Origin of the sequence: Pseudonocardia sp. ICBG162 (assembly GCF_020496225.1) — a bacterium.
In the GTDB taxonomy this organism is placed as follows: Bacteria; Actinomycetota; Actinomycetes; order Mycobacteriales; family Pseudonocardiaceae; genus Pseudonocardia; species Pseudonocardia alni.
Window position 1 is genome coordinate 57,672 of sequence record NZ_JAHLJD010000019.1, and the last position, 57,039, is coordinate 114,710.

The following is a 57,039-nucleotide window of genomic DNA, read 5'->3' on the forward strand; positions in this document are numbered from 1 at the left end:
GCGGCGATCCGGCTGCTGTCGGCCGGTGTGGGCGCGGGGCCACCGGCGTACGGCTGTGACATCGGGTTCCTCTCCTCTGGTCCGCGGGCCCGGGCGGCCGCGTTCCGGTTCCGCCGGACGAACGTCCACGGTCTCCCGGCCACCCTGCCAGCCACCGGTCCGGAACCGGGAACCGGACAACACGGGCCGATCCGCGGTCACCCGGATGTGTGCAGGCGACGTGCGCGGGCGTCACGACGACCGTCGCCGACGACCAGCTCCTGCAGCCGCGTGAGCATCCGCCACGTCATGACCGCGCTCGCCACCCCGACCAGCTCCGTCATCACCCGGGCCGTCCCGCCACCGGTCGCGTAGCGCTCCCGCAGGTGCAGCCGCGTTCCCGTCGCGCCGCCGGGCAGCACGACCGGGGCGAGGTGGAACAGCCAGGTCATCGCGAGGTCCGCCCCGCCGGGGGCGTCGCCGCCCTGCGAGGTCACCAGCAGGTGGCTCCCGGGCTCCACCTGCGCCACCCGCAGCGCGACGTCGGGGTGCAGCCGGAACCGGTCCCCCGGCCCGATGTGCTGCCACTCCGGGTGCACCCGCGTCGCCCCGGTGATCCGGCACCCGACGAGGTTCTCCAGCGCCTCGAACGAGTAGAAGCCGGCCCGGTCCTGCCCGAGCTGCGCGATCCACGGCCACACCGCGGCGCGCGGCGCGCCGATCGTGCAGGCCCGGTCGTTCTGCAGGTCGGCGGCGGGCAGCAGCTCGTCGCCGGGCAGCGTCCGGCCGGCCTCGGCCTCGGTCGCCCCGGACCGGCGGGACAACCGCCGGACCAGCAGGGCCACCAGCGGTACGGCCGACAGCGCCGCGACCGCCCATCGGATCGTCATCGGGCCACCTCCTCGTCCTCGATCATCGGGGACGGGTGACCGGCCCGGCCAGGGCCGAAGGTCCGGGGAAGGACTGTGACGGCGGGAACACCCCGCGCCGCGCCGGCGTTCCGGTCGTCGAAGCGTCCGTGGGGGTGCGTCCGATGCCGTCGACTGCGAGACCGTCGTTCACCGTCGGCCTCGTCGTGCCCTCGGCCGGCTCCGAGGGGATCTACGGCCCGTCGTGCATCCTCTGCGCCCGGCTGGCCGTGGAGGAGCTGAACGCGGTGGGCGGGATCCTCGACCGGCCCGTCCACCTGCGGATCCTCGACGGGTCCGGCGCGCCGGAGCAGGTCGCGACGGCGGTCGCGCAGGCGGCGCGTACCGGGGCGATCGACGCCGTCGTCGGCTGGCACATCTCTCCCGTGCGGGTGCGGCTCGCGTCGGCGCTGCGCGGGCTGGTGCCGTACGTGTTCACCGCGCTCTACGAGGGCGGCGAGACCACGCCGGGCGTCGTCCCGATCGGTGAGACACCGGACATCCAGCTCACCCCGGCGCTGCGGTGGATGTCCGAGGAGATCGGCGTCCGGCGCTGGGCCGTGATCGGCAACGACTACCGCTGGCCGCACCGGTCGATCGCGCGGACCCGGGCCGCGCTCGACGGGTCCGGCGGGCCGACGCTGGACCACACCCGGTTCGTGCCGCTCGGCACCTCGGACCACCGGGCGGTGCTCGACGACCTGGCCGACCTCGACGTCGACGGGGTCCTGACGCTGCTCGTCGGCTCCGACGCCGTCGCGTTCCACCGCGAGTTCGCCCGGCGTGGGCTGGAGAGCCGGTACGCCCGGTTCTCCCCGCTGATGGACGAGAGCATGCTCGCCTCCGCCGGGGCCGGGTCGTCGCAGGACGTGTTCACCGCCGCCGGCTACTTCGAGGCCCTCCCGACCGCGGAGAGCCTGGCCTTCGGCGCCCGCTACGCGCGCCGGTTCGGCCCCGGCGCGCCGCTGCCGTGCGCGCCCGGCGAATCCTGCTACGAGGGCGTCGGGTTCCTCGCCGCCCTGGTGAACCGGGTCGGCACCACCGACGCGATCCGGCTGTCCGAGGCCGCCGGACGGTGCCGCTACGTCGGCCCGCGCGGACCGGTGACGGTGCGCGACGGCCGGGCCGAGCAGCGGATCTACATGGCCGTCGCCGACGGGTCGGGTTTCGACATCCTCGCGTCCCTCTGAGCCCTCCGGGCGATCACGAGCGCGGTCACGACCGCGACGAGGATCAGGATCCCGGCCAGCGGCAGCCCGACCAGCATCATCAGGCCCCCGCCGATGTTGGCGCCGATCACCGCCGCGGTCATGACGCGCCCGGCCCACCCGACCAGCAGGCCCGCCACCACGCACAGCACCACCGGCGACGCCGCGGCCCACCGCTTGACGACGGCGAGGACGCAGCAGACCAGGCCCGCACCCGCGACGACGCCGGTGAGCCACGGCAGGACCTCGAGCGCGAGCGGCGGGTCGAGGACCCGGATGCCGTCCGCCGGGGCGGTACCGACGTCGCCGATCAGATACCAGGCGACGACGGCCGCGCAGAGCCCGGCGACCGGTCCCAGCACGAGCGCACGCAGTCCACGGTGCACGGCTTGCTCCTCCGAACGGCACCGCCGGCGTGGCGGGTGCCGGCGTCCGGACATCGAAGCACACGACAAGAACAGTCACGCTTGACTGTTATTCTGCGGCGGTCGACCGAGGAGGAGTTTGTCGTGACGATCGTCGAGCAGGGTCGGGGCACCGTGACGCAGGTGCCGCGCACGCAGGACCACATGACCCACGACGTCTGGCTGCCCGACGAGATCGTCGAGGTCCGCACGACGGCGCGCGCCGCGGTCGAGAAGCGTCTCGCCCCGCACGCCCGTGACATCGGCACCCGCGAGGAATCCGCCGACAGCTTCCCGTGGGAGGCGTTCCGCGGGCTCGCCGAGGAGGGCCTGTTCGAGATCCCGTTCGGCGCCGACCTCGGCGCGGGTCTGACGCACCCGATGCTGGCCACCTGCACCGTCACCGAGGAGATCGCCTACCACTCCAGCTCGATGGCCGGCGTCTACGACGGCCAGTGCATCCTCGTCCCGCAGACGCTGACCTACGCCTCCGACGAGCTGCGTGCCCGCCTCATCCCCGAGCTGACCAGCGGCCGCACCGCGTTCTCCTTCGCCACGACCGAGCCCGAGACCAGCTCGGACCTGACCGCGGAGCGCATGCAGACCGTCGCCGAGCCCGCCGCGGACGGCGACGGCTACGTGCTCAACGGACGCAAGCGCTGGATCACCAACAGCGTCGTCGCCGGCTGGGTGTCGGTGCTGGTGCGCGCCGGGGCGGACAGCGGTCGGGCCGCGATGTTCCTGGTCGACCTGTCCTCCCCCGGGGTCCGGATCGGTGCGCCCGACCTGAAGATGGGTCACCGGGGCCAGATCACCGCCGACATCGTGTTCGACGACGTCCGGGTGCCCGCCGGGAACCTCCTCGGCCAGTGGGGGGCGGGGCTGGGCGTCGCCCTGTCGGCCCTGGTCCGGGGCCGGATCGGGATCGGCGCCGCCGGTGTCGGCGTCGCACAGGCCGCACTCGATCTGGCCGTGCAGCGGCTGCGCACCCGCCAGGTCTTCGGCGGCCCCCTCGGCGCGATGCAGCACTGGCAGTTCACCATGGCCCAGCGCGCCACCGAGATCGAGTGCGCCCGCACGCTCTACCAGAAGGCCGCGACCCTGCTCGACCGCGGCGACCGCTCGGCCGAGCCGGAGGCCGCCATGGCCAAGGCCTACGGCACCCGTCTGGCCAACGACCTCGTCCGCGAGGCCATCCAGATCCACGGCGCACTCGGCTTCGCCCGGCAGGTCTCGGAGTCCGGGGAGTCGGTGCGTCTGGAGGAGATGTACCGGGACGCGAAGATCCTGGAGATCTTCGAGGGCGCGAACGAGCTGCAGCAGTGGATCGTGGCCCGACAGCTGATCGGGCGCGACGTCACCGGCTGAGCCGCCGTCGCACGCCGGCCGTGGCGGCCGACCGGCTCAGTCCGCCGGCCGCCACGGCCGCGGCGGCAGCGTCGGCAGGCCGCTCGGCGCGCACTGCCCGCCCCGCTCCCCCGCCAGGCGGAACACCAGCCAGCCCGACAGCGCGGCCAGCACCGACCCCGTCAGGATCCCGATCTTCGCCTCGGCGACGAGCAGCTCGTCGGTGAGCGCGAGCTCGGTGACGAACAGGGCGACGGTGAACCCGATGCCCGACAGCGCGGCACCGCCCATGAGCTGACCCCAGCGCAGCGTGTCGGGCACCCGGCCCAGCCCGGTGCGCAGCGCGATCCAGGTCGCGGCGGCGACGCCGATCGGCTTGCCGACGACCAGGCCGAGCACGATGCCCCAGGTGAGCATCGACGTCGCCGCGGCCGACAGGGTCTCCGACGACAGCACCACCCCGGCGTTGGCGAGCACGAACAGCGGCACGATGACGTAGCTGCTCCACGGCTGGATGGCCTGCTGGAGCCGCTCGTTCGGGGAGACGGCGGCGACCGCGACCGCGCGGGCGGTGCGGGCCCGCTCCGGCGTGGGGTCGAGCAGGAAGTTCTTCCCGATCCGGACGGCCTCGACCATCTCGGTGCGGCGCGGGGCGTAGGCGTTGACCAGCAGCCCGAGCGCGACGCCGACGACGCTCGGGTGCACCCCCGACCGCAGCACCGCGACCCAGCACAGGATCCCGACGACGGCGTAGAACGGCGTCCGCCAGAACCGCACCCAGCGCAGCGCCAGCAGTACGGCGAGCAGCACCACGGCGACGAGCAGCGCGAGCAGGTCGACCTCGTCGGTGTAGAACAGCGCGATCGCCAGCACCGCGCCGATGTCGTCGACGATGGCCAGTGCCAGCAGGAACACCCGCAGCTGGTCGGGGCAGCGCGGCCCGAGCAGAGCGAGCACACCCAGCATCACCGCGGTGTCGGTGGAGATCGCGATGCCCCAGGCGCCCGCCGCCTCGCCGCCGGCGTTGAGCGCGAGGAAGAACAGGGCGGGCACGACGAGCCCGCCGAGCGCGGCCGCGGCCGGTGCGGCCAGGGCGCGGAACCCGCGCAGCTCGCCCAGCGTCGTCTCGCGGGCGATCTCGAGCCCGACGGAGAGGAAGAACAGCACCATCAGGCCGTCGTTGACCCAGTGCCGCAGGTCCAGGTCGAGCGCGGACCCGCCGAACGACACGGCCAGCGGGGTGTGCCAGAACGTCTCGTAGCCGGCGCCGAGGTTGGCCCACAGCAGGGCGACGACGGCCGCCCCGACCAGCAGGACCGCCGATCCGGACTCGGTCCCGAGGAACCGCCGCGCGGCATCGGAGAGGTCGCCGCGCTCGGCTAGGGTCACCACCGCCATGTGCTGATCCTGCCCCGCCCGTCGCGGGACGCAACGAGGAGGCCGTCATCAGCCTGGATCCGCCCGTCGGACCGTACGACCACGTCCTGGGCCCGCCCGAGGCCGAGCTGACGCTGGTGGAGTACGGCGACTTCGAGTGCCCCTACTGCCGCGACGCCGCACCGGTGCTGGAGGCGGTCCGCGACCGCTTCGAGGGGCGGCTGCGGTTCGCGTTCCGGCACTTCCCGCTGCACGAGGTGCACCCGCACGCCATCGCGGCCGCCCTCGCCGCGGAGATGGCCGGGTTCGACGGTCGGTTCTGGGAGATGCACGACACGCTGTTCGCCCCCGGTCCGCCGCGGCTGCGGCAGGACGACCTGCGGGAGCACGCCGTCGCCGCGGGGGTGCGGCCGGACCGGGTCGTCTGGCCGGCGACGCGGCTGGCGGAGGACCGCGTCGAGGCCGGGTTCAACGCGGCGGTGCGCTCGGGCGTGCGCGGCACGCCGACCCTGTTCGTCAACGGCGAGCAGTACCGCGGCGACGTCACCGTCGCCGCGCTCACCGCCGCGCTGGACCCCGCGCTCCGGTCGTAGCCCTCAGGCCGTCGCGGCGGGCCCGACCAGCATCACCGGGCAGTCCGCGCGCTGGACCAGCGCGAGCCCGGTCGAGCCGAGCAGCAGCCCGGTGAACCCGCCCCGCCCGCGGGTGGCGACGACGACCAGCCGCGCCGCCCCGCTGCGCTGGGCCAGCACGCGTCCCGGCTCGGCGCGCTCGATCACCCGCTCGACGGCGACGTCGGGGTAGCGCTCCGACCAGCCGGCGAGCCGCTCGGCCAGCGCCCGCTCCTCGGCCTCGCGCAGCCGGTCGAACGCACCGGTCGCGCGCAGGGCCGGGGACCGGCCGTCGTGCCAGGCGTGCAGGACGACCAGCCCGGTGCCGTGCTCGGCGGCCGCGGCGAAGGCGTGCTCCAGCGCGACGTCGGACAGCGGGCCGCCGTCGATCCCGACCAGGACCGGCCCGTCGGACGACGTGCCGCGGACGACGACGACCGGGCAGCCCGCGTGCGAGGCCACGGCGAGGGTCACCGATCCCAGCGCGGTGCCCATCGCCCCGCGTCCGGCGGACCCGAGTACCAGCAGCTCCGCCGTGGCGGACCGCTCGACCAGTGCCGTCGACGGCGCCCGCCTGTCCTCGGCGACGTCGACCGCGACCTCGGGTGCGGCCTGCGCGGCGGCGTGCCGGGCCGCGTCGAGGGTCGCTCGGGACTCCTCGCGGATCGACTCCTCGACGTCGTCGAGCAGGGGTGCGACGGCGGCGTCCGCGTACAGCCCGGCCACGTCGAAGGCCTGCACGAGCAGCAGGTCGGCGTGCCGGGCGGCGGCCTCGCGGGCCGCCCACGCGACGGCGTCCAGGGCCGCGTCCGATCCGTCCACGCCGACGACGACGGTGCTCATCACTGTGCTCCGTTCCCGGCCGGCCCGGTGTCGGCCGTTCATCCTCCACTGTGCTCCGTCGCGGGCCGGGTCGCACGGCCCCGTCGTGTGAGGTCGGAGACGGCCCGCACGGGCCGGGACGGGCACCCGGGGCCCCGGGCCGCATCGCTACGGTGATCGCTGCTGCATTCCGGAGACAGGGAGGTCCCGTGCACGCACCGAGCGTTCTCGTGGTCGGCGCCGGGTTCGGCGGCATCGCCGCCGCGATCGAGCTGCGGGCCCACGGCATCCGCGACGTCACGATCGTCGACGCCGCCGACGGCATCGGCGGTACGTGGCTGCACAACATCTACCCGGGCGCCGCCTGCGACGTGCCGAGCCATCTGTACTCGTACTCGTTCGCCCAGCGCACCGACTGGTCGCGGCTCTGCTCACCGCAGCCCGAGATCCTCGCCTACCTGCGCGGGGTCGCCGCCGAGTTCGGGGTCGACGAGCTGGTGCAGACCGGTGTGCGGATCGTCGACGCCCGGCGCGACGAGGCCGACGGACCGTGGACGGTCACCGCCGACGACGGGCGCACCTGGACCCCCGACGTACTGATCGTCGCGACCGGGCAGCTGAACCGGCCGGTGTCCCCCGACCTGCCCGGCGTCGACTCGTTCACCGGGACGATGTTCCACTCCGCGCGCTGGGACCACGACCACGACCTGCGCGGGCGTCGCGTCGCCGTGATCGGGACCGGGGCCAGCGCCGTGCAGTTCGTGCCGGCGATCGCCCCCGAGGTGGGGCACATGACGGTGTTCCAGCGGTCCGGGAACTGGTTCCTGCCGCGGCGGAACCGCAGGTTCCCGGCGTGGTGGCGGGCCGCGATCGCCCGGGTGCCCGGCCTGCAGGCCGCGCGGCGCCGGTTCATCACCGAGTACTGCGAGTCGCTGACGCTGATGATCCGCCACCCCGCCACCTGGGGCCGGCTGGGGCGGCTCTACGCGACGCTGTTCATGCGGGCCCAGCTGCGCGACCCCGAGGTCCGCCGCAAGGTCTGGCCGGACTACACCTTCGGCTGCAAGCGCATCCTGTTCAGCTCGCACTGGCTGCCCGCGCTGCAGCGGCCCAACGTCGAGGTCGAGACGTCGCGCATCGCCGCCGTCGAGCCGACCGGGGTGCGCACCGAGGACGGCACGCTGCACGAGGTCGACACGATCATCTGGGGCACCGGGTTCGCCGCGACCGACTTCATGTTCCCGATGGAGATCAGCGGCCCGGGTGGACGGTCGCTGCGCACCGAGTGGTCCGACGGCGCGCACGCCTACCTCGGCATGACCGTCCCCGGGTTCCCGTCGCTGTTCGTGCTCTACGGTCCGAACACCAACACCTCCGGCGGCTCGATCATCCGGTACCTGGAGCACCAGGTCCGCTACGTCCGCGAGGCCCTGCAGGAGGCGGCCCGCCGCGGCGCGTCCGGCGTGGAGGTCCGCCCCGAGGTCGAGCAGGCCTACGACGAGGAGGTCCAGGCCCGCTTCCCCGGCACCGCGTGGACCCGCTGCGACTCCTGGTACCGCGACGACACCGGGCGCATCGTCACCAACTGGCCCGGCTACATGCGCGAGTACGACGAGCGCACCCGCCGCGTCGAGCCGTCGGACTACGTCTTCCACTGAGTCCCGGCGGGGCCGGCGTCGGACGAGACGGAACCGCCCCCTGCGTCCCGTGGCGGCGGGAGGCAAGGGGCGGAGGTCGTCGTCGGGCGTCAGTCGCAGGACGTCGGGTTGTCGCGGTTCTGCGCCGCCCCGCCGCCGAGGATTCCGAGGACGTTGCCGAGGGCCGCGTTGACGCCCGGGCAGATGTTGGCGTTGTTGAGGACGTTGACGTCGTCGAGGTTCACCAGGCCAAACTGGTCGCCCCGGGTGTTGCCGACGTCCTGGACGAAGGAGTCACCGTCGTCGTCCTTCGGCGCGGGCGCAGCCGACGCCAGCGGGCTGAAGGCGACCATGGTGGCGATGACGGCGACGCCGGTGACCGCAAGCTTCCTGCGCATGTCTTTCTCCCCGATCGTGTCCGGTGGGACGGACGTGTCTCACGATTCCCGTGAGCACCACCGGGACGCCTGTGCGTCGCGGCAAGCGGACAGTAGGCAGCCGCTCACCGGCGGGGATACGGCAGCGACACCAACGGGTGACCCGGTCACCACGGGTACCAAAAGTGTGGTGTGAAACGGACGGAACCGGTTCTCCCAGGACGCCGGACACCCTCCGTCCCCACGTCCGGGGCGGCCGATGCGAAGGGTGATCGACCGACCGGACCGTGGGCGGGGGCCGACCACTCGCGGGGGTGAATCCGTGACCGGCGTGTCGCAGGCCCCGGCGTGTCGCGGCGGGACCGTCGCTTCCGGGGCTTGCACCTGACGCGGCGTGAGGCGGCACCGTCCATCATGCCGCCACGACGTGGCGGCCCGACAGGAGGGGATTCCGGTGAAGGTGGGCGAGCTGGCCCGGGTGACCGGGCTGACCGTGCGGACACTGCACCACTGGGAGGAGCGGGGGCTGGTCGTGCCGTCGGCGCGGACGGCCTCCGGCCACCGCGTCTACGACGACGGCGACGTCCGCAGCGTCTACCAGGTGGTCGCCCTGCGGGAGCTGGGCCTGCCGCTGGAGGCGATCGGCGGGCTGCTCTCGTCCGGGTCGTTCGCCGACGTCCTCACCGCGCACCTGGACCAGGTCGACGCCCGGCTGGCCGCGCTGCACGCCCTGCGGGGCACGCTCGCGGCGGTCGTCGACCGGCTCCGGGACGCGCCGGACCCCGACCCGTCGGACGTGTTGATGATGATCGACGAGGTGAGCAGGGTGAACGACACCTTCGCGCAGTACTTCACTCCCGAGCAGGTCGCCGCGCTCCGTGCGCGGCGCGCCGAGGGCGAGGCGGCAGCGGCCGCGTGGCCCGGACTGATCGCCGACGTGCAGGCCGAGATGGACGCGGGCACCGACCCGGCGGAGCCGCGCGTGCAGGCGCTCGCCGCGCGGTGGTCGGAGCTGCTGGCGACCTTCCACCGTGGCGACGAGTCGTTGCAGCGGCAGCTGTACCGGCTGCGGGACGAGAACCCCGACGAGGTGACCGCGGCGGGTGGCCCGGACCAGGCGATGATCGACTACATCGCCCGGGCCGGGGTCACCGGCTGAGCAGGTGGGGCGGGCGGGCGGGGGTCAGACCGACCCGACACCCCGCACGACCGCCCCACCCACACCGGCCGCCTCCAGCAGCCCCGCCAGCACCGGGTTCACCGCGCCGGCCTTCCACGCCAGCGCCAGCGGCACCTCCGGCGGGTCGGTCAGCGGCACCAGCACCACCCCGGGCGTGCGCAGCTCCGCCGTCGCCTCCAGCGCCAGCCCCACCCCGACACCGGCCCCGACCAGGGACAGCAGGGTGTGCGTCTCGGGAGCCTCCTGCTCGATGCGCGGCAGGAACCCGGCGTGCAGGCATGCCGCGTCGACCGAGGTGCGCATGACGGCCATCCGCCGGGCCGGGTAGGTGACGAACGGGTCGTGGGCCAGCTCCGCCAGGTCGATCGCGTCCCGCCCGGCGAGCGGGTGCTCCTCGGGCAGCGCGGCGACGAGCCGGTGCCGGTCGATCTCGTGGACGACGAGGCCGTCGTCGTCGACCGGGGTGCGGATCAGCGCGGCGTCGACCCGGTCGGCGCGCAGGTCCTCGGCCAGCTCGCCGGAGAACCGGCCGGTGACCAGCACCAGCCGGGCCTGCGGCCGGTGCGCGCGGAAGCGGCGGGCGGTCCGGTACAGCCAGGCGTTGGAGCTGGGCCCGGCGAACCCGAGGCGGACCGAGCCGGTGCCGCCCGCGGCGGCCTCGCGCGCCGCCTCCGCGGCCTCGTCCGCGGCGGCGAGGGCACGGCGGGCCCGGGGCAGGAACGCCGCGCCCGCCGGGGTGAGGGCGACGGCGCGGGTGTGCCGGTCGAACAGCGTGGCGCCGACCTCGCGTTCGAGCCTGCGGATCTGCTGGGACAGCGGCGGCCCCGAGACCTGCAGGCGGGCCGCGGCCCGGCCGAAGTGCAGCTCCTCGGCGACGACGACGAACGACTCCAGCTGCCGTAGCTCCACCCCTCCGATCATGTCGATCGAACGACAGGAACGGAAGCAAGAGCGTCCCGATGACGTCCCAATGCTGTTCTACCGTTGCGTGGCGGTGGTCACGACGGCGTGGTCGCGACCGTCGCTCCACGACGAGTGCAAGGGGCACCGGGTTGAGCACGAGCACACCGTCGATGCGCCGCAAGGCGGGGATCGCCTCGTTCGTCGGCACCACCATCGAGTGGTACGACTTCTACATCTACGGCACCGCCGCCGCGCTGGTGCTGGGGCCGCTGTTCTTCCCGAACGCCTCCCCCGCCGCGGGTGTGCTGGCCTCGTTCGCCACGTTCTGGGTCGGGTTCCTCGCCCGGCCGATCGGCGGGATCGTCTTCGGCCACCTCGGTGACCGGCTCGGCCGCAAGACCGCGCTGGTCGCGACGCTGCTGCTGATGGGCGTCTCGACGCTCGCGATCGGGCTGCTGCCCGTCTACGACGACATCGGCGTCCTCGCCCCGGTGCTGCTGGTCGTGGCCCGGCTCGTGCAGGGGCTCGCCGTCGGCGGCGAGTGGGGCGGCGCGGTGCTGATCGCGTCGGAGCACGCGTCGAAGAACCGCCGGATCCTCTACGGCGCCTTCGCCCAGCAGGGCAGCCCGGCCGGGCAGATGCTCGCCACCGGCTCGTTCGCGCTCGTCGCGATGCTGCCGGAGGACGCCTTCCTGTCCTGGGGCTGGCGCGTGCCGTTCCTCGTGTCGGCGGCGCTGGTCGTCGTCGGGCTGGTGATCCGGCTGCGGATCGAGGAGAGCCCGGCGCTGGTCGCGATGCGCTCCCGCGGCACGACGGCGCGGTTCCCGCTCGCGGAGCTGCTGCGGGAGCGGACGATGCTGGTGGTCGTCTCGGTGGGCGCGTGCGCGCTGGTGGCCGCGGCCGCGTACTTCAAGAACACGTTCGCGCTGTCCTGGGCGGTCAACGACCTCGGCTTCGACCGCCAGGTGTTCCTCAACGTCGTGCTGATCAGCTCGACCGTGCAGTTCTTCACCCAGCCGCTCGGGGCGTTCATGGCGACCTGGTGGAACCCGCGGAAGGTCGTCACGGCGCTGCTGCTGATCGAGCTGCCGCTGTTCCCGGTGATGTTCTGGCTGATCTCCACCGGCAGCTTCGGGCTGGCCGCGCTCGGCATGGCGCTCGCGACGCTGCCGCACACGATGTACTACGCGATCCTCGCCGGGATGCTGGCCGAGGCGTTCCCCGCGCGGATGCGCTACACCGCGATCTCGCTGTCCTACGCGCTGGCGGGCACGCTGTTCGGCGGCACCGCCCCGCTCGTCGGGCAGTCGCTGCTGGCCGCGACCGGGTCGATCGTGCCCGTCGTGGGGTACTCGCTGGTGATCGTGCTCGTCTCGCTCGCGGCGGCCCGGTACGTGCTGGCCCGCGGACCGGTCCCCGACGACGAGCGGCTCGACCCCGCCGTCGCCGGCACCACCGGGAGGACCGCATGACCGCACGACTCCGCGAACCCCGCTTCCCCGAGCCCGAGGTGCCCGCCGGCGCGACCGCGCTCGCCGCCCGGCTGCGCGCGCTCGTCGCCGCCGACCCGGACCGCCCGCTGGTCACCGAGGACACCGCGGACGGCCCCGGTGTGGTGCGCACCCGCGCGGAGTTCGACGCCCGCACCAACCGCCTGGCCAGGGCGTTCGCCGACCGCGGGGTGCGGCGCGGGGACCTGGTGTCGATCGCGCTGCCGAACACCGCCGCGCACCTCGAGTGCTCGGTCGCGGCGTGGAAGATCGGCGCGGTGCCCCAGCCGCTGTCGGCCCGGCTGCCCGCCGCCGAGCGCGACGCGGTGCTCGCCGTCGCCGCGCCGGCGCTCGTCGTCGACACCCCGCTCGACGCCGGCTCCTACGACGACGGCGCGCTCCCCGACGTCGTCGGGCCCAGCTGGAAGGCACCCACCTCGGGCGGGTCGACCGGCACCCCGAAGGTGATCGTCGCCGGTCAGGCCGCCTGCGTCGAACAGGTCCTGGCCCGCGCCGACGGGCTGCGCATCGACCGCGACGGCGTCTTCGGCTGCACCGCGCCGCTGCACCACAACGCGCCCTTCATGTTCACGCTGATGGCGTTGCTCCAGGGCCACCACGTCGTGCTCATGGGCCGGTTCGACGCCGCCCGCGCGCTGGCGATGGTCCCCGCGTACGGGGTGACCTGGCTCTACGCGGTGCCGACCATGATGAGCCGGATGCTGCGCCTGCCCGACGCCGACTGGGCCGCCTGCGACACCGGGACCCTGCGGACCGTGCTGCACGTCGGCGCGCCCTGCCCGCCGGAGGTCAAGCGCGGCTGGATCGACCGGGTCGGCGCGGAGACGGTGTTCGAGATCTACTCCGGCACCGAGTCGCAGGCCGGCACCGCCATCGACGGCCGCGACTGGCTGGCCCACCCGGGGTCGGTCGGGCGGGTCACCCGCGGCGAGATCACCGTCCGCGACGACGACGGCCGCGAGCTCGGCCCCGGTGTCACCGGTGAGATCTGGATGCGGTCGGGCGGGGCGCCGACGTACCACTACCTGGGCGCCTCCGCCCGCGAGCGCGACGGCTGGGAGTCGCTCGGTGACATGGGCTCGCTGGACGCCGACGGCTACCTGTACCTGGCCGACCGGCGCTCGGACATGATCCTCGTCGGCGGCGCGAACGTGTACCCGGCGGAGGTCGAGGCGGCGCTGACCGCGCACCCCGGGGTGCGGGACGCCGTCGTCGTCGGGCTGCCGGACGCCGACTACGGGCACGTCGTGCACGCCGTCGTGCAGGCCGAACCGGGCATCGAGAACGATCTTCGCGAGTTCCTCGACGGGCGTCTGAGCAGGGCGAAACAGCCACGGAGCATCGAGGTCGTCGACCACCCGCTGCGCGACGACGCCGGGAAGGTGCGCCGCTCGGAGATCGCCGCGCGCGCCGCGGACGCTCGACGGCGCGCAACGGCGGACGGTGCGACAGGATGACGTCCATGACCGACCTCCTGGACCGTCTGCGCGAGCTGCAGGTGTCCTCCATCTGCGACGCCGACAAGTCGCTTCCCGTGGTGGACCCCGCGATCCGGGCCCTGGTGCCGGACGTGTCGATGGCCGGGCCCGCGGTGACGGTGTCCTGTGTGGACGACCACCTGCCGATGTTCGCCGCACTGTCCGCGGCCCGCCCCGGCTCGGTGCTCGTGGTCGCCGGGGCGGGTGGTCACCGCGCCGTGTCCGGTGAGCTGTTCGCGACCGAGGCGAAGCGGCGCGGGCTGGCCGGGATCGTCGTCGACGGGCTGGTCCGTGACGTCCGCGGGCTGCGCGGGATCGGGCTACCGGTGTTCGCCCGCGGGACCTGCCCGGCCTCGGGCAGCACGAGCGACCCGGGCACCGTCGACGAGATGGTGTCGTTCGGCGGGCTCGTCGTGAGCCCGGGCGACCTGGTGTGCGGCGACGACGACGGCCTGCTGATCGCCGCGCCGGACCGGCTCGCCGAGGTCGTCGACACCGCCGAGGGCATCGAGGCCGCCGAGCGCGCGCTGGTCTCGGCCATGCGCAACGGCCACGACCTGCACTCGCTGACCACGGTCGTCGAGCACGTCGCGGCGCTGCGCCGGGGCGAGCCCAGCGCGCTGGGGTTCAAGGTCTGAGCGGGCCGCTCAGGCGGCGACCGCGTCCCAGCTGAACTCCTCGGTCATCGAGCCGGGGCAGTCCGGGCACGGGACGGCGACGCCCGCCGTCTCGTCACCGGGGAGCTCGGCCTCCGCGCCGCAGCCGGCGCACCGCTGCCAGGACACCAGTTCTCCGTACATGTGTTCGAGGGTGAACCACATCGGTGTAGTTCGCAACCCCGCAGGTCCGGGGCGGGGTCAGACGTCGTCGATCAGGTCCGCGACCGAGGAGACGACCCGCGTCGGGCGGAACGGGAACCGGTCGATCTCGTGCTCCTTGGTGATGCCGGAGAGCACCAGCACCGTGCGCATCCCGGCCTCCAGCCCGGCGAGGATGTCGGTGTCCATCCGGTCGCCGATCATGACCGTGGACTCCGAGTGCGCGCCGAGCCGGTTGAGCGCGGCCCGCATCATCAGCGGGTTCGGCTTGCCGACGAAGTACGGGTCGACCCCGGTCGCCTTGGAGATCATCGCGGCGACCGAGCCGGTCGCGGGCAGGATGCCCTCCGGGGACGGGCCGGTCGCGTCGGGGTTGGTGGCGACGAAGCGGGAGCCCTGCTCGACCAGGCGCATCGCGGTCGCGATCGAGGAGAAGCTGTAGGTGCGGGTCTCGCCGAGCACGACGTAGTCGGGGTTGCGGTCGGTGATGACGTAGCCGATGTCGTGCAGCGCGGTGGTCAGCCCGGCCTCGCCGATCACGTAGGCGCTGCCCTGCGGGCGCTGCTCGCCGAGGAACGCGGCGGTGGCGAGCGCGGAGGTCCAGATCGACTCCTCCGGCACGTCGAGGCCGGTGGCCTGCAACCGGTAGCGCAGGTCGCGGGGGGTGTGGATGCTGTTGTTGGTCAGGACCAGGAACGGGACGCTCTTGTCCCGCAGCCGCGACAGCAGTGTGTCCGCGCCCGGGACGATGCTGCCCTCGCGGACGAGGACGCCGTCCATGTCGGTCATCCAGCACTCGATCGGCTTCTGCTCCACCACGGCCGCCACCCTAGGCCGCCTCCCTAGGTGGCTGCCGGTTGGCAGCGCGGGCACCAGAACAGGTTGCGGTTCTGGTGCTCGGCGTGCCGTACGGGCGTCCCGCAGACGAGGCAGTCCATCCCGGTGCGGCGGTAGACGTAGACCTCGCCGCCGTGCCGGTCCTTCCGTCCGGCCTGCCCGCGCCGGCGCGGGTCGTGCTCGGGACGCACGGTGTCGATGCGGCCGGTCCGCACGCCGTCGCGCATGAGCACGACGAGGTCGGCCCACATCGCGTCCCACGTCTCCCGGTCCAGCGACCGGCCCGGGAGCTGCGGGTCCAGGCCGTGCCGGAACAGCACCTCGGCGCGGTAGACGTTCCCGACGCCGGCGAGCACCTTCTGGTCCATCAGCAGCGTCGCGAGCGGGCTGCGCGAGGCCGAGATGCGGGCCCAGACCGTGTCCGGGTCGGCGTCGGGACGCAGCGGGTCCGCACCCAGCCGGGCCCGCAGGGCGCGGGCCTCGGCCGAGGTGAGGAGCTCACAGGCGGTCGGGCCGCGCAGGTCGGCGTAGTGGGTCTGCCCGACCAGGCGCATCCGCAGCTGCCCGACCGGTTCCGGAGCGGGCAGCGGCTGTTCGACGAACGTGCCGTACAGCCCGAGGTGGACGTGCACGACGCGGTCGCGGCCGTAGCGGTGGAACAGGTGCTTGCCGTGGGCCTCGGCCCCGGTCATCACCTCGCCGTCGAGCAGCGCCGCGGAGGCGGCGAAACGACCCTGCGGGCTGGACACGCCGACCGGCCGGCGCACGAACAGCTTCCGGTGCAGCCGCGCCAGCCGGTGCAGCGTGTGTCCCTCGGGCATCTCGGCTCCGGGTCAGGACGCGGGGAGCTCGATCTCGCCGGTCCGCTCGTAGTCGAGGACCTGGTCGATGCGGCGCTGGTGGCGCGCGTCGCCGGAGAACGGGGTGGCCAGGAAGGCGTCGACGATCGCGACGACCTCCTCGAAGCTGTGCTGCCGCGCGCCGACGCCGATGACCTGGGCGTCGTTGTGCTCGCGGGCGAGCTTCGCGGTGGCCTCGTTCCACGCCAGCGCGGCGCGGATGCCCTGCACCTTGTTGGCGGCGATCTGCTCGCCGTTGCCGGATCCGCCCAGCACGATGCCGAGGGACTCCGGGTCCTCGACCACGCGCCGCGCGGTCTCGATGCACCAGGCGGGGTAGTCGTCGAGGGCGTCGTAGGTCGGGGCCCCGACGTCGATCGCCTCGATCCCCTGCTCGGTCAGGTACTCGACGAGCTTGCCCTTGACCTCGAAACCGGCGTGGTCACTGCCCAGGTAGACGCGCACGGGGCACGATCCTCCCCCATGCGGATCGGCGGCGTGGACGGGGTCCCGGGTGGCTGGGTGGTGTGCGTGCTCTCCGGCAGCGGACGGACACGCGAGGTGACGTGGACGGTGGTCCCCGACGCCGCGTCGGTGCTCGCCGCGACGGCCGGGTGCGACGCCGTCGGGGTCGACATCCCGCTGTCGGTCCCGGCCGGTGCGCAGCGGCGTGAGGCCGAGATCCTCGCGTCGGCGCGGCTGGGCCGGGCCCGGTCCTCGCTGTTCCCGACCCCGCCCGCCCCGGTGCTCGACGCGGGTTCCTACGACGAGGCCTGCGCCGCCGCCCAGGCCGTCACGGGGAAGAAGATCAGCCTGCAGACCTGGCACATCGTCGGAAAGATCCGCGAGTTCCAGCAGGTGCGGCTGCCGTCGTCGGTGGTCGAGGCGCACCCGGAGCTGACGTTCCGCACGATGGCACCGTCGTGCGCGTTCGCGTCGAAGAAGACCGCGCGCGGGGCGGGCCAGCGGGTCGCTGCGCTGTCGGAGTGGATCCCCTCCGCCGCGTCGCTCGGTGACCTGCCCACCGCCGCCCGGCTCGACGACGTCCTCGACGCACTGGCCTGCGCCTGGACCGCGGAGCGCGTGGCCCGCGGGACCGCGGAGCTGCTCGGCCCCGGCACCGACGCCCTGGGCCGGTCCACCGCGATCGCGGTCTGAGCGCGAGGATCACCGGATGGACGGGCAGCGGTCGGACGAGCAGCGAGCGGCCGGGCAGCGCTCGGACGGGCGCTGGCTCGAGCTCGCCGACGGGGTGCTCGCCCGCCGCCACGACGAGCTCGACCTGACCACCGGCCTCGTGCTCGGCACGTCCGCGGCCCTGGTGATCGACACCCGCGGCGACACCTCCCAGGGCGCCGAGCTCGCCGCAGCGGTGCGCGCGGTGACCGCCCTGCCGGTCGTCGTGGCCCTCACCCACGCCCACTTCGACCACTGCTTCGGCACCGCCGCGTTCCCCGGCGCCCCGGTGTACGCCCAGGCCGGCTGCGCGGGCGCCCTCCTGGCGACGGCCGCCGCCCAGCGCGCCCACTGGACCCGGCACTACCGCGACGCCGGGGACACCAGTAGCTCCGGGGACACCGGCGGCTCCGGGGACACCGGCAGCTCCGCCGCCGCGACGGCCGATGCGCTCGGCGCCACCGTCCCGGTCCTGCCCGACCGCCCGGTCTGCCCCCGCCCGGGCTCCGTGCACCTGCTCGACCTGGGTGGACGCGTCGTGCAGCTCGTGCACCCCGGCCCCGGGCACACCGGACACGACCTGGCGGTGCACGTCCCGGACGCGGGCGTGCTCTTCGCCGGGGACCTGCTGGAGAACGGGGCACCGCCGTCGTTCGGGCCGGACTCCTACCGCCGGGACTGGGCGGCCGCCGTGGGGCTGCTGCTCGACGTCGGCGCAGCACCCTCCTCCACCGGGACACGGGTGTTCGTCCCGGGGCATGGCGATCCCCTGTCGCACGACGAGGCGGTGGCACAGCACGCGGACCTGCTGCGGATCGCCCGGACCTCCGACGCCGTGGTTCCGGGGGCTCCCTCTGCGAATTCGCTTACCCGGTAAGCGAATCCACGCACCAAGGGTCTGTCGACCCCCGTGTGTCGACCGCGCAAGCCACGAGCGATGGCGCGGATCGTCCTGCGTCGGTGTCGCAGAGGCCAAGCGGCGCGTGCTCCCTCTGCGAATTCGCTTACCGGGTAAGCGATTCCGCACACAGAGGGTCTGTCGACCACCCCGCATCGACCGCGCGAGCCGCGAGCCGCGAGCCGCGAGCCGCGAGCGATGGTGCGCATCGTCCTGCGTCGGTGTCCCCTCGCTGCCGCGGGAAGACGGTTCCTTCCGAGAATTCGCTTACCCGGTAAGCGAATTCACGGATCCCCCACCGGCGGCCGCGGTGGTCCGTCGGCGGTGGTCACCTACACCGGACGGCCGCACGGCTCCGTCGATGGTGGTCGGCCGCGAAGATCGTCCACGCGACGCAGCGACGTCATCCGCCCGGTCGAGCCCGCCGCCGCGGAGCCGGGGCAGTGCCGGAGCTCCGTGGGGCGGCTGTCGGCGTGGCGGCGTTCGACAGGGCTGCGGTCGGTGGGGCCGCGGGCGGCGGGGCGGCAGCCCGGGACCGGTCGGACAGCACCCGCGCGAGGCGGTCGGCGAAGCCGGAGGGGCCCGGTCCCGCCACCCGGCGGAGGCGGTACAGCTCCACGGTCGGCGGCCCGTCCACGGCGCGGAACAGCGGCGCCGTCGGTCGGTCGTCCATCGCGATCCGTGGGAGCTCGACGGTCGGCTCGTCCGCCGGGGCTGCCGCGGGGGCGGCCGGGAGGAACGGGGCCGAGGGGGACGGGGTCGGGAGCGCGGTGGGCAGGTACCGGCGCAGTGCGAGCACCGCGGGCAGGCCCAGCGCCGGTCCGACGGCGAGCACGACGAGCGCCGTCTGCCATCCGACCGCCGCCGCGACCACCGGGACCGTCGCGATCCCGGCGACGGTGAGCAGGAAACCCAGTGCGGTCTGCACGGTCAGGGCGGTGCCGGTGTAGCGGGGGTCGGCGACCTCGATCGTCGCGGTCGTCAGGACCGCGGAGTCGGCGACGGCGGCCGCGCCCCACAGCACGCAGAACGCGCTCACCAGCAGCGGCGCGGCGCCGAGCACGACCGGGGATACCGCACAGCAGACCCCGCTGACCAGCAACGACGTCGCGATCACCGGGACGCGGCCGTAGCGGTCCGCGGCGCGGCCGCCCAGCACGCAGCCGGCGGCGCCGCCCAGCCCGGCCGCCACGAACACCAGCAGGTGCTCCGCCGGGCCGGGGTCCCCGCCGGCGAGTGCGGCGCCCAGCCAGGTCCACAGCGCGTACAGCTCCCACATGTGCCCGAGATAGCCGAGCACGACGAGCCGCGGTCCGGGCTCGCGGAGGAGCCGGAGCGCGTAGCCGGTGTCCGGGGGCGGGGCCGGGGCGAGCGCCGGGCCGGGGCGCAGGCACCAGCGGGCCAGCGCGGCGGCCACGAAGCCGCACAGCGCGGCGCCGGCGAGCACCCCGCGCCACGGCAGCCCGGGCAGCCCGCCGATCAGGTGCGGCAGCGCCGACCCGACGGTCAGCGCCCCGACCAGCACCCCGAGGTCGCGGGCCCGGCGCGACCGGTCCGACCAGGAGGTCATGATCTTCATGCCGACCGGGTAGACGAGCGCGAGGCACACCCCGGTCAGCGTCCGCAGCACCAGCGCGGCCACCGGACCGTCGACGACGGCGGCGAGCAGCAGCGTGCAGGACGCCGCCGCGGCCGCACCGCCCGCGAGCAGCCGCTGCGGCGGGACCCGGTCGGCGAGGGTCAGGACCGCCGAGACGACCGCGCCGGCGGCGAAGCCGAGCTGCACCGACGTCGTCAGCCACACCCCGGCCGTCGCGGACAGGTCCCACTCGGCGCGCAGCTCGGGCAGCACCGCGGACGCGGAGAACCACACGGCGAGCCCGAGCACCTGGACGAGCGCGACCAGGGCCCGCGCGCGGCGGCCGGCGGTCATGAGCGGCTCCGTTGGGGTCGGCGGATCCGGACACGCTAGCGAGAACAGCAGATGGGAACTGGTCCGGACAGACGTCCGAGTACCGCCGTACGGACCAGCGGACGGGGTGGCGTCGGGCGCGATCGCCGCGGGACACACGGACGTAACAGCGGACACCTAGCGTCACCGGCCGTGGGGAACGTGCCGCTGGTGGGGGTCGAGGAGGAGTTCCACGTGGTCGGCCTGGCCGACCGCCGGGCCGCGCCCGACGCGGAACGGTTGCTGGAGCACCTGGACGGGGCGGAGTTCTTCCCCGAGCTGCAACGGTCGCTGGTCGAGACCAACTCGCCCGCGACGCCGTCGCTGGACGAGCTGCGCACCCACGTGCGACGCCTGCGTACCCGGCTGCGCGAGGCGGCCGAACCGCTGGGGCTGGGTGTCGTCGCGGCCGGGACGGTGCCGCTGGTCGACCTGTCCGGCGACGACATCTCCGCCGGCGCCCGGTACGAGCGGATGCAGCACGAGTACCAGATGCTGGTGCGCGAGCAGCACATCTGCGGGGTGCAGGTGCACGTCGACGTCCCCGACCGCGACACCGCCGTGCAGGTCTCGCGCCGGGTCTCCCCCGCCCTGCCGACCCTGCTCGCGATCACCGCCAGCTCGCCGTACTGGCGCGGCCACGACACCGGCTACGCCAGCTACCGCAGCATGATCTGGCAGCGCTGGCCCACCGCCGGGCCGCCCGGCGACGTCACCACCGCCGCCGAGTACGACACGATGATCGACGAGCTCATCGCGTCCGGGACGATCAGCGACGCCGGGATGCTCTACTTCGACGTCCGGCCCAGCGCGCACCTGCCGACCGTCGAGCTGCGGCTGTGCGACGCCTGCCCCGACGTCGACGACGTCGTGCTGGTGGCAGGGCTGTTCCGCGCCCTGGTCGCCCGTGCCCGCGCCGACACCGAGGCGGGCAGACCGCTGCCCCGCGCCCGGCACGAGCTGCTGCGCGCGGCCGGGTGGCGGGCCGCGCGGTCCGGGCTGGAGGGCGACCTCGTCGAGATCGGCCGGGCCCCCGGCGGTCCCCCGACGCTGAGCTCCCCGTCGGTGCAGCTGCGCGCGCTGGTCGAGGAGCTGCGGCCGTGGCTGGAGGAGGTCGGCGACCACGAGCAGGTCGCCGAGCTGGCCGAGGGCGTCCTGGCCCGCGGGTCGGGCGCGGCGGCGCAGCGGCGCGCGTTCGGGCGTCGCGGGTCGCTGACCGACGTCGTCGACGACCTGCTGGCCCGCACCTACGGCGAGCGGCCGCCGTCGGCGCCCGCGGAGACCGTGCCGTCCGCGCCGGAGCTGCTGGACGGCTACGTCCCGCCCCGCTACGACGAGGCCGTCGACGCGACCGGCGCCGTCCGGCCCGGCTACGGCTGGCTGTTCCGGTCGCTGGAGCGGCTCGGCCCGCGCGGGCTGGCCGCGGCGGAGAACGCCCTGCGCACCGAGCAGCGCGCCCGCGGGGTCACCTTCCCGGTGCCCGGCGTCGAGCCCGGCGACGACGGTGAGCGGCTGTTCCCGCTGGACCTGGTGCCGCGGATCATCGAGGCGCAGGACTGGGCGCACCTGGCCTCCGGGCTGGAGCAGCGGATGCGGGCCCTGGAGTGCTTCGTCCGCGACGTCTACGGCCGCCGCGAGATCGTGCGCGACCGGGTCGTCCCGGCGTCGGTGGTCGAGCAGGCGCCCGGCCGCACCCGCGCCGGCGCGCTGGTGCCGCCGGACGCGGTGCGGATCGCCGTCGGCGGCATCGACCTGGTCCGCGACGACGCCGACGGCTGGGTCGTGCTGGAGGACAACCTCCGGGTCCCGTCGGGCATCGGGTTCTCGATGATGAGCCGACGGCTGATCCGCAGCGTGCTGCCCGACCTGGAGTCGCCGTCGGAGGTGCGCCACCTCGACGACGTGCCGGACCGGCTGCGGGCGGCGCTCGCGGCCGGCGACCCCGACGGGCCCGACGGGGAGGCCGCACTGCTGACCGCGGGCGAGGTGGACCCGGCGTTCTTCGAGCACCGGCTGCTCGCCGAGGCGATGGACGTCCCGCTGGTGACCCCGGCCCGGCTGCAGGTCACCGACGGCGCGCTGTTCCTCGTCGGCGGCGGGCGGCGGCGCCGGATCACCACCCTCTACCGTCGGATGGACGAGAACGAGCTCGCGACCGCCCGCGGCGCCGACCACCGGCCGCTCGGCCGCGCGCTGTGGGCCGCGATGGCCCGCGGGCGGGTCGCGCTGCGCAACGCGCCCGGCAACGGCGTCGCCGACGACAAGCTCGTCTACGCCTACGTGCCGGAGATGATCCGCTACTACCTCGGCGAGAAGCCGGTGCTGGCCTCGGTGCCGACGCTGCCCTGCGTCGACCCGGCCGCCCGTGAGCAGGTCCTGGACCGGCTCGACCGGCTGGTGCTCAAGCCCGTCGACGGCTACGGCGGCGCCGGGATCGTGATCGGCCCGCACGCCGGTCGCGCCGAGCTGGACCGGGTGGCCGCGGCGATCCGGGACACCCCGGCCGGCTGGGTCGCCCAGGACCTCGTCGGGATCTCCACCCATCCCACCTTCACCGACGGCGCCCTGCGGCCCCAGGCCGTCGACCTGCGGGTCTTCGCGGTGCAGTCCCCCGGCGTCGGCGGGGTGCCCGAGGTCGACGTGCTGCCCGCGGCGCTGTCGCGGGTCGCCCCGCCCGGCGGGATGATCGTGAACTCCTCGCGCGGCGGCGGGGCGAAGGACACCTGGGTGCTGGCCTGAGGCGGGCTCAGCCGGCGAGCAGCAGGTCCGGCTCGCCCAGCACCCGGTCGGCGACGGCGCGGGCGGTCCCGGTGACGGTGGCCGCCCGGCCGTGCGGGGACACGAGCACGGCGACGTCCGGCCCGGTCGCGACCCCGCGGCGCACCAGCTCCGCGTGCACCGCGGGGACCAGCCAGGTGCCCAGCTCGGCGTAGCTGCCACCGAGGACGACGGTGCCGACGTCGACGACGTGGAGCACCGACGTCAGCGCCGTCCCGAGCGCGGCGCCGGCCCGGGCCAGCGCCCCCGTCGCAGCCGGGACCCCCGCGCGGGCGGCGGTCCGCAGCGCCGCGACGTCGGCGGCGCCCGCGTCGCCGAGCAGGGCGGGCAGGCCCGCGTAGACCTCGACGCAGCCGGTGCCGCCGCAGCCGCAGCGCCGCCCGTCGCGCTCGATCACGACGTGCCCGATCTCCCCGGCGACGCCGCGGGCACCGGGCAGCACCCGCCCGTCGACGACGATCCCGCCGCCGATCCCGACGTCGGCGGAGACGTAGAGGAAGTCGTCGGCCTGCCCCAGGTGCGCGAGCGCCCCGAGCGAGGCCTCGTTGCCGACGAGCAGCGGCACCTCACCGAGCGCCCCGGCGTGCTCGGCGGGGCGGCAGCCGTCGAGCCGGGGCAGGTTCGGGGCCCGCAGCAGCACCGCCGCGCCGTCCGAGCCGTGCACCGGTCCGGGGACGGCGATCCCGGCCCCGGCGACCGGTCGGCCGGTGCGCGCGGCCAGGTTCGCCGCGGTCCGCGCGGCCCGCCCGAACACCGCGTCCGGGTCGAGACCGCGGTGGTCGCGGCGCCGGCGCGTCCGGTGCACCACCTGCCCGTCCAGGCCGGTGACCAGCGCGTCGACGCCGTCGACCTCGACCGACACGGCCAGCACGACGGGCCCGGTGCCGGCGAACGCCAGCGGCGTCCCGGGCCGCCCGACCCCGCTGCGGTCCGGCTCCCCCTCCGCGAGCACACCCGCGGCGACCAGCGGGTCCAGGAGCCCCGCGACGGTGCCGCGGGTCAGCCCGGTCGCCGCGGCGAGCGACGCCCGCGACGACGGCGCCGCCCGCAGCGCCCCCAGCAGCAGGCCGAGGTTGTGCCGGCGCACCGCCGGTGGACGCGCGGGCGGGGCCTGCGGGCGGGGAGATCGGTCGTGCACGGGGTCAGCGTGCCCCGGCGAGGTGCTCACACGCGAGCTGGTGCAGCCGGACGAAGCCGTACCCGCGACGCCCGAGCGCGTCCGGGTCGACGGCGTCCAACGCCGGGTCCGCGAGCAGGTCCGCCACGGTCTCCCCGTCGTTCAGGGTCGGCTCGGACAGCGCGGGCACGCCGGCCTCCTCCAGCGCGGCGACGACCTCGGGGTCGGCCCGGAACGCGGCCGCCCGCTCGCGCAGCAGCAGGTAGGTCCGCATGTTCGCCTCGGCGGAGTCCCACACGCCGCGGACGTCCTCGGTGCGCGAGGGCTTGTAGTCGAAGTGGCGGGGGCCGTCGTAGCCCGCGGTCTCGAGCAGGTCGACCAGGGCGAAGGCGTTGAGCAGGTCGCCGTGGCCGAACACGAGGTCCTGGTCGTACTTGATGCCGCGCTGGCCGTTCAGGTCGATGTGGAACAGCTTGCCCGCCCACAGCGCCTGGGCGACGCCGTGCGCCATGTTGAGCCCGGCCATCTGCTCGTGCCCGACCTCGGGGTTGACGCCCACGAGCTCGGGGTGGGCGAGCCGCTCGACGAAGGCCAGCGCGTGCCCGACGGTGGGCAGCAGGATGTCGCCGCGGGGCTCGTTGGGCTTGGGCTCGATCGCGAACCGGATGTCGTGGCCCTGCTCCAGGACGTGCCCGCAGAGCAGGTCCATCGCCTCGCGGTAGCGGTCCAGGGCGGCGCGGACGTCCTTGGCGGAGTCGTACTCCGAGCCCTCCCGTCCGCCCCAGAGGACGAAGGTGCGGGCGCCGAGCTCGGCGGCCAGCTCGACGTTGTGCAGCACCTTGCGCAGCGCGAGCCGCCGCACGGTCCGGTCGTTGGAGGTGAACCCGCCGTCCTTGAACACCGGGTGCGAGAACAGGTTCGTGGTGATCATCGGGACGGTCATGCCGGTGGCCGCGCAGGCCTCGCGCAGCCGGGCGATCTGCCGGTCGCGGTGCGCGCGCTCGGGGGCGAAGCCGAACAGGTCGTCGTCGTGGAAGGTCAGGCCCCACGCGCCGCGCTCGGCGAGCCGCTCGACCGCCTCGACGACGTCGAGCGCCGGGCGGGTCGGGGCGCCGAACGGGTCGGCGGCGGTCCAGCCGACGGTCCACAGTCCGAAGGAGAACTTGTCGGCGGGGGTCGGGGCGGGGACGGCCATCGTCTGCTCCTGGAGGTGTGGGGGCGGCTCCGGCGAGCATGCTCCCGGCAGCGGCCCCGGTCCAGGATTTGTTCGTGTTCCGTACGAACGAATCCCTCGTTCGCCGTAGCGCTTGTCACCACCCCGAAACGCAGTGGGTCTTGCGGGCGGGGCCCGGCGCACGTGAGGTGGAACCCGGTGCGGACCCACCGGGTAGTTTCGGCGTCCGGCCGCGCGGAACCGCAGGACACGACAGCAGGAACGGGGGATGTGATCGGTGGAGGCCGGGCAGACCGTGCAGATCACCCAGACCGCCCCCGACCGTGCCGTCGCCGGGGCCGAGCCCGGGCACCACTCGCCCGCAGCGTCCCCCGACGGCACCCGCATCGCCTGGATCTCCGACCGCACCGGGCGCCCGCGGGTGCACGTCGCGGCGCTGCCGGCGGACGGACCGGTCGACCCGGACGGGGCGCGGGTCCTGGAGGCCCCCGGCCCGCACGCCGACGTGACCGCGCTGTCCTGGTCCCCCGACGGCAGCCGGATCGCGGTGCAGGTCGCCCCGTGCGGCGGCGACCGCACCCGGGTGGCGCTGCTCGATCCCGACGGCGGGCCCGCCGTCGGGATCGCGACCCACGCCACCGCCGTCGTGCTGGGCGCGTGGGCGCCGAGCGGACGGTCGCTGGGCGTCACCGTGCTGTCCGACGCGACCCCGCGCGGCGCCGAGCCGGGCGACGGCACCGCCTGCCTGGTCGACGTACGCGACGGCTCCTCCACTGTGCTCGGGTCCGGGCAGTCGGCCGTCGTCCAGGCGGTGTCGGCCGACGGACGACGGGTCGTGCTGCGCACCGGCCGTCGCGGGGAGCGCGCCCTGGAGCTGGTCGACCTGCACCGCGGCACCCGGGACCGGGTGATCGGCGGGCCCGGCGGGGCGCTCACCGCCGCCGCCCGCTTCGGCAGCGCCCCGGGCACGCTCTGGGTGCACACCGACGCCGACCGCGAGCACACCGCGCTGCTCGCCGTCGCCCTCGGCCCCGCGGGTGAGCACCGCCTGTCCCCCGCCCGCCCGGTCGCCGTCCGGCCCGGCGCCGACCTGGAGGTCGTGGCGCTGGACCCGGGTGGTCCGCGGGCCGCTCTGGTGTGGAACGTCGGCGGGCGCAGCCAGGTCGAGATCGCCGACCTGCGTGGCGGCAGGCCGGAGCGGCTGCCCGCGCCGTGCGACGTCGTCACCGGCGTGGCCTTCGCCCGCGACGGCGTGTCGCTGCTGGTCGCGGGGCACTCGCCGGGGGTGGCGCCGTACGTGGTGCGGATGCCGCTCGACGCGCGCCCGGCCACCCCGCTGCTCGGCGGCACCCCGGTGACACCGCGGCCCCCGCGTCCGGAGGCGGTCGGTTTCCCGGCCGAGGACGGGCTGCGGCTGACCGGATGGCTGCACCGGCCGTCGTCGCCGACGGGGGTGGGGTTCGTGTGGCTGCACGGCGGGCCCGAGTCCGAGGAACGGCCCGGCTGGGCGCCGCTGCTGCACGGCCTCGTCGCCGCCGGGGTCACCGTGCTCACGCCAAACGTGCGCGGGTCCTCCGGGCGCGGGCGGGCCTTCGCCCGGCTCGACGACGGCCCGCTGCGGCCGGGCTCGATCGCCGACGTGCGGGCCGCGACCCGGCTGCTGGCCGGGGTGCCCGACGTCGACCCGCGCCGGATCGTCGTCGGCGGCCGGTCCTACGGCGGGTTCCTCACCCTGGCCGCGCTGACCCGGTTCCCGGAGCTGTTCGCGGCCGGCGTCGACGTGTGCGGCATGTCCGACATGACCGCCTTCTACGCCGACTCCGAGCCGTGGATCAGCGGGCCCGCGACCACCGAGTACGGACACCCGCGCCGGGACCGCGCGCTGCTGGAGGAGCTGTCCCCGCTGCGCGCGGCGGACCGCATCGCCGCACCGCTGCTGGTCGTGCACGGCGAGCACGACACGAACGTCCCGCTGGCGCAGGCACTCGCGATCCACGCGGCACTGGCCGGGCGCGGTGCGCCGGTGGAGCTGCTGCGCATCCCCGACGAGGGCCACGAGGTGCACGACCGGCACACCCGGGCCGCGGCGAACGCCCGGATCGTGGAGTTCGTGACCGCGACGGTGGCCCGTGGCTGACCGGGCGGCCCGGCCCGGGTGGGCGGTCGCGGTGCGGGCGGTGATCGGGATCGTGGCCGTGGTCGTCGTGGTGGGGATCGTCGTCGTCGCGGGCCCGGTGCTGCTCGCGGGGCACCCGGCCTACCCGGTGCTGCTCGCCGTCGTCGCCCTGGTGGGGCTGGTCCTGGTGGTGCGGTCGGGGCGCCCGGCGCGGCCCGGACGGCTGCGGACGACCGGACGGGCCGCCGGTGCGGTGCTGCTGGTCGCACTGGTCGCCGCCGTGCTGTGGCTGCGCCCCTACGCCGCCGACGCGACCGCGCTCGCCGCGACCACACCGTCGGACCGGGTCGCGGTGGTGCACACCGCGACGACGTGGGAGCTGCGCCCGACCGCGCCGTCCGGCCGGGGCCTGGTGTTCGTCCCCGGGGCGCTGGTCGACCCGCGGGCCTACCTGGCGCTGCTGCGCCCGCTGGCCGAGCAGGGGGTGCGCGTGATCGTGACCGCGCCGCCGCTGGGCGTCGCGCTGACCGATCCGGGGGCCGTCGGCCGGGCGGTCGCTTCGGCGCCCGAGGTCCGCACCTGGGCGGTCGGCGGGCACTCCCTCGGCGGTGTGGCGGCCGCGCGGGCGCTGGACGTGCCCGGGGTGCGTGGGCTGGTGCTGTGGGCGTCCTACCCGGCCGCCGACGTGTCGGGGGCGCCGGTCGCGGCCCTGTCGGTGTCCGGCTCCCGCGACGCGCTGGCCACACCGGACGCGATCGCGGACTCCTGGGCGCAGCTGCCCGCGGGGACCCGCTTCGTCGTCGTCGACGGCGGGGTGCACGCCTATTTCGGCGACTACGGCCCGCAGACCGGCGACGGTGAGGCGGGTGTGGACCGGGCGACCGCACAACGGCAGATCGTCGCCGCGACCACGGACTTCGTGACGTCGCTGCGCCCCGGCTGACCGGTCGGGACGGTCAGGCCGTGCTGAACGACTGCAGGATCTCCTGGCCCTCGCTGTCGGTGCCGACGACGAACCGGTAGTTCTCCCGGGTCGTCGTGCCGTCGTTGCGCATGAACACGACGGTCGCGGTGACCGTGTTCGGGCCCGCGTTGCGCAGGTTCTCGGCGTAGACGTTGCGGACGGTGCTGTAGAAGGTCCGGAAACCCTGGATGCCCTGGCTCTGGGCCTGCGCCTGCGGGCTGAGCATCGCGAACGCACCGTCGATGTCGCCGGGCAGCATCCGGTAGTAGTTCTGCACGAACGACACCGGGTCCTGGACCTCGCCGGTCCCCGTGGTCGGTGTCGGCGTCGGGGTGGTCGTCGGCGCGGGCGTGGTCGTCGGTGCCGCGCTCGGCGACGGCGACCCGCTCGTCGGCGGGGCGGCGATCACCGGCGGGGCGTCCTGCTGCCGGCTGGTCGAGTAGACGCCGAACGCGACACCGCCGCCGACGACGAGCAGCACGGCCACCGCGCCCAGCACGACCGGGGTGCGACGACCCCGCCCGTCCCGGGAGCGGGTGGCACCGCCCCGCCTGCCACCACGGCCGCCGGGACCGGGGATGACCTGCGGTGCGGGCACGGCCGGCGCGTCGACGACGGTCCCGCCGCCCTGCGCCTCGAGCCCGTCGGGCGCGCCCGCGCCGTCGCCGGTGTCCATCACCGCGGTCGCCGTGGACGGCGTCGCGAGACCGGCGACGGACTGGCCCGCGGCGATCCGGGCGAGCGCCTCGCGGGCCTGGGCGGAGCTGGGCCGCTCGGTGGGGTCGTTGGCCAGCAGGCGCATCAGCAGCGCGGTCAGCGGGCCCGCCTCCTGCGGCGGGGTGATCGCGCCGGTGGCGACCTTGTGCAGCAGGGCGTAGGCGTTGTCGTCGAGGCCGAACGGCGGCTCGCCCTCGACCGAGGCGTAGAGCATCGCGCCGAGCGCGAAGACGTCCGAGGCGGCCGTCGGCTCCTGGCCGCGGGCGACCTCCGGGGCCAGGAAGGCCGGGGTGCCGGCGATGACGCCGGTACGGGTGAGCTGCACGTCGTCGACGGCGCGGGACACGCCGAAGTCGGTGATCTTGGCCCGGCCGTCCTCGGCGATCAGGACGTTGCCCGGCTTGATGTCACGGTGCACGACGCCCGCGGTGTGCGCGGCGGCCAGCCCGTCGGCGACCTGACGGCCGATCGCGGCGGCCTCCCGCGGCGGGATCGGACCCTTCTCGGCGAGCACCGCGGCCAGCGAGCGCGACGGCAGGTACTCCATGACCAGCCACGGACGGTCGTCGTGGACGACGACGTCGAACATGCTGATCACGTGCGCGTGCTGCAGGCGGGCGCCGATCCGGCCCTCGCGCAGGATCCGCTGGCGGGACTCCTCCAGCTGCTCGTCGGACGGCAGGGCCGCCGCGAGCAGCTCCTTGACGGCCACCGTGCGGTTCAGCAGCTCGTCCGTCCCCCGCCACACGGCACCCATCGCACCGGCACCGATCCGCTCGTCGAGCCGGTAGCGGTTCCCGATCCGGTGGGCGTCGGGGATGGGCGAACTCATGAGGTCCAAGGGTAGGGAATCGAGGCCGGGCCGCCGTCGGCAGGGCAGGTGCTGCGAACGACCGGGAGAGGGACCACGGACCCTACGCGACCACCGGTCGCGCAGCCAGCGACCGTACGCCACACCACAGGACGATCGATCACCTCGGAAGGCCCAACTTGTTGGCACATGCCGGCCACGATCCGTAACCGCCGCGGGCGTCGCGGACCTTGGTCGCGATCTCGATCTGCTGCTCCTTGCTGGCGCCGTCGGCGGTGGGGGCGTACTTCGTGCCGCCGAAGTCGCTCCAGGTGCCCTTGTCGAACTGGAGACCACCGTGGTAGCCGTTCCCGGTCGAGATGGACCAGTCGCCGGAGGACTCGCACTGCGCCAACTCGTCCCAGGTGCCGTCGGCCGCCTTCGCCGACGACGACGGCGCCGGCTCCTTCTTCTTCTCCGGCTTCGGGGCGGGGGCCGCGGGGGCCGGGGCGTCAGCGTCTCCCCCGCCGCTCCCGTTCCCGCGGTCCTCGTCTTCCTCGTCGTCCTTGTCGCCCTTGTCGCCGCGGTCCTCGTCACCACCGGAGTCGCCACCGGACCCGCCGCCGGAGCCGCCGCTGCCGCCCTCGGCGGAGTCGTCGCCATCGGACGATCCACCGTTCCCGCCGGGAGGGTCTCCGTCCCCGCCGGAACCGCCGAAGTCGCGGTCCTCCGGCTCGGATCCCGAGGCCGGGCCGTCGCCGGCGCTGCCGCCGGAGCGGTGGCCGGAACCGCCGGAGCCCGACGGGGAGCCGCTGCCGGAGCCGTCGTCGCCCCCGCCGCCGCCACCGGTGCCGCCGTCGCCATCGGTCGAACCGGCACCGTCCGAGCCATCGCCACCCGAGCCGCTGTCCGGCCCGGCGCTGTCCGGCGCCCCGTCGGCACCGCTGCCCGTGCCACCCCGGCCCCCGCCGTCCGCCGCGTCACCCGCACCCTGGCCGTCGCCGGAACCGCCGGAGGGCCCCGCCGGGTCCGGTCCCCCGGCCGCTCCGTCGGAACCGGAACCGTCCGCGCCGGAGACCCGGCCGGACCCCGCCCTCGCCACCGCGGACCGCACCCGCTCCCCCACCGCCCGTGCGACGGCGTCGGCGTCGGGTGCGCCGTACCCGGCGGCGACGTCGTCGACCACCAGGACCCAGTCGCGGCTCCCGCCCGCGCCCTGCGGGGCCGGGAACCGGGCGATCCCCGAGCTCGCGAGCTGGGCCAGCTCCAGCGTCGTCCCGGTGGCGGGCTGCACCCACCACGGGCGCGCGGTGTCGCCGGAGAGCAGGTCGAGGTCGAGGACCACGTCGCTGCCCGCCGGGGTGTGGCCGAGCACGTAGGAGCCGTCCTCGGCCCCGGCGATGTCGACCCGGCTGTCCACCGCCGCGGCCCGCACGGTGAACGCGCCGTCGGAGTACGGGCTCAGCGACGTCCGGGGCACCGCGTCGGCGAGCGCGCCCCGGTCCAGCACGGCGCCGACCGCGAGCTGTCCGCCCGCGAGCGTCCCGGCGACCAGCGCCACCGCTCCGAGCACCGACGTCGTCCGCCGCGAGAACCAGGTGTCCACGGCCGGGCACTGTGCGCCCCCGCGGCGCCCGCCACGGCCGAACGGGCGATCCCGTTCGCGATCGCGAGCGGCGCCGCCGGGTGATCGTCACGAGTGAGGGGTCCGGTGCCACATCCGGCACCGGCCCCCTCGATCGCGGCGATCACGCCGTCACCGGCTCAGTAGTCGAAGGACGGGTCCTCGGTACGGGTGCGCTTGAGCTCGAAGAAGTGCGGGTTCTCGGCCAGCAGCCGGGCGCCGTCGAACAGGCGGCCGGCGTCCTCGCCCTTCGGGACCCGGGAGATGACCGGCCCGAAGAACGCCACGCCGTCGACGTGGATGGTCGGGGTGCCGACGTCGAGACCCACCGGGTCCATGCCCTCGTGGTGGCTGGCGCGCAGCTTCTCGTCGTACTCGGTGGAGTGCGCGGCCTCCGCCAGCGACGCCGGGAGGTCGAGCTCCTTGAGCGCGCCCGCGATGACGTCGTCGAAGTCCTTGTTGCCCTGGTTGTGGATGCGCTCGCCGAGCGCGGTGTAGAGCGGCGCGAGGACCTCCGGGCCCTTCAGCTCGGCGGCGGCGATGCACACGCGCACCGGGCCCCAGCCCTTCGACATGAGCTCGACGTACTGCTCGGGCAGCTCACGGCCCTCGTTCAGCACGGACAGGCTCATGACGTGCCAGGTGACGTCGACGGCGCGGACCTTCTCCACCTCCAGCACCCAGCGGGAGGTCAGCCACGCCCAGGGGCACAGCGGGTCGAACCAGATGTCGATGCGTGCGCGGCCGTCGGCAGCAGGAGTCGTCATACCCGGCGCAACACCGGGCACCGGCCGCGGATTCCACGGGCCGCGCCCCGGGCACCGTGATTGGATGCCGACGACACCACTCCCCGAGAGGACCCCGAACGACGTGACCCCGCCCAACCTCACCCGTGCCCAGGCCGAGGAGCGCGCGGCGCTGCTCGACGTCTCCACCTACGACGTCACGATCGACCTGACCGACGGCGCCGGAGCCCCCTCCGAGCGGACGTTCGCGGTGACGACCACGGTGCGCTTCACCGCGGCCGAGCCCGGCGGGAGCACGTGGATCGAGTGGGTGGGCGACGGCATCACCTCGGCGACGCTGAACGGCACCGAGCTCGACGCCGCCGCGTGGACCGAGGAGGACGGCCTCGCGCTGCCCGGTCTCGCCGCGGAGAACGAGCTGACGATCGTCGCGACCGGGCTCTACACCAACACCGGTGAGGGCCTGCACCGCTTCGTCGACCCCGTCGACCAGGCCGTCTACCTGTACTCGCAGTTCGAGACGGCCGACTGCAAGCGGCTGTTCCCCTGCTTCGACCAGCCCGACCTCAAGGCCCGCTACACCCTCACCGTGACCGCGCCGGAGGACTGGAAGGTCATCTCCAACGCCCCGGCGACGGTCGAGGGCGGGGTGCACCGCTTCGAGCGGACCGAGATCCTCTCGACCTACCTGGTCGCGCTGATCGCCGGGCCGTACGCGAGCTGGCACGACACCTACCGCGACGAGCACGCCGAGATCCCGCTGGGCATCTTCTGCCGCGCCTCGCTGGCCCCGCACATGGACCACGAGCGGATCTTCACCGAGACCCGGCAGGGCTTCGACTTCTACCACCGCAACTTCGGGGTGACCTACCCGTTCGGCAAGTACGACCAGCTGTTCGTGCCCGAGTTCAACGCGGGTGCGATGGAGAACGCCGGCGCGATCACGTTCCTGGAGGACTACGTCTTCCGGTCGCGGGTGACCCGCACGCTCTACGAACGGCGCGCCGAAACGATCCTGCACGAGATGGCGCACATGTGGTTCGGCGACCTCGTGACCATGCGCTGGTGGGACGACCTGTGGCTCAACGAGTCGTTCGCGACCTGGGCGTCGGTGCTGTGCCAGGCCGAGGCGACCGAGTACACGGGCGCCTGGACGACGTTCGCGAACCTCGAGAAGTCCTGGGCCTACCGGCAGGACCAGCTGCCCTCGACGCACCCGATCGCCGCGGACATCCCGGACCTGCAGGCCGTCGAGGTCAACTTCGACGGCATCACCTACGCCAAGGGCGCGTCGGTCCTCAAGCAGCTCGTCGCCTACGTCGGGCTGGAGCCGTTCCTGGCCGGGCTGCGCGACTACTTCGCCGCCCACGCCTGGGGCAACGCCACCTTCGACGACCTGCTGGGCTCGCTGGAGAAGGCGTCCGGCCGGGACCTGTCGGACTGGGGCGCGCAGTGGCTGCGCACCACCGGCCTGAACCTGCTGCGCCCGTCGTTCCAGCTCGACGAGGCCGGGAAGTTCACCTCGTTCGACGTCGTGCAGGGCGGCGCCCGGCCGGGTGCCGGTGAGCTGCGCACGCACCGGATCGCCGTCGGCGTCTACGACGACGACCCGGAGACCGGCAAGCTCGTCCGCACCCACCGCGTCGAGCTCGACATCTCCGGCGAGCGCACGGCCGTCCCGGAGCTGGTCGGGCTGCCCCGCGGCAAGCTCGTCCTGGTCAATGACGACGACCTCACCTACTGCGCGCTGCGCCTGGACCCGGGCTCGCTCGCGACCCTGGTCGACCGGATCGGCGACATCGCCGAGTCGCTGCCGCGCACGCTGTGCTGGTCCTCGGCGTGGGAGATGACCCGTGAGGCCGAGCTGAAGGCCCGTGACTTCGTCACCCTGGTCGCCGGCGGGTTCGACACCGAGTCCGAGATCGGCGTCGTGCAGCGGCTGCTGCTGCAGGCCCAGACCGCGACGGCGTCGTACTGCACCCCGGAGTGGGCGCAGGGCCGCGGCTGGCCGCTGCTGACCGACGCGCTGCGGTTCCGCCTGGACACCGCCCCGCCCGGGTCGGACGTCCAGCTGGCGGTGGTCAACGCGCTGACCGCCTCGGTGCTGCCGGAGAACACCCTGGACCGGATGAAGGGCTGGCTGCTCGACGTCGACGTCCCGAAGGGACTGACCGTCGACGCCGACCTGCGCTGGCGGCTGCTGCACGCACTCGTCGCGCACGGGAAGGCCGGCGAGACCGAGATCGCCGAGGAGGCCGAGCGCGACGCCACCTCCACCGGGGCGCGGCAGGCCGAGCGGGCCCGCGCGCTGATCCCGACCGCGGAGGCCAAGGAGCGGGCGTGGCAGCGCGCCGTGCACGACGACTCCCTGCCGAACGCGATCAACGAGTCGGCGATCTCCGGGTTCTCCCACCCCGCACTGTCGACGGTGAGCCCCGGGCTGCTCGACGGCTACGTCCAGCGCTACTTCGACGAGATCGACGGCGTGTGGGCGCGCCGGACCTCGGAGCTGGCGCAGAACGTCGTCGTCGGACTGTTCCCGTCCTGGGCGGTCGCGGAGCCGACCGTCGCGGCGGCGGACGCCTGGCTCGCCGACGAGTCCAAGCCGGCGTCGCTGCGCCGGCTCGTGTCCGAGGGGCGCGCCGGGATCGTGCGCGCGCTGGCCGCCCGTGAGTTCGACGGTCAGGCCACTCCGGACCCGGAGCGGACCACCGCGGTCCAGCAGCCCTGACCCACGCACGACGGCGCCCCGGGAGTCCGTGCTCCCGGGGCGCCGTTCGTGTGTCGGGGTGTGGTCAGCGGCGGCGCAGCCACCGCCGCAGCGGGTTCGTCGACGCCGGTTCGTCGGCGGAGCGGAAGCCCGCGCAGACACGCGGCCCGCAGCTGCCGCAGTCGGTGCCCGGGCGGTAGTGGTCGTGCAGGTCCTCCGGGTGGCCGCAGGTGCACAGTCCCACCTGCGGGACGACGGGCGCGGGCGGACCGGCCGGGGTCCGCGGCTCGGACGGTGTGCGCGGCCGGGGCAGCGCCGGGACGGGCTCCAGGCCCGTCGGCGGTGTCAGGACCGCGGCCGTGGGGGTGGCGGGGGTCCTGCGGTCGGTGCCGTCGTTCTCGTGCGCCATGGTGACCTCCTTCGTGCCGGCGAACGGCAGCGCGGACGACCATCGCGTCATCGCACCGTGCCGTTGCGTCACCCAGTATGAGATCGCGTGGGGCGCGTGGGAATGGCTCGCGGCGACGAAAAGACCTTCCGTGGACGGAACGGCAGGTCGTGGACACGTCGCCACCCGATCAGCGGGCCACCGGAAGTGTGAGTACGGCAAGACAGCCGCGGGGTGCGTCCACCGTACGGAGCACCAGGGTGCCGCCGTGCTCCTGAGCGAGCTGGGCGCTGATGTGCAGCCCGAGCCCGGAGCCGCCGGCGGCCTCGTCGTGCCGGCCGCGGACGATCTCGAGCTGCTCCTGCCCGTCCGGCAGGCCGGGGCCGTGGTCGCGGACCTCGACGGCGACCAGACCCGGCTCGTCGGCGAGGCGGGCCCGCACCACCACCGGGGTCCGGGGCGCGTGCCGGTCGCAGTTGGCCAGCAGGTTCGTCACGACTTGGCGGGTGAGCGACTCGGGCGCGGCGACGGGGGGCAGGTCGTCCTGGGTGTCGAGGGTGATGCAGCGGCCGTCGCGCAGGTCCACCAGGGTGCGCAAGGCCTCCCCGACGTCGTGCTCGCCGCCGGTGTCCGCCCCCGGCGACGGGGCGACCGGGGCGTAGTCCGGGCCGTAGTCGAGCAGGGCGGCGTCGCGCCCGTCGACCATCGGGTCGGCGACCGTGTCCTCGACGGTGATCGGGGTCTGCAGCATCTGGCGGAGCCGGTTCAGCTCGGCGAGCACCGCCTCCCGCATCCGGGCGACCTGGGGGTCGTCACCGGGGCGGGTCGTCAGCAGCTGCGCGGCGCCGGCCAGGCCCGCCAGGCCGTTGCGCAGCTCGTGGTCGCGCTCGGCGGTCTGGCCGGTGGCCCGTTCGAGCAGCGCCGACGCCTCGCCGAGGGTGTCCTGGAGCTGGTCGTAGTCGTCCTGCATCTGGGTCACCGCACGCAGCGCCATGGTCAGCAGCGCGGTGAGCACCACGCCCATCCCGAGCACCCGCAGCGACGGGTAGACCAGGCCGGCCGTCGGTTCCTGGCCGGGCACGATCGCCCGGTACAGCTGCGACACCGCGACGATCAGCAGGCCGAGCCCCATCCGGGCCCGGATCCGGCTCGGGCGCCGGTAGCCGTCGAGCAGGAACAGCACCGCGACCAGCGCCCAGCCGCTCTGCACCACGATCGAGTAGAGCGGCGAGGTCGCCACCATCCGGGTGAACGGGCTCTCCGCCTGCGACGCGACGACCCCGCCGATGACGAGGGCGACCGCGGCCAGCGCCCAGCCGCCCCAGGCCCCGAGGACCAGCGGCGGCCGCAGCGCGGCGACCAGGATGCACAGGCTGATCACGAACATGGTCAGCACGGCCAGCCGCGGGGTGCCCGCCGGGTACTGCGGCAGGACCAGTGCGGACAGCGGGAGGAGCACGACGCCGTAGAGCAGGAGGGCGGCCCCGAACCACGACGGACGGGGGTCCCCGGACAGCCGCCCCGTCACCAGCGCGACGATCGCCGCCGCCGAGCCGACCGCGGCCGCGACGAGGGTGAGCACCGCCGTCGCGTCGGACAGGTCGATCCGTCCGTCGACGACCGCGGGGCGGCTCACCGCCACCACGAGGACGGCCAAGACCGCGACGACCAGCACGTCGGTCAGGTGTCCGGCCAGGAACCGGGCCCGCCGCTGCGGCCCCAGGAGCGCGCCGAGGAAACCGGACGCCACGTCCCCTCCGCTCCGAAGAAGTCGCCGGACTGATGAGAAAGCGATGATAGGACTCGTCATTCTCGGTGACGTTCGGTGGCTGTGTTGTGGGCCGAACGGGTCAGATCCCGGCGGCCTTGCGGTAGAGCGCGACGGCCTCCAGCTGGGAGCCGACCTCCAGCTTGGTCAGCACCGCGCGGATCTGCGTCCGGACCGTCGCCAGCGAGACGACGAAGTGGTCGGCCACCGACTGCGCACGCTTGCCGCCCGCCCGCAGGGCGAGGACCTCGCGCTCGCGCTGGGTGAGCCTGCCCAGCTTCTCGTGCAGGTCGCGGCGTTCGTGCTCCCGGTCGCGGTGCAGCCGGATGAACTGCTCGCGGCGGCCCGGCGGCATGATCGAGCGCCCGGCGTGGGCCTCGCGGATGGCGCTGAGCAGCGCCGGGAACGGCGCGTTCTTGGGGACGAACACGAACCCGCCCGCGTCCAGGGCGGCGCCGACCCGGCCGGCGTCGGAGCTGCCGGACAGCACCACCACCCGCCAGCCCGCCTCGCAGAGGGGGCCGACGAGCCGGACCCCGTCGATGCGGTTGCCCTCCGGGTCACGCCCCAGGTCGAGGTCGAGCACGATGAGCCCGGGCGTGACGCGTCGGGCGTGCTCCAGGACCGCGGCGGCGGAGCGGACCGGCTGGAAGGTCGCGTCCTCGCCCTCGGCGCGCAGGTTGAGGGCGAGAGCGGACCCGACCAGCTCGTGGTCGTCGACGATCAGGATCGGGCTGCCGGTGGGGCCGGTCACCGCTCGGTCCTCCCGCTGCGCACCATGGGGGACACCTTAGAGCCGCTGCGCCGATCGTGGTGGGCCGCGAGTGACGGACACGCGGGCGCCGCACTGTCCACGGACGCGCCCGGGTGTCCGCCTGCGGTGTCCACCGGGTGGGAAACCCCAGCTCAGGGGCGGCTGCCGGCCTGGTCCGCCAGCATCCTCAGTCCGGACAGGATTCCACCGAACAGATCGCCCTCCTTGAAGGACGCGACCATGCTCATGAGAGCGAGCTTGGCGCCGCGGTCGGGGAGGCGGACCTTCGCCTCGGCGCCGGTCACGATCTCCAGCAGGCGCTGCTCGGGGCTCACGGCGACGAGCACCGCGTCCTCGTGGTCGTCGACGCGCCCGTGCAGGTCGACCGCGGTGGCCCGCGCGTCGGCACCCAGGTCGCCCAGGTACAGCGCGAACCGCAGGCCGGTCTCGCGGCTGGCCAGGTACAGCGCCTCGTCCAGGCGGGTCAGCTGCACCGGGGTGAACGGGTGCGCGGCCGCGGACGGCTCGACGAAGTTCTCGGCCACCGACAGGCGACCGGAGTTCGTGACGACCGACCCCTCGGGCAGGTCCTCCTCGTTGCCGGTGAAGACGGCGAGGTCACCACTTGCCACCGGTACCTCCTCGGGTGTCGCCGCCCTCGGACGGGGCGGTGTCGCCGTGTCCGGCGTGCGCGGCGTGGTGCCCCGCGGCGGACGGCTCGGCGATCCAGAACAGCGGCTCGTACGGCCAGGGGTCACCCGCGTTGTAGCGGGGGCGGTTGCTCCGGTTCCGCATCGCGATCCAGCCCCAGATCGCGAAGTACAGGACAGCCGGCGCGACCACGAAGACCAGCAGGGTTTCGACGACGGTCACGGGGCCAGAACCTAGCCGATCGCCGTGCCCGGCACCTGCTCAGGTGTCCGATCCGACAGCCGCCCGGACCGCACCGCGCGGACCAGCGCGTCATGATCGGCTTCGGTCTGGTCGGCGTAGGCCCTGGCGAACGTCGCGAGCGCCGCGGCCACCTTGCCACCCTTCCCCAGGTAGCCGGCGATCATCGACGCCCCCGAGGTGCGGGCGTGCCCCTTGGCGAGCAGCCTGCCGCAGACGTCGGCGTAGTCGGCCAGCGCGGGGGCGTCGAGGGTGTCGGGGACGATCGCGCCCTTCATGTCGCGGAACTGGCGGACGTAGTACTGGCGGCCGTTGATCGTCGTCCAGCCCAGGAGCGGGTCGGAGACGGTCTGCAGGGCCTGCTGGTACTCCACGACCCGCTGGCCCTGGTGGGCGTGCCAGGCCTCGCCGCCGTGCACCCACGGCGCGACGACCGACCGGCGCGCCTGCTTGAGCTGCAGGAACAGCACGTCGTCGGGGCTGGAGCCCTCACAGAGCACGAGGTAGGCGCGCAGCCCGACCGAGCCGACCCCGACGACCTTGTGGGCGACGTCGACGGCGTGGTAACCGCCGAGGATCCGGCTCCAGTGCGGCGGCAGCGTCGCGAGGTACTCGTCGAGGGCGGCCAGGATGCGCGCGGTGTGCCCGTCGTCGGGGTGGGTGATCAACGGCGGCTCGGTGACGATCCGCCGCGCCCCGCCCTCCTCGGTCACGAACCGGGGCAGCGCGCGGTCGCTGGTGCGCCGGCGCGCCCGCTCGGCGGCCTTGTCGATGACCCGGCGCGAGGTCTTGTGGTCGGCGTCCGAGCGCAGGGTGTCGATGTCCATGATGTCGAACGAGCGGGCGAGCAGCGGCTCGTCGGCGAGGTGACGCAGGTGCTCGGCGTAGGAGGTCACGCAGCGGGTGACGGCCTCGCCGCACTGCTCCTCGGTCGCGCCGGAGTCCCGGCCGGCGACCCAGGTGGAGGACACCAGCCGTCGCAGGTCCCACTCCCAGGCGCCGGGGTGGGCCTCGTCGAAGTCGTTGAGGTCGAAGACCAGGTCGCGCTCGGGCGAGGCGTAGAAGCCGAAGTTGCCCAGGTGGGCGTCGCCGCAGATGACGGGGTGCACGCCGGTCTCGGGCAGCACCGCGAAGTCCGCGGCGTGCAGGGCCGCGGCGCCGCGCAGGAACGCGTGCGGGGAGGCGGTCATCCGCTGGATCCGCAGCGGGACGAGCTCGTGCACGCGCCCGGCGTTCTGCGCCTCGACGACGTCGACCGGGTCGGCCCGGCGCAGCTGCGCGGACCACTCGGCGAGCCCGGACCGGGGCGCGACCTTCCGCAGCCCCTTGCCGATGCGGTAGCGCTCGGCGCGGGGCGTGGAGGCGCGCTGCAGCGAGCCGAACGCCGCGCGGTCCGATCCGGCGAGGACGGGGTGCGAGGTCACGCCTGCGTTCTACCGCAGCCCGCTCCCCGGAGCCCGTCCACGGTCAGGCGCAGCAGCCTCCGTGCGGTGGACGGGTCCTCCCCCGCCGCCGTGGACACCACCGCGGTGAGGGCGACGACGTCCTCGGGGCGGGCGTCGGGGTGCAGCCCGCCGGCGGCGGCCGCGGCGGCCACCAGCGGACGGACGGCGGCCCGCACCCGGTCGGTGTGGCAGACCGGGGCGTCCGCGGCGGGCTCGGCGAGCAGGACCTCGACCACGCCGCGGGTGGTCGCGACGTAGTGGACGAACTCGTCGAGCCAGGTCCACAGCGCGGTGGCGGGCTCGGCACGGCGGAGCGCCTCGGCGCGGGCGCAGAGGGTGTCGACGCCGTCGGCGAACACCGCCTCGAGCAGCGCCCGGCGGGAGGCGAAGTGCCGGTGCAGGGTCGCCGACCCGACACCCGCCCGGCGGGCGATCTCCTCCATCGACGCCTGCGCCCCGTCCCGTGCGACGACCTCCATCGCGGCGCCGAGCAGGCGTTCCCGGTTGCGGAGGCGGTCGGCCCGCGGGGCCGCCGTGGCGTCGCGCGACATGGGTCCTCCCGGACGGCTCGACAAAACGGAGTGGTCCTCCATATCGTAGCCGACAGAAAACGGGGGGACACCCCGTTTCATCGGGAGGAGCACGACATGGACGATCCGGTACTGGTCACGGGCGCGACCGGCAGGCAGGGCGGGGCGGCGGCACGGGCGCTGCTCGCCGCGGGGACCCCGGTCCGGGCGCTGGTCCGCGACCCCGGCACCACCGCGGCACGGGCGCTCGCCGACGCCGGCGCCACCCTGGTCACCGGCGACCTCGACGACCCGGCGTCGGTGACGGCGGCCGCCCGCGGCGCCCGCGGGGTGTTCTCGGTGCAGATGCCCGACCTCGAGGACCTGCTCGGTGACCGGGAGCTGCGGCACGCCGACGCGATCGCGGCCGCGGTCCGGGAGGCGGGCGTCGCGCAGGTGGTGCACACCTCGGTGTCGGGGGTCGGCGAGCTGGGGCACCCCGGCGCCGTCGACGCCACGGTCTGGGGCGAGCACATGGCCCACTACTGGCGGTCCAAGGCCGTCGCGGAGGAGGCGCTCGCCGGGGCCGGGGCCCGGTGGGTCACCCGGCTGCGGCCCAGCGGGTTCATGGAGAACTTCGTGCCGTGGTCGATGTACCTGGCCGGGGGCGACGCGCCGCGGCTGCTGCTGGCGCTGGACCCGGACCTGGTGCACCCGTTCGTCGCGGTGGCCGACATCGGGGCCGCGGCGGCCGCCGCGTTCGCCGACCCGGACCGGTTCGACGGCGTCGCGCTCGACCTGGTCGGCGAGCGCCTGAGCTACCGGCAGGCGGCCGCGGCGCTCACCGAGGCCTGGGACGTGCCGTTCACCCTGACCGAGAGCCCGGAGCAGGCCCGCGCGGAGGGGCTGGTCGAGGCGTTCGTGCAGTCCCACGCCTTCGTCGACGCCCACCCCCGCGCCGCCGGTCCGGAGCGGGCGCGGGAGTTCGGGCTCGACCCCGTCGGGTTCGCGGCGTGGGCGCGGACCGTGGGCCGGCCTCAGACGTTGCGCCTGCCCAGCGCGCGGTAGGTCCAGCCCGCGGACTCCCAGACCTCGCGGTCGAGGGCGTTGCGGCCGTCGAGCACCCGGCGGGTCTTCACGACCTTCCCGAACGAGCCCGGGTCGAGCTCGCGGTACTGCTTCCACTCGGTCAGCAGCAGGACGACGTCGGCGCCCTCGGCGGCCTCCTCCGGGGTGTCGACGCAGTCCAGCTGCGACCAGTGCCGCCGCACGTTGGGCAGCGCCTGCGGGTCGGTCACCCGGACGTTCGCGCCCTGCAGCTGCAGCTGCGCGGCCACGTTCAGCGCCGGGGAGTCGCGGATGTCGTCGGAGTCGGGCTTGAAGGCCGCGCCCAGCACCGCGATCCGCTTGCCGAGCAGGGAGTCGTCGCACACCTGGCGGGCCAGCTCGACCATCCGGATCCGGCGCCGCATGTTGATGTTGTCGACCTCGCGCAGGAAGGTCAGCGCCTGGTCGGCGCCCAGCTCGCCGGCGCGGGCCATGAACGCCCGGATGTCCTTGGGCAGGCAGCCGCCGCCGAAGCCGAGCCCGGCGTTGAGGAACTTGCGGCCGATCCGGTCGTCGTGGCCGATCGCGTCGGCGAGCTGCTTCACGTCGGCGCCGGTGGCCTCGCACAGCTCGGCCATCGCGTTGATGAAGGAGATCTTGGTGGCGAGGAAGGAGTTCGCGGCGGTCTTGACCATCTCCGCGGTGGCGTAGTCGGTGACGACCTTCGGCGTGCCGTCGGCGACGATCCGCGCGTAGACGGTGTCCAGGACCTTCTCCGCGTCCACCGCGGTGTCCACGCCGGACAGCGCCGGGACGCCGTAGACGAGCCGGTCCGGGTGCAGGGTGTCGGCCACCGCGAAGCCCTCGCGCAGGAACTCCGGGTTCCACGCCAGCGCCGCGTCCGGCACCCGGGCCGCGACCTGCTCGGCCAGCCGGGCGGCCGTGCCCACCGGCACCGTGGACTTGCCGACGACCAGCTCGCCGGGTCCCAGCACCTCGATCAGCGACGCCGTCGCCGCCTCGACGTAGGTCAGGTCCGCGGCGTACTCGCCGCGCCGCTGCGGGGTGCCGACGCACACGAAGTGCACCGCGGCGCCCCGGGCGTCGGCCATGTCCGAGGAGAACGACAGCCGCCCCGAGTCCAGCGACCGGCGCAGCAGCTCCTCGAAGCCCGGCTCGAAGAACGGGACCCGGCCCGCGGCCAGCGACTCCGCCTTCGCGACGTCGACCTCGATACCGACGACCTCGTGGCCCAGCTCCGCCATCGAGGCCGCGTGCACGGCTCCGAGGTAGCCGCACCCGATGACCGACAGCTTCAGCGGGGTGGTGTTCTCCGACATGGCCGGAGGTTAGCTGCCGCCCCGGACGGGCTGTCGCAGACGTCGGGCAGTGTGCGTCCCGGTGACGCCGAGATGTCGCGCCGGCACTAACGTCCTCGGCCGTGCGGACCCTGCTGCTGGCCGAGGAACTGCTCCTGCTGGGGCTCGACCGCTCGACCGGCCGGATCGGTGACCGGTTCGACGGGCGGGTCCTGCCCGTCGCGCTGGTGCGCGACCTGGTCGACGCCGGCGCGCTGCACCTCGACGGCGGGGACGGCCCCGACGGCGGCGACACCGTGACGCCGTCGGGCGGGGAGCCCGACCACCCCGCGCTGGCCGCGGCGCTGGCCGCGGTCACCCGGGACGGCACCGACACCGGCTCGCACGCCGTCGCCGCCACCGCGGCGCACCTCGCGCGGACCCCGGCGGGCTCGGCGGGCGGCGCCGTGGGGCAGCTGGTCTCCGACGGGGTCCTCGCCGCGCAGGAGTACCGCCGGTTCGGGCTGTTCCGCCGGGTGCTGCTGACCGAGCAGGACCCGGAGCCGGCCCGGGCGCTGCGGACCCGGCTGGCGTCGCTGCTGGTCACCGAGACGGCGCCGGGCGGGCACGACGGCCTGCTGCTCGCGCTGCTGGGGCTCACCGACCTCGCCGGTGACGTGCTGCCGCCGGAGATCGACGCGGAGACGCGCGGGGTCGCGCAGCACCGCGCGGCGCTCGTCGCGGAAGGGGCGGCGCGGGACCCGTTCGTCCGGGCCTACTTCGCGGTGCGGTCCGGCTGGGCCGGGAACTGAGCCGCTACCCGCGCAGCTCCGCCAGGCGGGCGCGGCAGCTCTCCCAGGTCGGCAGGGCTCCCGCGGCGAGGGCCTCGTCCAGGGTGGGCGCGGCGCGGTCCTTGTCGGACAGCACCGGCTCGACCCCCTCGGCCCAGGGCAGCGCGAGGGCCGGGTCCAGCGGGCTGATCCCGTGCTCGGCCGCCGGGGTGTAGGACGTCGAGCACAGGTACCCGACGACGGTGGTGTCGGCGAGCGCCTGGAAGGCGTGCCCGAGCCCCTCGGACAGGTAGACCGCCCGCATCGAGGCGGCGTCGAGGTCGACGGCCTCGGCCCGCCCGAACGTCGGCGACCCGACCCGCAGGTCCACCACGACGTCGCGGACGGCGCCGGCGGCCACGTAGAGGTACTTGGCCTGGCCGGGCGGCACGTCCGCGTAGTGCACGCCGCGCACGACCCCGCGCGCCGACACCGACTGGTTGGTCTGGGCGACGGTCAGGTCGAACCCGATCGCGTCGCGGAACGCCGGGCCCTGGAAGGGCGCGGTGAACGAGCCGCGGTGGTCGGCGAAGGTGGTCGGCTCGAACAGCCAGGCGCCCTCGATCGACAGCGGGGTCGCCTTCACGCCCACCAGCTCCGGTGGTCGCGGTACCAGGCCACGGTGGCGGCCAGGCCCTCGTCGAACGGCACCCGGGGGGCGTAGCCGAGCTCGTCGCGGATCTTCGACCAGTCCACGGAGTAGCGGCGATCGTGCCCCTTGCGGTCGGCGACCCGCTCGATGCGGTCCTCCCCCACGCCGACGGCGGCGAGCAGCGCGCGGGTCAGGTCCAGGTTGGTCAGCTCCGTGCCGCCGCCGATGTTGTAGACCTCCCCGGCGCGGCCCGTCGTGGCGGCCAGGGTGATCCCGCGGCAGTGGTCGGAGACGTGCAGCCAGTCGCGGACGTTGAGGCCGTCGCCGTAGAGCGGGACGGTGCCGCCGTCGAGGAGCCGGGTGGTGAACAGCGGGACCACCTTCTCCGGGAACTGGTACGGCCCGTAGTTGTTCGAGCAGCGGGTGACCACCACGTCCAGGCCGTGGGTGCGGTGGTAGCTGCGCGCCAGCAGGTCACTGCCCGCCTTCGCCGCGCTGTAGGGCGAGTTCGGCTCCAGCGGGTGGGTCTCGGGCCACGAGCCCGACGCGATCGAGCCGTACACCTCGTCGGTGGAGACGTGCACGAACCGGCCGACGCCCGCGTCCAGCGCGGCCTGCAGCAGGACCTGGGTGCCGACGACGTTGGTCGTCACGAAGTCCGCCGCGCCGGTGATGGAGCGGTCCACGTGGGTCTCGGCGGCGAAGTGCACGAGCAGGTCGGCACCGCCGTCGAGCACCTCGGCGACGCGCCGGGGGTCACGGATGTCCCCGCGCTCGACCGTCAGCCGCGGGTCGTCGGCGACGAGCGCGAGGTTCTCGATCCGGCCGGCGTAGGTGAACGCGTCGAGCACGGTCACCCCGGCCCCGGCCAGCTCGGGGTGCTCCCCGCCCAGCACCTCCCGCACGAAACAGGACCCGATGAACCCGGCCCCGCCGGTCACCACGATGCGCACGTGCCCTCCCCGCTCACTGTCCGGCCCCGCCAGCGTGTCAGAGTCGGCCCCGACGATCGGGAGGTGGGCGCGTGCGCGCGTGCGTGCTGGGGGCGAACGGGCAGCTCGGGCGGGCGCTGGTCGCCGCACTGCCCGGCGCGGTGGCACTCGACCGTGCGGCGCTGGACATCGGCGACGCCGACGCCGTCGCCGCGTACGACTTCACCGGCGTCGACGTGCTGGTCAACGCGGCCGCCTACACCGCCGTCGACCGGGCGGAGACCGAACCGGGCGCGGCGTGGCGGGCGAACGCGGCCGGCCCCGCGCACCTGGCCGCGGCGGCCCGGGAGCACGGTGCCCTGCTGGTCCACGTCTCCACCGAGTACGTCTTCGACGGCACCGCGCCCGGCCCGGTGCCCGAGGACGCCCCACCGTCCCCGCTCGGGGTGTACGGCGCGTCGAAGGCCGCCGGGGAGCTGGCGGTGCGGGCGGCGCTTCCGGAGCGGCACGTGATCGTGCGGACCAGCTGGGTCGTCGGCGACGGCGGCAACTTCGTCGCCACCATGGCGCGGCTGGCCCGCGACGGGATCTGTCCCGCCGTCGTCGACGACCAGGTGGGGCGGCCGACGTTCGCCCCCGACCTAGCCGCGGCGCTGCTGGTGCTGGCCGCGTCCGGGCGGCACGGCACCTTCCACGTGACCGGCGACGGCGAGCCGGTCAGCTGGCACGGACTGGCCCGGGAGGTGTTCGCCCGCTGCGGCCGCGACCCCGGCGACGTCCGCCCGGTGTCGACCGCCGAGTACGCCGCGGACAGGCCGCACCTGGCGCGCCGACCGGCGAACTCGGTGCTCGACCTGTCGCGCGCGACCCGGGCCGGGGTCGCGATGCCCGCCTGGCGCGACGGGCTGGACGCCCACCTGGGCACGGCGGGGGTCCCGCGGTGAAGGGCATCGTGCTGGCGGGCGGCACCGGGAGCCGGCTGTTCCCGCTGACCGCGGCGGTGTCCAAGCAGCTGCTGCCGGTCTACGACAAGCCGATGATCTACCACCCGCTGACCACGCTGATGCTGGCCGGGATCCGGGAGATCCTGCTCATCTCCACCCCGCACGACCTGCCCGGGTTCCAGCGCCTGCTCGGCGACGGCGGCCGGCTCGGCCTGCAGATCACCTACGCCGCCCAGGAGCACCCCAACGGCCTGGCCGAGGCGTTCGTCATCGGCGCCGACCACGTCCGCGGCGGGCCGTCGGCGCTCGTGCTGGGCGACAACATCTTCCACGGCGCCGGGTTCGGCGACCTGCTGCGCCGCCGCGCCGCCGAGGTCGCCTCCGGCGACGCGGGCTGCGTGCTGTTCGGCTACCCGGTGCGCGACCCGCGGCGCTACGGCGTCGGCGAGGCCGCCCCCGACGGCACCCTGCTCTCGATCGAGGAGAAGCCCGAGCACCCCCGCTCGGACCGCGCCATCACCGGCCTCTACTTCTACGACGACCGCGTCGTCGACATCGCCGCGCGCATCACCCCGTCGGCCCGCGGCGAGCTCGAGATCACCGACGTCAACCGCGCCTACCTGGAGCAGGGCCGCGCCCGCCTGCAGGACCTCGGACGCGGCTTCGCCTGGCTCGACACCGGCACCCACGAGTCGCTGATGGAGGCGGGCCAGTACGTCCGCGTCCTGGAGAACCGCCAAGGCGTCCGCATCGCCTGCATCGAGGAGGTCGCCCTGCGGATGGGCTTCATCGACGCCGCCGCCTGCCACGCCCTCGGGGCGCGGCAGGCGGGCTCGGGCTACGGCGAGTACGTCATGGCCGTCGCGGATCAGTTCAGGTCGTAGATCCGCACCCAGTCGACCTCGTAGCGCGCGGGCTGCATCCGGGACCCGAAGAAGTTGTCGAGCTGGATGGTCAGGTGGCCGCGCGGCATGTCCTGGATGTTCCGGCGCACCCCGTTGGCACCGCCCGAGAAGCGGAACCACTCCCGGCCGTCGACGAAGCCGCGGACGACCGACGGGGTCCACTCGAGGGCGATGGTGTGCCACTGCGACAGCGGGGCGCCGCAGTTCGTCTCGCGGGCGAACTGCTGCTGCACCGCAACCCGGGCGTTGTGCGGGTAGTGGGTGAAACTCTCCGCGCAGGGCGCGCCCGGCCTCCCGTTCTCCAGGAAGTCGTACTCGCCGTCCTGCGGCCAGCGGTTCGAGGTCGGCCACACGATGAGCAGCGGGTGGTAGGCGCGGTTGCCCGACGCCGGGCCGGTGGCGAAGGACCGGACGCGGGCCTCCCAGCGGCCGTAGCGGCGTTCGGCGCGGCTCGCGAGCCAGCCGGTGTCGCCGTTCGCGAGGCCGGTCATCACCAGCTTCGACCCGTCCACCGTGGACCGCGAGGCGCAGCGACGGCCGTTCCCGGCGTGGCCGGGCCAGCACTCGCCGGCCCTCGTCCACCGCGCCGGGTCGGGGGCGCCGGTGTAGGAGAACTCGTCGGAGCCGGTGGTCGGCCTGCCCCAGCCGTAGCGCTCGGCCGCGGTGGTGGCGGTGGGGTTCGGCGCGGCCGGGGCGGCGGCCGCGGTACCGGCTCCGACCAGGGCGGGAGCGACGGCGGTGAGTGCGGCCAGCGCGAGCAGGGCCAGGCGACGGCGGACGGAGAAGGGCATGCGGAAAGGACCGTTCTGTGACGGGGACGGGGAGTCTCGATCGCGCGCCGATCGATGATCACCGTAAGGAGACGCGTGGAACCGGGGGCAGTCTCGCCAACTGTCGGTGTGTGCCCGGCTCCGCTCTGTACACGGACGGAGCACGACCTCCTCCTCGCGCAGGAGGCGCATCACCCGTCCGGTCGCTAGCGTCGAGCCGCATGGTGGATCTGCTGCTCGCCGAGGAACTGCTGCTCATCGGTCTGGACGACGAGTCCGGCAGGACGCGGGGCATGTTCGATCCGGGGTCGCTGCACGGCGCACTGCTCTGCGACCTCATCGAACGGGGCGCCGTGACCGTGGACGACCGGACGACGGTCCACCCGGCCGGCGTCGCGCCGGGTCACCCCGCCCTGGACGCCGTGCTCGCGACGATCGCCGAGGACCCGAAGCCCCGGTCGGTGTCGCACTGGACGAGCACGCTGCCGTGGAAGCACACGAAGCCGGCCGAGCTCGTCGCGCAGCGGCTCGTCGCCGACGGCGTGCTGTCCCGGGAGGAGGGGAAGGTGCTCGGACTGTTCCGCACCGTCCGCCTGCCCGAGGCCGACCCCGGTCCCGAGCGCGCGCTGCGCGAGCGGCTGCGCTCGGTCCTGGTGCACGGCACGACGCCGAGCGCCCACGACGCCCTGCTCGTCGCGCTGCTGCACAGCACCAGCCAGGTCCGGGCGGCCCTGTCGGACGTGGACACCGCCCAGCGCCGGGCCGGGGGGAAGCGGGCCCGCGCCGTCGCGAAGGGACTGGCCGACGACCCGGTGCTGAAGGCCCGGTACGACGCCGCCGTCCTCGCCGCGGTGATGGCGACGGTGAGCACCGTGGTCGTCACCACCAGCGGGTCGAGCTGATCGATCACTCTCCGTCGTCGATCGACTGCACGATCCCCGACGAGACCGCACGCCTCCTTGTGACGCTACGCGTTGTTATTGAGAACGCAAGCGGGGCAAAGGAGTGACTGGGATCCCGCATTCGCCGCTGTAACGCACGTAGCGTGTTCGACGACCCTGCCACGTGTACGGCGAGTTCTCAGGTGATGCCTCCGAACGGGCTACGGCCGTACGCACGTCTCGGTTCGTCCCTGCGATTGGTGGTTACTCGTCGTGACAACGTTGGCACCATCCGCGGCTACGCTCCGTCGTAGGAGCGCGCGCCACGCGGTGTGGATCTTCTTGTCGCAGAACACCTTCCGCGCGGCCGGCCGGCCGTGAGCGCCGGACCGGCGCAGGCCCGTCGACCCGCGCGCGCCACGCCCCGTACCCACCACCGGCCCCTGCTCCGGCGGCCGGTCGCGGGCCACGGCCCCGGCCCGGCCGGGCCGCCCGCCCGGGCCGACACCTCCTCCGCCCCGGCGCCGGTGCGCAGGCTGGCCGCCCGGGTCAGCCTCGTCCGGACGGCGCTGGTGCTGACCGACGTCGTCGCCGTCGGGACCGCCGTGCTCGTGGTCGCGCCGACCGGGCGCCGCGGCGTCGTCGCCGCCTCCGTGCTGCTGCTCGCGGTGCGCTCGGCGGCGCGCCTGCACCGCTCCCGGCTCCGTCTGTCCTGGTTCGACGACCTGCCCCGCGAGCTGGCCGCCCTCGTCGTGACGATGGGGCTCGTGCTGGCCGGGGCGATGGCCCTGCAGCAGAACCTGGACACCCGCATCGACGTCGCCGGGCCGGTCGAGGTCGTGCTGCTGGCCACCCTGGTCGCCCTGACCCTGCGCGCCGCGGTGCTGTTCGCCGCCCGGCTGCTGCGGGTCCGGTGGGCCGTCGGCGAGCCCACGCTGATCGTCGGCACCGGGTCGCGGGCGGTGGAGCTCGACGAGACCATGCGCGCCCACCCCGAGTACGGCCTGCGCCCGCTCGGCCACGTCCTGTCCGAGGACCTCGACCTCGTGGTGGAGCGCGAGCGGGAGGCGCTGTCCGCCCGGATCCGGGACGCCGCGGCCCGGCACCGGGTGCGCGTCGTCGTGTTCGCCTGCCACACCGTCGACGACACCGCCGTCCTCGACGCGGCGATCGAGGCCCGCCGCGACGGGCTCGGCGTCCTGCTGCTCCCGTGGCTCTCGGAGCTGGTGCACGACCACTCCGGCGTCGAACGGCTGCGCAGCATCCCGCTGCTGCGGCTGCCCGCGGACCCGAGGAACCGGCTGTCCTGGCGGCTCAAGCGCCTCGGCGACATTGTGGTGTCCGCCCTGGCGCTGGCCCTGGCCTCACCGCTGCTGCTCGCGGTCGCCGTCGCCGTGCTCGTCGAGAGCGGGCGGCCGGTGATCTTCCGCCAGGAACGCATCGGCCTGGACAACCGGCCCTTCACCGTCCTGAAGTTCCGCAGCATGCGCCCGGTCGACGAGCGCGAGCAGCAGACACAGTGGTCCATCGCGGGCGACGCCCGGGTCGGCCCGGTCGGCAGGCTCATCCGCCGCACCTCGCTCGACGAGCTGCCCCAGCTGTGGAACATCCTGCGCGGCGACATGAGCCTGGTCGGGCCGCGCCCGGAGCGGCCGTCGTTCGTCGAGCGGTTCTCCGCCGAGCACGAGCGCTACACCGCCCGCCACCGCGTCCCGGTCGGGCTCACCGGGCTCGCCCAGATCTCCGGGCTGCGCGGTGACACCTCGATCGCCGACCGCGTCCGGCACGACAACTACTACATCGCGAACTGGTCGCTCTGGCTCGACGCCCAGATCGTCATGCGCACGGCGCGGGAGCTGGTCCGGCGCGGCCGGCACTGAGCGGCCGCGCCGGGCGGGTCAGCCCGCCTGGCGCTGCGCGAGCCCGAGGGCGTAGTCGGGGTACCACTGCCCGGCGGCGGGCTCCCCCGGACGGCAGGCCCCGTCGGACTCGCCGGGGCGCTTGACCCACAGCAGCGCGTCGACGCGGTCGTCGCCGGTCTCGGTGGTCGGGTTCGCCCCGAGCCCGCGACCGGGCGGGTTGCAGAACGCGGGCACCCCGCCCAGCGACGCCTCGTCGGCGACGCCCTGCCCGTTGCGGCTGGTGTCGACGACGAAGTGCGCGCCGCCGAGGCGGTCGGAGAGCTGCCGGCCGAAGGCGACGACCTGCGGGGTCGGGTAGAAGTTGGCGACGTTGAGGGCGAACCCGTCGGCGGCGCGGACCCCGGAGCGCTCCAGCGCCCCGGCGAGGGCGTCGACGTCGCTGATGAAGCCGGGGTTGCCCGCGTCGACGTAGACCCGGGCGCCCGCGTCCTTGAACGCCGCGACCGCCTCGGACAGCAGCTGGTAGCGCTCGTCGCGCAGGTCGCCGTCGACGCAGCCGGACAGCTCGTGCGGCACCGCGTCGGGCTCCAGGACGACCGTGGCCGTCGTGCCGCCCAGCCCGCGGACGATCTCGGTGACCCAGTTCCGGTAGTAGCCGCCGTCCGGGGCGCCGCCGCCGGAGAAGCTGCCGCAGTCGCGGTGCGGGATGTTGTAGGCGACCAGCAGCGGCCGGGCGCCCGCCGCGGTGGCCCGGTCGACGTAGTCCTTCGTGTCGGCCTGGGCCGCGGCGACGTCGCCGCTCACCCAGTGCGGGAACGGCTGCGACGCGATCTTCTCGATCTGGTCGGCGTCGGCGTCGCGGCCCTCGTCGCGCCACCGGACGACCTGGTCGGCGGCGGCGCTGCGCGGGTCCACGAACAGCCCCGTCGCGCTCGGCGGGGCGGACGCCGGTGCGCCCGGGCCGGGCGCGGTGGGCGCGCCCGCCCCGCACGAGACGAGCACCAGGGCGGCGGCCAGGGCACCGGAGGAGACTGCCAGCAGCGAGCGCACGATGCTGGAGTGTGTCACCTGACGTGGACCCATGACGCCACGGACGGCACCCCGGCGTCGTCGACCAGGAAGAGCATGTACCAGCCGGGCGGCACCAGGGTCGGCTCGGCGGGCACGGCCAGGCCGAGCAAGCCGTCCGGGTTGCGGGCGATGTCGAGGCGCACCGAGCGCTGGTCGACATCGGTCGCGTGGGTGACCGCGCTGGGCCGGATCAGCCGGGCCTGCGCGACCCGGGCCGCGTCCGGGCTGGTCACGGTCATGGTGCTGCCGAGCGTGGCCTCGCCCGGGGCCTTCGCGATCACCGGCTGCGGCCCGTGGAACAGGTACGGCGGGGTGTAGATCTCCAGCCGCTGCTCGAACGGGGCGGGCTTGGTGTTGTCCACGTTCTTGAACAGGGAGTTTCCGCCCGCGGTGAGCACCTGGCCGTTGGGCAGCAACAGCGCCTCGGCGTGGTAGTCGCGCCCCACCGCGGGGTCGGCGACGGCCGAGAGCGTGTTCGTGCCCGGGTGGTACAGGTTGGCCTGCAGGATGTCGCTCGCGCCCTTGCCGCGGTAGTCCGCGGAGCCGCCGGTGATCAGCAGGTCGTCGGTGGGCAGCTGCACGACGCTCGGGTAGCGGGTGGGGGTGCGCAGGTCCGGTCCCGGGGTGAACGCGGGCGCGGGGGCGCGCAGGTCGATCGTGTCGATCCGCGCCGAGGACACCGGGGACTCCCCGACCCCGCCGCCCCCGACGACGACCATCCGCTGGTCCTGGACCGGCCCGGCCCAGGACGACCCGGAGGTCTCCATCAGCTCCGGCGCGCGCAGCCCCGGGACGGGGGCGAACGAGTTGTCGGCCAGGTTCCAGAACCCGGGGGTGCGCCCGGCGTCGGCCGGGCCGTAGCCGGCGTTGGAACCGGAGTAGAACAGCCGTCCCTCCTGCTGCGTCTGGAAGATCGCCGGGTAGGTCGGGAAGTAACGGAACAGGTCCGGCCGGTCGGTCCAGCGCTTCGTCGCCGGGTCGTAGACCTCGTTCTGGCCGGGCAGGATCTGCCCGGTGCCGTCGAGGCCGGAGATCGCGAGCACCTGGCCGTCGGGCAGCCCGGTGAGGGTGGGGTACCAGCGCTTCTGGGTCATGTCCCCGACGCGCACGTACTTCTCGGCGAACGGGTCGAACTCGTAGGAGTCGGCGATGCCCTGGAAGTCCTGCTTGTCCAGGGTCATCCTGTCGCCCATGCCGTAGACGTTCGCGGTGTCCTCGGGGGCCAGGCCCGGGATCGCGTACTGGGCGGGCTGCTCGGTGACCCCGGCGGCTCCCTCCTCGGTGGACTCGACGAAGCCGATGGTCTCGCTCGCGGTGACGACGGTCCCGTCGCCCTCGCCGGTCTTGGTCGCGGCCATGACGTGGGCCGGGCTGGTGAGGGCGTACTCGCGTCCGTCGGGGTTGCGGAACACGGTGCCCTTCTCGAGGTGCAGCTCGCGGTCGGGGTTCTCGTTGCGGATCCGCATCGCGCCGGCGGCGTGGGTCACGAAGCCGTCGAGGACCTCGTAGCGCTGGGTGCCGCCGGCGACGAGGAGCTTGCCGTCGGGCAGGAAGGTGTGGCCGCCGCAGAACAGGTCCGACGGGGTGTCGATCTCCGTCGCGTCGCCGGTGGCCGGGTCGTAGACCAGCGTGCGGAAGGTGCCGGCGTCGAACTGCTTCTGGTCGTTGCCCGAGCCCGCGACGAGCAGGACCTTGCCGGTCGGCAGCATCGCGGCGTGGATGGCGTTGATCCGGACGTCCGCGGGCAGCTCGACGACGTCCCAGCGGCCGTTCGCGGCGGTGTACTCGGCGCTGTGCAGCCACGCCTCGTGGCGCACCTCGGAGATCCAGGCGAACGCGGGCGGGGCGTTGACCGCCAGCAGCACGGTGGGCACGCCGATCATCGCGATCAGCCGACGGCGGCCGAGGACGGCGCGCGCCGCCCGGGAGAGCAGGCGCCTCACGCCACGGCTCCGATCTTCTCGTCACGGGGTTCGGGGAGTGCGGGCACGAGCTCGACGAGCTCGGCCGCGGACGCGATCCGGCCGCGGGTGCGCAGCAGGCCGCCCAGCCAGATCGTCATCGGGACCAGGGAGACGACCAGCGCGAGCGCCGGCCACATGAGGACGTCGAGGTTGGCGTAGCCGAACGCGAACGACGCCGCGATCGCCGCCGCCAGGAACGCCGACCAGCGCAGGTGCCGGGCGAAGGTGACGACCCGGTCCGGGCTCGCCGCCTCCGCCTTCGGGGTGACGACGAACGTCGCCGGGCGCCGCAGCACCGTCGCGACCAGCGAGGACGCGTAGATCGGCGCCGAGAGCACCGACATCGCCATCCCCGTCAGCCCGGTCGAGTTCTCGTGCTCGTAGGGGCTGACGTTGTAGCGGCGGTTGCGGATGTAGACCCACAGCTGGAACGCGGTCGCGTCGACGTAGAGCGCCAGCCACAGCGCGGGCGGGACGACGATGCCCGACACCCCGAACGCCAGGTAGAGCGAGGCGTTGACGGCGCCGAGGATCCAGCCGATCGCCATCGACGGGTAGAACGCGGTGATCAGCAGGTAGTGCAGCGCCCGCGGCGGGGACAGCCGGCGCAGCCGCTTCACGAAGATGCCCTGCAGGATCACGAAGGTGCCGCGCGACCAGCGCAGCTGCTGGGAGAAGAAGTCCGTCCAGGACGACGGCCCCTCCCCCACCGCGACGACGTCCGGTGTGTACACCGAGCGCCAGCGCTGCCCGGTCCACGGGTTGCGCCGGGCGTGCAGCGCCAGCCCGGTCGCCATGTCCTCGGTGATCGAGTCGTGCAGGCCGCCGACGGCCAGCAGCGCGGAGATCCGCACGGCGTTGTTGGTGCCGACGAGCATCGGGATGCCGTAGGCGTTCGCGGCCCGCTGGATCAGCGAGTGGAACGGGAACTGCTGGGACTCCGCGGCGGTGGTGACGAAGTTGTCGCAGTTGGCGTAGCACTGCGGTCCGACGACGAACGCGACGTCGGGGTCCCGGAAGTAGCCCAGCATCCGCTCGGCGTAGTTCGCCAGCGGCACGTGGTCGGGGTCGACGGACAGGAACACGTCGTAGCGGTGGCCCTCGGCGTGCACCCAGGCGTTGTAGTTGCCGTGCTTGGTGCGGGCCTTGAAGAAGCCCGACGGCTCGTTGTAGGCGGCGACGCCCTTGCGGGAGAAGTGCCGGACACCGATCTCGGCGCACATCCGCCGGACCTCGCGGTCGTCGCCCTCGTCGAGCAGCCAGACGTCGAAGGTGCCGGCATGCCGGATCCGCCGCGCGGCCTCCAGCGTCGCGCGGACCATCTCGATCGGCTCCGAGCCGGGGACGATGGTGGTCAGGAACGCGACCCGCAGCTCCGGGTCCGGCCGGACCGGGACCGGGTCGCGGGCCAGCACCGAGGCCAGCGACAGCGAGAACACGTTGACCAGGCGCATCGTCTCGACCAGCGCGATGGAGCCGATGACGAAGACGTTCGCGGCCTGGATCCACCAGCGCTCGTCGACGTCGGGGTGGTGGGAGGGCTGCAGCAGCCAGACCACGAACAGCACCTCGAACGCGACGTTCGCGCCGATGATGGCCAGGGTGCCCGCCCAGCGGCGGCCCTGCCCGTCGTGCAGGTTGCGGTACCGCACCCGGTACGTTTCCCCGGCCAGCGGCGGCTCGGTGACCTCGCCGGAGATGCGGCTGAAGTCGTGCAGCGACCGGGCCCCCACGGCGGGCGCCCGGTTCTGCGGGGTGCCGGACGCGACGCTCGCGGTCACCGGCGTACCTCCCAGATCTCGGTCGGGAACGTGCGGTGGGCACGCCGGACCGAGGGCTCGGCGCGCTGTCCCGCCGGCCCCCTGGGGGCGTGATCGTTCCCGTGTGGAGCGTGCATCGACGCTTCCCGACACCCCGTTACGACGCGTGGCGGCCGGACTGGGCCGTCCGCGCCGGCCGCCGGGGACCCGCCGTGACCGCGTCGTGATCGAGAGGTGCGGTGAGCAGGGAAAACCCCGCCGCCAGTGATCTTTTCGGCCGCACATCACTGGACCGAACGGCCTAGTCGTCTGCTACGCGATGTGTCGGATCATCGATTCTGATGATCCATCGCGAACTCCGCCGAGGTCCCCAGTTCTGATGACGGGAGGGCCCCGCGCGCCGCTACCGGGTGCGCCGGTGGTCGTAGCCCAGGCGGCCCCGGGTGCCGGCCAGGACCACGACCGCCACGACGACGCTGCCCGCGGCCATCGCCTGCATCGACCGGTTCACGTCCAGTGCCGGGAACATCTCCGACCACACGACCGACGCGAAGTTGTTGACGCCGACGTGCAGCAGCATCGCCATCGGCAGGCTCTCCCCGGTGCGGTTGAACACCCAGGTCATGACGATGTTGAAGGCCAGGCAGAACAGCACGAAGGCCGCGGGCCGGGTCCAGTCCGCGCCGGACCCGCCGCCCCAGTCGGTCAGGAACAGCGGCATGTGCCACAGCGCCCACAGCGGGCCGAGCACCATCGTCCCGGCCAGCGGGCCGAACCGGCGCTGCAGGCGGGGCAGGGCGAAGTCGCGCCAGCCCGGCTCCTCCGCGAGCCCGGTGGTGACCATCTGGAGGAGCAGGGCGGGAACGTAGACGGCGACCACGAGCAGCGACGGCGCGACGATCCGGCCGCCGGAGAAGACGAATCCGGTCACCAGCATCGCGGCGGGCACCCCGAGCAGGGTGAGCGCGTACCAGTGCCACCGGACCCGCCAGCGCCACATCCGCCCGACCCAGCGTCGCAGCCCGGGCCGCCCGTCGGCGACCGCCGTCACCAGGAACGCCGACGCGATGGGGCCCAGGTAGGCGCCGGGCAGCACGCCGAGGATCTGGCCGGTCCCCAGGACGTCGGGGAACCGGAAGTCCCAGACGCCGAGCCCGTTGCGGGAGAGCACGTAGGGCGTCCACGCCGTCCAGCTCATGAGGTTGGCGAGCAGGAAGAAGCTCGGCAGCGGGCGGCGCCGGATCGCCCCGGCGAGCCCGGATCCGTCGCGTGACCTGGGCGGGTTGTCCGTCGAGATGACCATGCCGGGAAGTCTCGGCCGGTCACGGCCCCCGGACGAGCCACCGGCGATGGAAGCTCCACGGCTGCATCGAAGGATGCAGGACCGCGGTGTCAGCCCGGTGTGCCCCGGGCGTCGGGGACCTCGACGAC

Annotated in this window: 53 protein-coding genes (2 of these 53 running past the window's edge); 20 read left to right on the plus strand and 33 right to left on the minus strand. The window is 74.5% G+C overall.

The window, feature by feature from the left end:
• Both KPL60_RS18770 and KPL60_RS18775 read right to left on the minus strand, forming a co-directional pair.
• Nucleotides 1–62, minus strand: partial view of a DUF4870 domain-containing protein gene (locus KPL60_RS18770; RefSeq protein WP_226366651.1) — the start only. The gene continues 328 nt to the left of window position 1, outside the view; 62 of the gene's 390 nt are visible here — the first part of the coding sequence; its start codon is at nt 60–62; its stop codon lies beyond the left edge, outside the window.
• A gap of 135 nt (nt 63–197) precedes the next feature.
• On the minus strand, nt 198–869 hold the full coding sequence (locus KPL60_RS18775; protein ID WP_226366652.1) for a hypothetical protein: 672 nt from the start codon (nt 867–869) through the stop codon (nt 198–200).
• Between the two features lie 143 nt (nt 870–1,012).
• Here KPL60_RS18775 and KPL60_RS18780 point away from each other — a divergent pair, with 143 nt between their 5' ends.
• Nucleotides 1,013–2,077, plus strand: coding sequence for a substrate-binding domain-containing protein (locus tag KPL60_RS18780; protein WP_226350296.1), 1,065 nt, complete (start codon nt 1,013–1,015; stop codon nt 2,075–2,077).
• On the opposite strand, the gene KPL60_RS18785 is transcribed toward KPL60_RS18780, so the two are convergent.
• The gene (locus KPL60_RS18785) at nt 2,026–2,481 is read right to left on the minus strand and encodes a hypothetical protein (RefSeq protein ID WP_226366653.1); all 456 of its coding nucleotides are present in this window, start codon (nt 2,479–2,481) and stop codon (nt 2,026–2,028) included. The genes KPL60_RS18780 and KPL60_RS18785 overlap by 52 nt on opposite strands.
• 123 nt (nt 2,482–2,604) lie before the next feature.
• On the opposite strand from KPL60_RS18785, the gene KPL60_RS18790 reads away from it, so the two are divergent.
• Nucleotides 2,605–3,867, plus strand: a complete 1,263-nt coding sequence (locus KPL60_RS18790; RefSeq protein ID WP_226366654.1) for an acyl-CoA dehydrogenase family protein — start codon at nt 2,605–2,607, stop codon at nt 3,865–3,867.
• Between the two features lie 36 nt (nt 3,868–3,903).
• Here KPL60_RS18790 and nhaA read toward each other — a convergent pair whose 3' ends face one another.
• On the minus strand, nt 3,904–5,244 hold the full coding sequence (gene nhaA / locus KPL60_RS18795; RefSeq protein ID WP_226350294.1) for a Na+/H+ antiporter NhaA: 1,341 nt from the start codon (nt 5,242–5,244) through the stop codon (nt 3,904–3,906).
• Nucleotides 5,245–5,330: 86 nt separating this feature from the next.
• On the opposite strand from nhaA, the gene KPL60_RS18800 reads away from it, so the two are divergent.
• Nucleotides 5,331–5,816 (plus strand): DsbA family protein, encoded by a 486-nt coding sequence (locus KPL60_RS18800; protein ID WP_226366903.1) that lies wholly within the window; start codon nt 5,331–5,333, stop codon nt 5,814–5,816.
• Between the two features lie 3 nt (nt 5,817–5,819).
• Here the strand turns inward: KPL60_RS18800 and KPL60_RS18805 are convergent, their stop codons facing one another.
• On the minus strand, nt 5,820–6,677 hold the full coding sequence (locus KPL60_RS18805; RefSeq protein WP_178376364.1) for a universal stress protein: 858 nt from the start codon (nt 6,675–6,677) through the stop codon (nt 5,820–5,822).
• Nucleotides 6,678–6,865: 188 nt separating this feature from the next.
• On the opposite strand from KPL60_RS18805, the gene KPL60_RS18810 reads away from it, so the two are divergent.
• Nucleotides 6,866–8,314 carry an NAD(P)/FAD-dependent oxidoreductase gene (locus KPL60_RS18810; protein WP_226366655.1) on the plus strand — a complete coding sequence of 483 codons (1,449 nt, stop codon included), beginning with the start codon at nt 6,866–6,868 and terminating at the stop codon, nt 8,312–8,314.
• 89 nt (nt 8,315–8,403) lie between these two features.
• Here KPL60_RS18810 and KPL60_RS18815 read toward each other — a convergent pair whose 3' ends face one another.
• Nucleotides 8,404–8,691, minus strand: coding sequence for a hypothetical protein (locus KPL60_RS18815; RefSeq protein WP_062396993.1), 288 nt, complete (start codon nt 8,689–8,691; stop codon nt 8,404–8,406).
• A gap of 433 nt (nt 8,692–9,124) precedes the next feature.
• Between KPL60_RS18815 and KPL60_RS18820 the strand changes: the two genes are divergently transcribed.
• Nucleotides 9,125–9,829, plus strand: coding sequence for a MerR family transcriptional regulator (locus tag KPL60_RS18820; protein ID WP_226366656.1), 705 nt, complete (start codon nt 9,125–9,127; stop codon nt 9,827–9,829).
• Between the two features lie 24 nt (nt 9,830–9,853).
• On the opposite strand, the gene KPL60_RS18825 is transcribed toward KPL60_RS18820, so the two are convergent.
• Complete coding sequence (locus KPL60_RS18825; RefSeq protein WP_226366657.1) at nt 9,854–10,759, minus strand: LysR family transcriptional regulator; 906 nt, start codon at nt 10,757–10,759, stop codon at nt 9,854–9,856.
• A 143-nt stretch (nt 10,760–10,902) separates the two neighbouring features.
• Between KPL60_RS18825 and KPL60_RS18830 the strand changes: the two genes are divergently transcribed.
• The 3 genes from KPL60_RS18830 to KPL60_RS18840 are packed head-to-tail and all read left to right on the plus strand — an operon-like array spanning nt 10,903 to nt 14,380.
• Entirely contained in the window at nt 10,903–12,225 is a 1,323-nt protein-coding gene (locus KPL60_RS18830) for an MFS transporter (RefSeq protein ID WP_226350290.1), read from the plus strand.
• Nucleotides 12,222–13,721, plus strand: a complete 1,500-nt coding sequence (locus tag KPL60_RS18835; RefSeq protein WP_226350289.1) for an AMP-binding protein — start codon at nt 12,222–12,224, stop codon at nt 13,719–13,721. Before KPL60_RS18830 ends, KPL60_RS18835 begins: the two co-directional genes overlap by 4 nt.
• Before the next feature lie 5 nt (nt 13,722–13,726).
• On the plus strand, nt 13,727–14,380 hold the full coding sequence (locus tag KPL60_RS18840; RefSeq protein WP_226350288.1) for an RraA family protein: 654 nt from the start codon (nt 13,727–13,729) through the stop codon (nt 14,378–14,380).
• Nucleotides 14,381–14,389: 9 nt separating this feature from the next.
• Here KPL60_RS18840 and KPL60_RS18845 read toward each other — a convergent pair whose 3' ends face one another.
• From KPL60_RS18845 to KPL60_RS18860, 4 genes are all read right to left on the minus strand, one after another.
• Nucleotides 14,390–14,542, minus strand: a complete 153-nt coding sequence (locus tag KPL60_RS18845; RefSeq protein WP_168172127.1) for a hypothetical protein — start codon at nt 14,540–14,542, stop codon at nt 14,390–14,392.
• 57 nt (nt 14,543–14,599) lie between these two features.
• Nucleotides 14,600–15,340, minus strand: coding sequence for an HAD-IIA family hydrolase (locus KPL60_RS18850; protein WP_226350639.1), 741 nt, complete (start codon nt 15,338–15,340; stop codon nt 14,600–14,602).
• A 62-nt stretch (nt 15,341–15,402) separates the two neighbouring features.
• Nucleotides 15,403–16,218, minus strand: coding sequence for an Fpg/Nei family DNA glycosylase (locus KPL60_RS18855; RefSeq protein ID WP_226366658.1), 816 nt, complete (start codon nt 16,216–16,218; stop codon nt 15,403–15,405).
• A gap of 12 nt (nt 16,219–16,230) precedes the next feature.
• Complete coding sequence (locus tag KPL60_RS18860) at nt 16,231–16,701, minus strand: ribose-5-phosphate isomerase (RefSeq protein WP_226350286.1); 471 nt, start codon at nt 16,699–16,701, stop codon at nt 16,231–16,233.
• Between the two features lie 18 nt (nt 16,702–16,719).
• Here KPL60_RS18860 and KPL60_RS18865 point away from each other — a divergent pair, with 18 nt between their 5' ends.
• Both KPL60_RS18865 and KPL60_RS18870 read left to right on the plus strand, forming a co-directional pair.
• Nucleotides 16,720–17,394 carry a DUF429 domain-containing protein gene (locus KPL60_RS18865; protein ID WP_226366659.1) on the plus strand — a complete coding sequence of 225 codons (675 nt, stop codon included), beginning with the start codon at nt 16,720–16,722 and terminating at the stop codon, nt 17,392–17,394.
• A gap of 16 nt (nt 17,395–17,410) precedes the next feature.
• Entirely contained in the window at nt 17,411–18,289 is an 879-nt protein-coding gene (locus KPL60_RS18870) for an MBL fold metallo-hydrolase (RefSeq protein ID WP_226366660.1), read from the plus strand.
• Between the two features lie 424 nt (nt 18,290–18,713).
• Here the strand turns inward: KPL60_RS18870 and KPL60_RS18875 are convergent, their stop codons facing one another.
• The gene (locus KPL60_RS18875) at nt 18,714–20,243 is read right to left on the minus strand and encodes an MFS transporter (protein ID WP_226366661.1); all 1,530 of its coding nucleotides are present in this window, start codon (nt 20,241–20,243) and stop codon (nt 18,714–18,716) included.
• Between the two features lie 171 nt (nt 20,244–20,414).
• On the opposite strand from KPL60_RS18875, the gene KPL60_RS18880 reads away from it, so the two are divergent.
• Nucleotides 20,415–23,000: a carboxylate--amine ligase/circularly permuted type 2 ATP-grasp protein gene (locus KPL60_RS18880; protein WP_226366662.1), complete on the plus strand. Its 2,586-nt coding sequence runs from the start codon at nt 20,415–20,417 to the stop codon at nt 22,998–23,000.
• Nucleotides 23,001–23,007: 7 nt separating this feature from the next.
• Here the strand turns inward: KPL60_RS18880 and KPL60_RS18885 are convergent, their stop codons facing one another.
• Nucleotides 23,008–24,177 (minus strand): ROK family protein, encoded by a 1,170-nt coding sequence (locus KPL60_RS18885; protein WP_226350281.1) that lies wholly within the window; start codon nt 24,175–24,177, stop codon nt 23,008–23,010.
• Between the two features lie 4 nt (nt 24,178–24,181).
• The gene (gene xylA / locus KPL60_RS18890) at nt 24,182–25,351 is read right to left on the minus strand and encodes a xylose isomerase (protein WP_226350280.1); all 1,170 of its coding nucleotides are present in this window, start codon (nt 25,349–25,351) and stop codon (nt 24,182–24,184) included.
• 256 nt (nt 25,352–25,607) lie between these two features.
• Here xylA and KPL60_RS34720 point away from each other — a divergent pair, with 256 nt between their 5' ends.
• Together KPL60_RS34720 and KPL60_RS34725 are read left to right on the plus strand one after the other, a co-directional pair.
• The gene (locus KPL60_RS34720; protein ID WP_226366663.1) at nt 25,608–27,467 is read left to right on the plus strand and encodes a prolyl oligopeptidase family serine peptidase; all 1,860 of its coding nucleotides are present in this window, start codon (nt 25,608–25,610) and stop codon (nt 27,465–27,467) included.
• Nucleotides 27,460–28,389 (plus strand): alpha/beta hydrolase, encoded by a 930-nt coding sequence (locus KPL60_RS34725; RefSeq protein ID WP_226366664.1) that lies wholly within the window; start codon nt 27,460–27,462, stop codon nt 28,387–28,389. The genes KPL60_RS34720 and KPL60_RS34725 overlap by 8 nt, the downstream gene beginning before the upstream one ends.
• Nucleotides 28,390–28,402: 13 nt before the next feature.
• On the opposite strand, the gene KPL60_RS18905 is transcribed toward KPL60_RS34725, so the two are convergent.
• The 3 genes from KPL60_RS18905 to KPL60_RS18915 form a co-directional block, all read right to left on the minus strand.
• A complete protein-coding gene (locus tag KPL60_RS18905; RefSeq protein ID WP_226366665.1) occupies nt 28,403–29,959 on the minus strand; it encodes a serine/threonine-protein kinase in 1,557 nt (518 codons plus the stop codon).
• Nucleotides 29,960–30,098: 139 nt separating this feature from the next.
• Nucleotides 30,099–31,523, minus strand: coding sequence for a transglycosylase family protein (locus KPL60_RS18910; protein ID WP_226366666.1), 1,425 nt, complete (start codon nt 31,521–31,523; stop codon nt 30,099–30,101).
• A 158-nt stretch (nt 31,524–31,681) separates the two neighbouring features.
• Nucleotides 31,682–32,308: a DsbA family protein gene (locus KPL60_RS18915; RefSeq protein WP_226350275.1), complete on the minus strand. Its 627-nt coding sequence runs from the start codon at nt 32,306–32,308 to the stop codon at nt 31,682–31,684.
• A gap of 103 nt (nt 32,309–32,411) precedes the next feature.
• Between KPL60_RS18915 and pepN the strand changes: the two genes are divergently transcribed.
• Nucleotides 32,412–35,018, plus strand: coding sequence for an aminopeptidase N (gene pepN / locus KPL60_RS18920; protein ID WP_226366904.1), 2,607 nt, complete (start codon nt 32,412–32,414; stop codon nt 35,016–35,018).
• 64 nt (nt 35,019–35,082) lie between these two features.
• Here the strand turns inward: pepN and KPL60_RS18925 are convergent, their stop codons facing one another.
• The 7 genes from KPL60_RS18925 to KPL60_RS18955 form a co-directional block, all read right to left on the minus strand.
• Nucleotides 35,083–35,457 carry a hypothetical protein gene (locus KPL60_RS18925; protein ID WP_226350274.1) on the minus strand — a complete coding sequence of 125 codons (375 nt, stop codon included), beginning with the start codon at nt 35,455–35,457 and terminating at the stop codon, nt 35,083–35,085.
• A 118-nt stretch (nt 35,458–35,575) separates the two neighbouring features.
• Complete coding sequence (locus KPL60_RS34730) at nt 35,576–37,135, minus strand: sensor histidine kinase KdpD (RefSeq protein WP_226350273.1); 1,560 nt, start codon at nt 37,133–37,135, stop codon at nt 35,576–35,578.
• Nucleotides 37,136–37,235: 100 nt separating this feature from the next.
• Nucleotides 37,236–37,907: a response regulator transcription factor gene (locus KPL60_RS18935; protein WP_226366667.1), complete on the minus strand. Its 672-nt coding sequence runs from the start codon at nt 37,905–37,907 to the stop codon at nt 37,236–37,238.
• Nucleotides 37,908–38,059: 152 nt separating this feature from the next.
• Nucleotides 38,060–38,539 (minus strand): DUF5130 family protein, encoded by a 480-nt coding sequence (locus KPL60_RS18940; RefSeq protein WP_073575554.1) that lies wholly within the window; start codon nt 38,537–38,539, stop codon nt 38,060–38,062.
• A complete protein-coding gene (locus tag KPL60_RS18945) occupies nt 38,526–38,780 on the minus strand; it encodes a hypothetical protein (protein ID WP_226350272.1) in 255 nt (84 codons plus the stop codon). Before KPL60_RS18945 ends, KPL60_RS18940 begins: the two co-directional genes overlap by 14 nt.
• Nucleotides 38,781–38,791: 11 nt before the next feature.
• The gene (locus KPL60_RS18950) at nt 38,792–40,222 is read right to left on the minus strand and encodes a DUF2252 domain-containing protein (protein ID WP_226366668.1); all 1,431 of its coding nucleotides are present in this window, start codon (nt 40,220–40,222) and stop codon (nt 38,792–38,794) included.
• A complete protein-coding gene (locus KPL60_RS18955) occupies nt 40,219–40,794 on the minus strand; it encodes a TetR/AcrR family transcriptional regulator (protein ID WP_226366669.1) in 576 nt (191 codons plus the stop codon). The genes KPL60_RS18950 and KPL60_RS18955 overlap by 4 nt, the downstream gene beginning before the upstream one ends.
• A gap of 96 nt (nt 40,795–40,890) precedes the next feature.
• Between KPL60_RS18955 and KPL60_RS18960 the strand changes: the two genes are divergently transcribed.
• On the plus strand, nt 40,891–41,820 hold the full coding sequence (locus KPL60_RS18960; RefSeq protein ID WP_226366670.1) for an NmrA family NAD(P)-binding protein: 930 nt from the start codon (nt 40,891–40,893) through the stop codon (nt 41,818–41,820).
• On the opposite strand, the gene KPL60_RS18965 is transcribed toward KPL60_RS18960, so the two are convergent.
• Nucleotides 41,790–43,139 carry a UDP-glucose/GDP-mannose dehydrogenase family protein gene (locus KPL60_RS18965; protein ID WP_226366671.1) on the minus strand — a complete coding sequence of 450 codons (1,350 nt, stop codon included), beginning with the start codon at nt 43,137–43,139 and terminating at the stop codon, nt 41,790–41,792. The genes KPL60_RS18960 and KPL60_RS18965 overlap by 31 nt on opposite strands.
• 101 nt (nt 43,140–43,240) lie before the next feature.
• Here KPL60_RS18965 and KPL60_RS18970 point away from each other — a divergent pair, with 101 nt between their 5' ends.
• Nucleotides 43,241–43,909: a GPP34 family phosphoprotein gene (locus KPL60_RS18970; RefSeq protein ID WP_226366672.1), complete on the plus strand. Its 669-nt coding sequence runs from the start codon at nt 43,241–43,243 to the stop codon at nt 43,907–43,909.
• 4 nt (nt 43,910–43,913) lie between these two features.
• Here KPL60_RS18970 and KPL60_RS18975 read toward each other — a convergent pair whose 3' ends face one another.
• Both KPL60_RS18975 and rfbB read right to left on the minus strand, forming a co-directional pair.
• Nucleotides 43,914–44,513, minus strand: coding sequence for a dTDP-4-dehydrorhamnose 3,5-epimerase family protein (locus tag KPL60_RS18975; RefSeq protein ID WP_226366673.1), 600 nt, complete (start codon nt 44,511–44,513; stop codon nt 43,914–43,916).
• Nucleotides 44,510–45,472 carry a dTDP-glucose 4,6-dehydratase gene (gene rfbB / locus KPL60_RS18980; RefSeq protein ID WP_226366674.1) on the minus strand — a complete coding sequence of 321 codons (963 nt, stop codon included), beginning with the start codon at nt 45,470–45,472 and terminating at the stop codon, nt 44,510–44,512. The genes KPL60_RS18975 and rfbB overlap by 4 nt, the downstream gene beginning before the upstream one ends.
• A 71-nt stretch (nt 45,473–45,543) precedes the next feature.
• Here rfbB and rfbD point away from each other — a divergent pair, with 71 nt between their 5' ends.
• The gene (gene rfbD / locus KPL60_RS18985; RefSeq protein WP_226366675.1) at nt 45,544–46,395 is read left to right on the plus strand and encodes a dTDP-4-dehydrorhamnose reductase; all 852 of its coding nucleotides are present in this window, start codon (nt 45,544–45,546) and stop codon (nt 46,393–46,395) included.
• Entirely contained in the window at nt 46,392–47,279 is an 888-nt protein-coding gene (gene rfbA / locus KPL60_RS18990) for a glucose-1-phosphate thymidylyltransferase RfbA (RefSeq protein ID WP_226366676.1), read from the plus strand. The genes rfbD and rfbA overlap by 4 nt, the downstream gene beginning before the upstream one ends.
• Here rfbA and KPL60_RS18995 read toward each other — a convergent pair.
• Entirely contained in the window at nt 47,264–48,091 is an 828-nt protein-coding gene (locus KPL60_RS18995; protein ID WP_226366677.1) for a glycoside hydrolase family 16 protein, read from the minus strand. The two genes, rfbA and KPL60_RS18995, sit on opposite strands and share 16 nt — an antisense overlap.
• Before the next feature lie 200 nt (nt 48,092–48,291).
• On the opposite strand from KPL60_RS18995, the gene KPL60_RS19000 reads away from it, so the two are divergent.
• A complete protein-coding gene (locus tag KPL60_RS19000; RefSeq protein ID WP_226366678.1) occupies nt 48,292–48,972 on the plus strand; it encodes a GPP34 family phosphoprotein in 681 nt (226 codons plus the stop codon).
• Nucleotides 48,973–49,328: 356 nt separating this feature from the next.
• The gene (locus tag KPL60_RS19005) at nt 49,329–50,831 is read left to right on the plus strand and encodes an exopolysaccharide biosynthesis polyprenyl glycosylphosphotransferase (RefSeq protein WP_226366679.1); all 1,503 of its coding nucleotides are present in this window, start codon (nt 49,329–49,331) and stop codon (nt 50,829–50,831) included.
• Between the two features lie 18 nt (nt 50,832–50,849).
• On the opposite strand, the gene KPL60_RS19010 is transcribed toward KPL60_RS19005, so the two are convergent.
• The 5 genes from KPL60_RS19010 to KPL60_RS19030 form a co-directional block, all read right to left on the minus strand.
• A complete protein-coding gene (locus KPL60_RS19010; RefSeq protein WP_226366680.1) occupies nt 50,850–51,863 on the minus strand; it encodes a glycoside hydrolase family 6 protein in 1,014 nt (337 codons plus the stop codon).
• Between the two features lie 14 nt (nt 51,864–51,877).
• Nucleotides 51,878–53,827 (minus strand): kelch motif-containing protein, encoded by a 1,950-nt coding sequence (locus KPL60_RS19015; RefSeq protein WP_226366681.1) that lies wholly within the window; start codon nt 53,825–53,827, stop codon nt 51,878–51,880.
• Nucleotides 53,824–55,629: a glycosyltransferase family 2 protein gene (locus KPL60_RS19020; protein ID WP_226366682.1), complete on the minus strand. Its 1,806-nt coding sequence runs from the start codon at nt 55,627–55,629 to the stop codon at nt 53,824–53,826. The genes KPL60_RS19015 and KPL60_RS19020 overlap by 4 nt, the downstream gene beginning before the upstream one ends.
• A gap of 382 nt (nt 55,630–56,011) precedes the next feature.
• A complete protein-coding gene (locus KPL60_RS19025; RefSeq protein WP_226366683.1) occupies nt 56,012–56,911 on the minus strand; it encodes a type II CAAX endopeptidase family protein in 900 nt (299 codons plus the stop codon).
• 89 nt (nt 56,912–57,000) lie between these two features.
• Nucleotides 57,001–57,039, minus strand: partial view of a response regulator transcription factor gene (locus KPL60_RS19030; RefSeq protein ID WP_226366684.1) — the final stretch only. Its footprint extends 639 nt past the window's final position; only the last 39 of its 678 coding nucleotides appear in the window; the start codon falls outside the window, past its right edge; the stop codon is at nt 57,001–57,003.

Bases quoted from the DNA above. Each gene is read 5' to 3' on its own strand.
- KPL60_RS18775 (WP_226366652.1), bottom strand. From the start codon at position 869: ATGACGATCCGATGGGCGGTCGCGGCGCTGTCGGCCGTACCGCTGGTG.
- KPL60_RS18780 (WP_226350296.1), top strand. From the start codon at position 1,013: ATGCCGTCGACTGCGAGACCGTCGTTCACCGTCGGCCTCGTCGTGCCC.
- nhaA (WP_226350294.1), bottom strand. From the start codon at position 5,244: ATGGCGGTGGTGACCCTAGCCGAGCGCGGCGACCTCTCCGATGCCGCG.
- KPL60_RS18805 (WP_178376364.1), bottom strand. From the start codon at position 6,677: ATGAGCACCGTCGTCGTCGGCGTGGACGGATCGGACGCGGCCCTGGAC.
- KPL60_RS18815 (WP_062396993.1), bottom strand. From the start codon at position 8,691: ATGCGCAGGAAGCTTGCGGTCACCGGCGTCGCCGTCATCGCCACCATG.
- KPL60_RS18835 (WP_226350289.1), top strand. From the start codon at position 12,222: ATGACCGCACGACTCCGCGAACCCCGCTTCCCCGAGCCCGAGGTGCCC.
- KPL60_RS18840 (WP_226350288.1), top strand. From the start codon at position 13,727: ATGACCGACCTCCTGGACCGTCTGCGCGAGCTGCAGGTGTCCTCCATC.
- KPL60_RS18845 (WP_168172127.1), bottom strand. From the start codon at position 14,542: ATGTACGGAGAACTGGTGTCCTGGCAGCGGTGCGCCGGCTGCGGCGCG.
- KPL60_RS18850 (WP_226350639.1), bottom strand. From the start codon at position 15,340: ATGGACGGCGTCCTCGTCCGCGAGGGCAGCATCGTCCCGGGCGCGGAC.
- KPL60_RS18855 (WP_226366658.1), bottom strand. From the start codon at position 16,218: ATGCCCGAGGGACACACGCTGCACCGGCTGGCGCGGCTGCACCGGAAG.
- KPL60_RS18865 (WP_226366659.1), top strand. From the start codon at position 16,720: ATGCGGATCGGCGGCGTGGACGGGGTCCCGGGTGGCTGGGTGGTGTGC.
- KPL60_RS18870 (WP_226366660.1), top strand. From the start codon at position 17,411: ATGGACGGGCAGCGGTCGGACGAGCAGCGAGCGGCCGGGCAGCGCTCG.
- KPL60_RS18875 (WP_226366661.1), bottom strand. From the start codon at position 20,243: ATGACCGCCGGCCGCCGCGCGCGGGCCCTGGTCGCGCTCGTCCAGGTG.
- xylA (WP_226350280.1), bottom strand. From the start codon at position 25,351: ATGGCCGTCCCCGCCCCGACCCCCGCCGACAAGTTCTCCTTCGGACTG.
- KPL60_RS18905 (WP_226366665.1), bottom strand. From the start codon at position 29,959: ATGAGTTCGCCCATCCCCGACGCCCACCGGATCGGGAACCGCTACCGG.
- KPL60_RS18915 (WP_226350275.1), bottom strand. From the start codon at position 32,308: ATGACGACTCCTGCTGCCGACGGCCGCGCACGCATCGACATCTGGTTC.
- KPL60_RS18925 (WP_226350274.1), bottom strand. From the start codon at position 35,457: ATGACGCGATGGTCGTCCGCGCTGCCGTTCGCCGGCACGAAGGAGGTC.
- KPL60_RS18955 (WP_226366669.1), bottom strand. From the start codon at position 40,794: ATGTCGCGCGACGCCACGGCGGCCCCGCGGGCCGACCGCCTCCGCAAC.
- KPL60_RS18960 (WP_226366670.1), top strand. From the start codon at position 40,891: ATGGACGATCCGGTACTGGTCACGGGCGCGACCGGCAGGCAGGGCGGG.
- KPL60_RS18965 (WP_226366671.1), bottom strand. From the start codon at position 43,139: ATGTCGGAGAACACCACCCCGCTGAAGCTGTCGGTCATCGGGTGCGGC.
- KPL60_RS18995 (WP_226366677.1), bottom strand. From the start codon at position 48,091: ATGCCCTTCTCCGTCCGCCGTCGCCTGGCCCTGCTCGCGCTGGCCGCA.
- KPL60_RS19000 (WP_226366678.1), top strand. From the start codon at position 48,292: ATGGTGGATCTGCTGCTCGCCGAGGAACTGCTGCTCATCGGTCTGGAC.
- KPL60_RS19025 (WP_226366683.1), bottom strand. From the start codon at position 56,911: ATGGTCATCTCGACGGACAACCCGCCCAGGTCACGCGACGGATCCGGG.